This is a genomic window from Nocardioides sp. Soil_C_8, from assembly GCF_057656315.1.
Window position 1 is genome coordinate 560798 of the sequence record NZ_JBDGKQ010000002.1, and the last position, 56380, is coordinate 617177.

Annotated in this window: 52 protein-coding genes and 1 tRNA gene (2 of these 53 cut by a window edge); 20 read left to right on the plus strand and 33 right to left on the minus strand. The window is 73.1% G+C overall.

The features are described from left to right. From AC3A3L_RS12525 to AC3A3L_RS12555, 7 genes are all read left to right on the plus strand, one after another. Nucleotides 1-346, plus strand: partial view of a hypothetical protein gene (locus AC3A3L_RS12525; RefSeq protein WP_487640361.1) — the 3' portion only. It extends 368 nt beyond the left edge of the window; the window shows 346 of its 714 coding nt (coding positions 369-714); the start codon falls outside the window, past its left edge; the stop codon is at nt 344-346. Continuing rightward, nucleotides 343-1326: a glycosyltransferase gene (locus AC3A3L_RS12530; RefSeq protein ID WP_487640362.1), complete on the plus strand. Its 984-nt coding sequence runs from the start codon at nt 343-345 to the stop codon at nt 1324-1326. Before AC3A3L_RS12525 ends, AC3A3L_RS12530 begins: the two co-directional genes overlap by 4 nt. Nucleotides 1327-1417: 91 nt before the next feature. Then, nucleotides 1418-2986 (plus strand): acyl-CoA ligase (AMP-forming), exosortase A system-associated, encoded by a 1569-nt coding sequence (locus AC3A3L_RS12535; RefSeq protein WP_487640363.1) that lies wholly within the window; start codon nt 1418-1420, stop codon nt 2984-2986. Beyond that, a complete protein-coding gene (locus tag AC3A3L_RS12540) occupies nt 2983-4209 on the plus strand; it encodes a pyridoxal-dependent decarboxylase, exosortase A system-associated (protein WP_487640364.1) in 1227 nt (408 codons plus the stop codon). Before AC3A3L_RS12535 ends, AC3A3L_RS12540 begins: the two co-directional genes overlap by 4 nt. Continuing rightward, nucleotides 4206-4484 (plus strand): acyl carrier protein, encoded by a 279-nt coding sequence (locus tag AC3A3L_RS12545; RefSeq protein WP_487640365.1) that lies wholly within the window; start codon nt 4206-4208, stop codon nt 4482-4484. Before AC3A3L_RS12540 ends, AC3A3L_RS12545 begins: the two co-directional genes overlap by 4 nt. A gap of 20 nt (nt 4485-4504) precedes the next feature. After that, nucleotides 4505-5308 carry a hypothetical protein gene (locus AC3A3L_RS12550; RefSeq protein ID WP_487640366.1) on the plus strand — a complete coding sequence of 268 codons (804 nt, stop codon included), beginning with the start codon at nt 4505-4507 and terminating at the stop codon, nt 5306-5308. Continuing rightward, the gene (locus AC3A3L_RS12555) at nt 5305-6690 is read left to right on the plus strand and encodes an O-antigen ligase family protein (protein WP_487640367.1); all 1386 of its coding nucleotides are present in this window, start codon (nt 5305-5307) and stop codon (nt 6688-6690) included. Before AC3A3L_RS12550 ends, AC3A3L_RS12555 begins: the two co-directional genes overlap by 4 nt. Here AC3A3L_RS12555 and AC3A3L_RS12560 read toward each other — a convergent pair. The 14 genes from AC3A3L_RS12560 to AC3A3L_RS12625 all read right to left on the minus strand — a co-directional run bounded on the left by AC3A3L_RS12560 (nt 6644) and on the right by AC3A3L_RS12625 (nt 24573). Further along, entirely contained in the window at nt 6644-8239 is a 1596-nt protein-coding gene (locus AC3A3L_RS12560; protein ID WP_487640368.1) for a glycosyltransferase family protein, read from the minus strand. The two genes, AC3A3L_RS12555 and AC3A3L_RS12560, sit on opposite strands and share 47 nt — an antisense overlap. Further along, a complete protein-coding gene (locus AC3A3L_RS12565; RefSeq protein WP_487640369.1) occupies nt 8236-9774 on the minus strand; it encodes an oligosaccharide flippase family protein in 1539 nt (512 codons plus the stop codon). Before AC3A3L_RS12565 ends, AC3A3L_RS12560 begins: the two co-directional genes overlap by 4 nt. A 59-nt stretch (nt 9775-9833) precedes the next feature. Further along, on the minus strand, nt 9834-14603 hold the full coding sequence (locus tag AC3A3L_RS12570; protein WP_487640370.1) for a DUF4082 domain-containing protein: 4770 nt from the start codon (nt 14601-14603) through the stop codon (nt 9834-9836). 123 nt (nt 14604-14726) lie between these two features. Next, nucleotides 14727-15731 carry a glycosyltransferase gene (locus tag AC3A3L_RS12575; RefSeq protein WP_487640371.1) on the minus strand — a complete coding sequence of 335 codons (1005 nt, stop codon included), beginning with the start codon at nt 15729-15731 and terminating at the stop codon, nt 14727-14729. After that, nucleotides 15728-16855 carry a DegT/DnrJ/EryC1/StrS family aminotransferase gene (locus AC3A3L_RS12580; protein WP_487640372.1) on the minus strand — a complete coding sequence of 376 codons (1128 nt, stop codon included), beginning with the start codon at nt 16853-16855 and terminating at the stop codon, nt 15728-15730. The genes AC3A3L_RS12575 and AC3A3L_RS12580 overlap by 4 nt, the downstream gene beginning before the upstream one ends. Next, entirely contained in the window at nt 16852-17505 is a 654-nt protein-coding gene (locus AC3A3L_RS12585) for a NeuD/PglB/VioB family sugar acetyltransferase (RefSeq protein WP_487640373.1), read from the minus strand. The genes AC3A3L_RS12580 and AC3A3L_RS12585 overlap by 4 nt, the downstream gene beginning before the upstream one ends. After that, complete coding sequence (locus tag AC3A3L_RS12590) at nt 17493-18653, minus strand: DegT/DnrJ/EryC1/StrS family aminotransferase (protein ID WP_487640374.1); 1161 nt, start codon at nt 18651-18653, stop codon at nt 17493-17495. Before AC3A3L_RS12590 ends, AC3A3L_RS12585 begins: the two co-directional genes overlap by 13 nt. Next, nucleotides 18653-19657, minus strand: a complete 1005-nt coding sequence (locus AC3A3L_RS12595) for an NAD-dependent epimerase/dehydratase family protein (protein ID WP_487640375.1) — start codon at nt 19655-19657, stop codon at nt 18653-18655. Before AC3A3L_RS12595 ends, AC3A3L_RS12590 begins: the two co-directional genes overlap by 1 nt. Next, on the minus strand, nt 19654-20787 hold the full coding sequence (locus tag AC3A3L_RS12600; RefSeq protein WP_487640376.1) for a Gfo/Idh/MocA family protein: 1134 nt from the start codon (nt 20785-20787) through the stop codon (nt 19654-19656). Before AC3A3L_RS12600 ends, AC3A3L_RS12595 begins: the two co-directional genes overlap by 4 nt. Further along, nucleotides 20784-21407: an acyltransferase gene (locus tag AC3A3L_RS12605; protein WP_487640377.1), complete on the minus strand. Its 624-nt coding sequence runs from the start codon at nt 21405-21407 to the stop codon at nt 20784-20786. The genes AC3A3L_RS12600 and AC3A3L_RS12605 overlap by 4 nt, the downstream gene beginning before the upstream one ends. Then, nucleotides 21404-22243, minus strand: a complete 840-nt coding sequence (locus AC3A3L_RS12610; protein WP_487640378.1) for a glycosyltransferase family 2 protein — start codon at nt 22241-22243, stop codon at nt 21404-21406. Before AC3A3L_RS12610 ends, AC3A3L_RS12605 begins: the two co-directional genes overlap by 4 nt. A 112-nt stretch (nt 22244-22355) precedes the next feature. Continuing rightward, a complete protein-coding gene (locus AC3A3L_RS12615) occupies nt 22356-23060 on the minus strand; it encodes a hypothetical protein (RefSeq protein WP_487640379.1) in 705 nt (234 codons plus the stop codon). A gap of 100 nt (nt 23061-23160) precedes the next feature. Next, a complete protein-coding gene (pth, locus tag AC3A3L_RS12620; RefSeq protein ID WP_487640380.1) occupies nt 23161-23754 on the minus strand; it encodes an aminoacyl-tRNA hydrolase in 594 nt (197 codons plus the stop codon). Nucleotides 23755-23883: 129 nt separating this feature from the next. Further along, nucleotides 23884-24573: a 50S ribosomal protein L25/general stress protein Ctc gene (locus AC3A3L_RS12625; protein WP_487640381.1), complete on the minus strand. Its 690-nt coding sequence runs from the start codon at nt 24571-24573 to the stop codon at nt 23884-23886. 260 nt (nt 24574-24833) lie between these two features. Between AC3A3L_RS12625 and pepN the strand changes: the two genes are divergently transcribed. Further along, nucleotides 24834-27257 (plus strand): aminopeptidase N, encoded by a 2424-nt coding sequence (pepN, locus tag AC3A3L_RS12630; RefSeq protein WP_487640579.1) that lies wholly within the window; start codon nt 24834-24836, stop codon nt 27255-27257. Between the two features lie 120 nt (nt 27258-27377). Here pepN and AC3A3L_RS12635 read toward each other — a convergent pair whose 3' ends face one another. From AC3A3L_RS12635 to AC3A3L_RS12650, 4 genes are all read right to left on the minus strand, one after another. Beyond that, on the minus strand, nt 27378-28349 hold the full coding sequence (locus AC3A3L_RS12635) for a ribose-phosphate diphosphokinase (RefSeq protein WP_487640580.1): 972 nt from the start codon (nt 28347-28349) through the stop codon (nt 27378-27380). A gap of 111 nt (nt 28350-28460) precedes the next feature. Next, a complete protein-coding gene (gene glmU, locus AC3A3L_RS12640) occupies nt 28461-29897 on the minus strand; it encodes a bifunctional UDP-N-acetylglucosamine diphosphorylase/glucosamine-1-phosphate N-acetyltransferase GlmU (protein ID WP_487640382.1) in 1437 nt (478 codons plus the stop codon). Between the two features lie 67 nt (nt 29898-29964). Continuing rightward, nucleotides 29965-31317 carry a glycosyltransferase gene (locus AC3A3L_RS12645; RefSeq protein ID WP_487640383.1) on the minus strand — a complete coding sequence of 451 codons (1353 nt, stop codon included), beginning with the start codon at nt 31315-31317 and terminating at the stop codon, nt 29965-29967. Further along, on the minus strand, nt 31314-31553 hold the full coding sequence (locus AC3A3L_RS12650) for a hypothetical protein (RefSeq protein WP_487640384.1): 240 nt from the start codon (nt 31551-31553) through the stop codon (nt 31314-31316). Before AC3A3L_RS12650 ends, AC3A3L_RS12645 begins: the two co-directional genes overlap by 4 nt. Nucleotides 31554-31802: 249 nt before the next feature. On the opposite strand from AC3A3L_RS12650, the gene AC3A3L_RS12655 reads away from it, so the two are divergent. Then, a complete protein-coding gene (locus AC3A3L_RS12655) occupies nt 31803-33248 on the plus strand; it encodes a DUF4389 domain-containing protein (protein ID WP_487640385.1) in 1446 nt (481 codons plus the stop codon). After that, the gene (locus AC3A3L_RS12660) at nt 33248-34255 is read left to right on the plus strand and encodes a zinc-dependent alcohol dehydrogenase (protein WP_487640386.1); all 1008 of its coding nucleotides are present in this window, start codon (nt 33248-33250) and stop codon (nt 34253-34255) included. Before AC3A3L_RS12655 ends, AC3A3L_RS12660 begins: the two co-directional genes overlap by 1 nt. Here AC3A3L_RS12660 and AC3A3L_RS12665 read toward each other — a convergent pair. Beyond that, nucleotides 34256-34334: transfer RNA gene (locus AC3A3L_RS12665), tRNA-Gln, on the minus strand. 201 nt (nt 34335-34535) lie between these two features. Here AC3A3L_RS12665 and AC3A3L_RS12670 point away from each other — a divergent pair. The 4 genes from AC3A3L_RS12670 to AC3A3L_RS12685 are packed head-to-tail and all read left to right on the plus strand — an operon-like array spanning nt 34536 to nt 37990. Further along, the gene (locus AC3A3L_RS12670) at nt 34536-35495 is read left to right on the plus strand and encodes an ABC transporter ATP-binding protein (protein ID WP_487640387.1); all 960 of its coding nucleotides are present in this window, start codon (nt 34536-34538) and stop codon (nt 35493-35495) included. After that, a complete protein-coding gene (locus AC3A3L_RS12675; protein ID WP_487640388.1) occupies nt 35488-36384 on the plus strand; it encodes an ABC transporter permease in 897 nt (298 codons plus the stop codon). Before AC3A3L_RS12670 ends, AC3A3L_RS12675 begins: the two co-directional genes overlap by 8 nt. Then, the gene (locus tag AC3A3L_RS12680) at nt 36381-37292 is read left to right on the plus strand and encodes an ABC transporter ATP-binding protein (RefSeq protein WP_487640389.1); all 912 of its coding nucleotides are present in this window, start codon (nt 36381-36383) and stop codon (nt 37290-37292) included. Before AC3A3L_RS12675 ends, AC3A3L_RS12680 begins: the two co-directional genes overlap by 4 nt. After that, on the plus strand, nt 37289-37990 hold the full coding sequence (locus tag AC3A3L_RS12685) for an ABC transporter permease subunit (protein ID WP_487640390.1): 702 nt from the start codon (nt 37289-37291) through the stop codon (nt 37988-37990). The genes AC3A3L_RS12680 and AC3A3L_RS12685 overlap by 4 nt, the downstream gene beginning before the upstream one ends. Here AC3A3L_RS12685 and AC3A3L_RS12690 read toward each other — a convergent pair. The 5 genes from AC3A3L_RS12690 to AC3A3L_RS12710 form a co-directional block, all read right to left on the minus strand. Further along, nucleotides 37974-38342 carry a hypothetical protein gene (locus tag AC3A3L_RS12690; protein WP_487640391.1) on the minus strand — a complete coding sequence of 123 codons (369 nt, stop codon included), beginning with the start codon at nt 38340-38342 and terminating at the stop codon, nt 37974-37976. The two genes, AC3A3L_RS12685 and AC3A3L_RS12690, sit on opposite strands and share 17 nt — an antisense overlap. 23 nt (nt 38343-38365) lie before the next feature. Next, entirely contained in the window at nt 38366-39646 is a 1281-nt protein-coding gene (locus tag AC3A3L_RS12695) for a hypothetical protein (RefSeq protein WP_487640392.1), read from the minus strand. After that, nucleotides 39643-39939 (minus strand): hypothetical protein, encoded by a 297-nt coding sequence (locus AC3A3L_RS12700; RefSeq protein WP_487640393.1) that lies wholly within the window; start codon nt 39937-39939, stop codon nt 39643-39645. Before AC3A3L_RS12700 ends, AC3A3L_RS12695 begins: the two co-directional genes overlap by 4 nt. Beyond that, nucleotides 39936-40310 carry an SAV_915 family protein gene (locus AC3A3L_RS12705; protein ID WP_487640394.1) on the minus strand — a complete coding sequence of 125 codons (375 nt, stop codon included), beginning with the start codon at nt 40308-40310 and terminating at the stop codon, nt 39936-39938. Before AC3A3L_RS12705 ends, AC3A3L_RS12700 begins: the two co-directional genes overlap by 4 nt. A gap of 83 nt (nt 40311-40393) precedes the next feature. Next, nucleotides 40394-41116: a hypothetical protein gene (locus tag AC3A3L_RS12710; RefSeq protein ID WP_487640395.1), complete on the minus strand. Its 723-nt coding sequence runs from the start codon at nt 41114-41116 to the stop codon at nt 40394-40396. Between the two features lie 41 nt (nt 41117-41157). On the opposite strand from AC3A3L_RS12710, the gene AC3A3L_RS12715 reads away from it, so the two are divergent. Next, nucleotides 41158-42279, plus strand: a complete 1122-nt coding sequence (locus tag AC3A3L_RS12715) for an ATP-dependent DNA ligase (protein ID WP_487640396.1) — start codon at nt 41158-41160, stop codon at nt 42277-42279. Then, the gene (locus AC3A3L_RS12720; protein WP_487640397.1) at nt 42276-42860 is read left to right on the plus strand and encodes a hypothetical protein; all 585 of its coding nucleotides are present in this window, start codon (nt 42276-42278) and stop codon (nt 42858-42860) included. Before AC3A3L_RS12715 ends, AC3A3L_RS12720 begins: the two co-directional genes overlap by 4 nt. Before the next feature lie 15 nt (nt 42861-42875). On the opposite strand, the gene AC3A3L_RS12725 is transcribed toward AC3A3L_RS12720, so the two are convergent. Continuing rightward, nucleotides 42876-43973: a sulfotransferase gene (locus AC3A3L_RS12725; protein ID WP_487640398.1), complete on the minus strand. Its 1098-nt coding sequence runs from the start codon at nt 43971-43973 to the stop codon at nt 42876-42878. 75 nt (nt 43974-44048) lie between these two features. On the opposite strand from AC3A3L_RS12725, the gene AC3A3L_RS12730 reads away from it, so the two are divergent. After that, entirely contained in the window at nt 44049-46805 is a 2757-nt protein-coding gene (locus tag AC3A3L_RS12730; RefSeq protein ID WP_487640399.1) for a stealth conserved region 3 domain-containing protein, read from the plus strand. Nucleotides 46806-46996: 191 nt separating this feature from the next. Here AC3A3L_RS12730 and AC3A3L_RS12735 read toward each other — a convergent pair whose 3' ends face one another. Both AC3A3L_RS12735 and AC3A3L_RS12740 read right to left on the minus strand, forming a co-directional pair. Then, the gene (locus AC3A3L_RS12735) at nt 46997-48079 is read right to left on the minus strand and encodes a DNA polymerase domain-containing protein (protein WP_487640400.1); all 1083 of its coding nucleotides are present in this window, start codon (nt 48077-48079) and stop codon (nt 46997-46999) included. Nucleotides 48080-48088: 9 nt separating this feature from the next. Next, complete coding sequence (locus AC3A3L_RS12740; protein ID WP_487640401.1) at nt 48089-49303, minus strand: multidrug effflux MFS transporter; 1215 nt, start codon at nt 49301-49303, stop codon at nt 48089-48091. 50 nt (nt 49304-49353) lie between these two features. Between AC3A3L_RS12740 and AC3A3L_RS12745 the strand changes: the two genes are divergently transcribed. Then, on the plus strand, nt 49354-49815 hold the full coding sequence (locus AC3A3L_RS12745; RefSeq protein ID WP_487640402.1) for a MarR family winged helix-turn-helix transcriptional regulator: 462 nt from the start codon (nt 49354-49356) through the stop codon (nt 49813-49815). Nucleotides 49816-49853: 38 nt separating this feature from the next. Beyond that, entirely contained in the window at nt 49854-50252 is a 399-nt protein-coding gene (gene msrB / locus AC3A3L_RS12750; RefSeq protein ID WP_487640403.1) for a peptide-methionine (R)-S-oxide reductase MsrB, read from the plus strand. Here the strand turns inward: msrB and AC3A3L_RS12755 are convergent. Further along, on the minus strand, nt 50236-51393 hold the full coding sequence (locus AC3A3L_RS12755; RefSeq protein WP_487640404.1) for a helix-turn-helix transcriptional regulator: 1158 nt from the start codon (nt 51391-51393) through the stop codon (nt 50236-50238). The two genes, msrB and AC3A3L_RS12755, sit on opposite strands and share 17 nt — an antisense overlap. Nucleotides 51394-51571: 178 nt before the next feature. Here AC3A3L_RS12755 and AC3A3L_RS12760 point away from each other — a divergent pair, with 178 nt between their 5' ends. After that, nucleotides 51572-52948, plus strand: a complete 1377-nt coding sequence (locus AC3A3L_RS12760) for an FAD-binding oxidoreductase (RefSeq protein ID WP_487640405.1) — start codon at nt 51572-51574, stop codon at nt 52946-52948. A 65-nt stretch (nt 52949-53013) separates the two neighbouring features. Here the strand turns inward: AC3A3L_RS12760 and AC3A3L_RS12765 are convergent, their stop codons facing one another. From AC3A3L_RS12765 to hemG, 5 genes are all read right to left on the minus strand, one after another. Further along, complete coding sequence (locus AC3A3L_RS12765; protein WP_487640406.1) at nt 53014-53865, minus strand: hypothetical protein; 852 nt, start codon at nt 53863-53865, stop codon at nt 53014-53016. A 58-nt stretch (nt 53866-53923) separates the two neighbouring features. Continuing rightward, entirely contained in the window at nt 53924-54337 is a 414-nt protein-coding gene (locus AC3A3L_RS12770) for a rhodanese-like domain-containing protein (RefSeq protein ID WP_487640407.1), read from the minus strand. Continuing rightward, the gene (locus tag AC3A3L_RS12775; RefSeq protein WP_487640408.1) at nt 54334-54846 is read right to left on the minus strand and encodes a cysteine dioxygenase; all 513 of its coding nucleotides are present in this window, start codon (nt 54844-54846) and stop codon (nt 54334-54336) included. Before AC3A3L_RS12775 ends, AC3A3L_RS12770 begins: the two co-directional genes overlap by 4 nt. Nucleotides 54847-54934: 88 nt before the next feature. After that, entirely contained in the window at nt 54935-55666 is a 732-nt protein-coding gene (hemQ, locus tag AC3A3L_RS12780) for a hydrogen peroxide-dependent heme synthase (protein ID WP_487640409.1), read from the minus strand. A gap of 4 nt (nt 55667-55670) precedes the next feature. Then, nucleotides 55671-56380: the 3' portion of a protoporphyrinogen oxidase gene (hemG, locus tag AC3A3L_RS12785; RefSeq protein ID WP_487640410.1), read on the minus strand. The gene runs 640 nt beyond the window's last position; the window shows 710 of its 1350 coding nt (coding positions 641-1350); its start codon lies beyond the right edge, outside the window; its stop codon occupies nt 55671-55673.

Genomic DNA, 56380 nt, shown 5'->3' on the forward strand with positions numbered 1-56380 from the left:
GCAGGTCGCGGGAGCGACCCCCGACGAGGTGCACGAGCTGGCCGAGGCGACCTCGGCCCGGGTGTCGGAGCTGCTCGAGCAGCGCCAGGACGAGCTGGGCGTGCCCGCCAACCTCCGCGCCTACGCCGTCCCGTCGTCGGCCGACCCGCCCGTCTACCCCATGGCCGGGAGCAGGACCCGCGCCCTCGGCGCCACCGGGATGACCGGGGTCGCCCTGACCGCGTTCCTGGTCTTCTGGCTCGAGCGCTGGCGCCCGCGCCACCGTCCCGCCGCTGCGGCGGAGCCCGCACCACCGCGGCGGACGCTGGTCCGCCGGCGCGCCCGCTCCGCGGAGGTGATGGCATGACCACCCTGGCAGCGCCGGTGACGGTCGCGGTGGTGACCTGGAACAGCGCCGACGTCCTTCCCGGCCTGGTCGAGTCGTTGCCCGCCGGAGCCGGCGACGTGCCCTACCGGCTCGTCGTGGTGGACAACGACTCCTCGGACGACACGGTCGAGGTGGCGCGGCGACTGTGCCCCGACGCCACCGTGGTGCAGACCGGGCGCAACGCCGGCTACGCGGCAGGGGTGAACGCCGCCGTCGCGGCCACCCCCGACGCGCCCGCGGTGCTCGTGCTCAACCCCGACGTACGCCTGCAGCCCGGCTGCCTCCCCCTGCTCGTCGCGGCGCTCGACCGGCCGGGCACCGGGATCGCGGTGCCGCGCCTCGTCGACGGCGACGGCGCGCTCATCCACTCGATGCGCCGCCGACCGACCCTGCTGCGGGCCTACGCCGATGCCTTCATCGGCGCCACCGTCGCCGGCCGGTGGCCCGCGACGGGCGAGCTCGTCACCGACCCCGCCCCCTACGCCCGCGACGCGACCCCGGACTGGGCCGAGGGCTCCACCCAGCTGGTCGGCCGCGCCTGCCTGGACGCCTGCGGGCCGTGGGACGAGTCCTACTTCCTCTACTCCGAGGAGACCGAGTTCCACCTGCGGGCCGGTGGCCGGGGCTTCGGCGTGCGCTACGTCGCCGACGCCGGCGCGGTCCACCTCGAGGGCGACTCCGCCACCTCGCCCCGGCTCTGGGCGCTCCTCACCGCCAACCGGCTGCGCCTGTTCTCGCGGCTGTCCTCGCGGCCCCGGACGGTCCTGTACTGGGTGGCGCTCCTGCTGCGCGAGTCCAGCCGGGCGGCGCGCGGCGACGACACCGCGCGTGCGGCCGCCCGGGTGCTCGTCCGGCCCGAGGTGCTGCGGGCTCCTCGCGGCCCCGCGTGGCTCGACCTCGCTACCCCAAATCCGGTACTCCGCCCCGGTGCGGGCCGCGCCGAGCCCGCGCGTCCGTAGCGTGGCCCGTGGGACGACGGGTGGGTTGTTCGTCGCCCCAGCCGGTCGCCGGGGGGCGGCTCCGGCAACGGAACGAGGGGGCATTGACCTGATGCGGACGCAGCTGCACCACCTGCTCGAGGAGGGCGCCGTCCGGTTCGGCGACCGCCCGGCCCTGAGCCACCAGGAGACGACGCTCGACTACGCCTCCGCCTGGGACCTGGCGGCGCGCACCGGCGCCGTCCTGACCGGCCTCGGCGTCTCGCGGGGCGACCGCGTGGCGGTCTACCTCGACAAGCGGCCCGAGACCGTCGGGGGGATCTTCGGCACCTCCGTCGCAGGTGGCGTGTTCGTCCCGGTCAACCCGGCGCTCAAGGGCCCCCAGGTGGCCTACATCCTCGGCGACTGCGACGTCAGGGTGCTCATCACGACCCACCAGCGGTGGGAGTCGGTGCGCGAGGAGGCCAAGGGCTGCCGCGAGCTCGCGCACGTCCTGCTCGTCGACGCCGAACCGGTCGAGGTGCCCGACGGGGGCGAGGTCCGGGTCCACGCCCTGGCGACGCTTCTCGACCAGGTGGAGGCGCCGCCGTCCGCGAGCAGGGCGATCGACATCGACACCGCCGCGATCCTCTACACGTCCGGCAGCACCGGCCGTCCCAAGGGAGTCGTGTTGTCGCACCGCAACCTGCTGGTCGGCGCCGAGAGCGTCTCGACCTACCTCGGCAACGACGAGGACGACGTGATCCTCGCCGCGCTCCCGCTGAGCTTCGACGCCGGCCTCAGCCAGGTGACGACGGCATTTGCCACCGGTGCCCACGTCGTGCTCGTCAACTACCTGCTGGCCCGCGACGTCGTACGGCTGTGCGCGCGCCACCGCGTCACCGGCCTCACCTGCGTCCCGCCGCTGTGGATCCAGCTCGCCGCCGCCGACTGGCCGGCCGAGGCCACCGCGTCGCTGCGCTACTTCGCGAACACCGGCGGCCGGATGCCCCGCTCCACGCTCACCCGGCTGCGCGAGATCTTCCCGCAGGCGAGCCCGTTCCTGATGTACGGCCTCACCGAGGCGTTCCGCTCGACCTACCTCGACCCGGCCGAGGTCGACCGCCGCCCCGACTCGATCGGCAAGGCCATCCCGGACGCCGAGATCCTCGTCCTCCAGCCGGACGGCACGCCGTGCGAGCCGGGCGAGGAGGGCGAGCTGGTCCACCGCGGAGCCCTCGTGGCCCAGGGCTACTGGGGCGACGCGGCCCGCACCGCCGAGCGGTTCCGCCCCATCCCCGGCGGTCCCGACTGGCGCGCGCCCGAGCTGGCCGTGTGGTCGGGCGACCGCGTCGTCGCCGACGAGGAGGGGTTCCTCTACTTCGTCGGGCGCACCGACGACATGATCAAGACCTCCGGCTACCGGGTGAGCCCGACGGAGATCGAGGAGGTCGCCTACGACAGCGGACTGGTCCGTGACGCGGCCGCGCTCGGCCTGCCGGACGAGGCGCTCGGCCATCGCGTCGTCGTAGTGGTCAGCCCGGCAGCCGAGGGGTTCGAGCCCGAGGCACTGCTCGCGGTCTTCCGACGCCAGCTGCCGCGCTACATGGTGCCGGCGGAGGTGCTGGTCCGCTCCGAGCTCCCCCGCTCGCCCAATGGCAAGTTCGACCGGGTCCTGCTGCGCGAGGAGCTGACCGCATGAGGACCACCGACCACGTCACGGCACACGGCACCGCCGACGGCACGCTCCTGGTGGGCGGTGTGCCGGTCGACCGCCTGGCCGAACGTGTCGGCTCGACGCCGTTCTTCGCCTACGACCGCGCGATGATCACCGAACGCGTGGCCGCCGTGAAGTCCGCGCTGCCGGAGCGCGTCTCGCTCGGCTACGCGGTCAAGGCGAATCCGATGCCGGCCGTGGTCCAGCACCTCGCTGGCCTCGTCGACCACCTCGACGTCGCCTCCGCCGGCGAGCTCGCCGTGGCGCTCGACACCGGCCAGGACCCCGCCTCGATCAGCTTCGCGGGGCCCGGCAAGACCGACGCCGAGCTGCGACGGGCGGTCGCCTCGGGGGTGACCGTCGAGATCGAGTCGCGCACCGAGCTGCAGCGCCTCGTGCGCACCGGCAAGGAGCTCGCCCTGCGCCCGCGCGCCGCCGTACGCGTCAACCCGCCGTTCGCCGTCAAGGGCTCGGGCATGCGGATGGGCGGTGGCCCCCAGCAGTTCGGGGTGGACGCCGAGGCCGTCCCGTCCCTGCTCGGCGAGGTGAGCGAGCACGACGTGGACGTCGTCGGCTTCCACGTCTTCGCGGGGTCGCAGAACCTCAGCGCCGAGATCCTCGGCGAGGCGCAGGAGCGCACCGTGGACCTCGTCCTCGAGCTCGCCGAGCACGTGCCCGGCACCGTGGAGTACGTCAACCTGGGCGGCGGCTTCGGCATCCCCTACTTCGAGAAGGACGAGCGCCTCGACCTCGACGCCGTCGGTCGACGCCTCTCCGAGCTCGTCGACGGACGCCTGGCGCCGGCGCTGCCCGACGCCACCGTCGTCATGGAGCTGGGACGGTTCCTCGTGGGCGAGGCAGGTGTCTACGTGACACGCGTCGTCGACGTGAAGGAGTCGCGTGGTCGCAGCTACGCCGTCGTCGACGGCGGGATGCACCACCAGCTGGCCGCCTCGGGCAACTTCGGCCAGGTCATCCGGCGCAACTACCCGCTGGCCCTCGCCACGCGGGCCCTCGACGAGCCGACCGGACCCGTCACGGTGGTCGGCTGCCTGTGCACGCCGCTCGACCTGCTCGGCGACCAAGTCGACCTGCCCGGCACGGAGGTCGGCGACCTCGTCGTCGTCTTCCAGGCCGGCGCCTACGGCCTCACGGCCAGTCCCACCGCCTTCCTCGGCCATCCCTCACCTTCGGAGGTCCTCGTATGACCCAGCCCGCACACACGCTCACCGACACGCTCCCCGGAGTCGTGGAGGTCCTCACCCGCACCCTCGGCATCGAGGACCGTGCGGACTCGATCACGCGCGACACCCGGCTCTTCGGCGAGCTCCCCGAGCTCGACTCGCTCGGCGTGGTGGAGCTGGCGGCCGCCCTCGAGGACCGGTTCGACATCGTCATCGAGGACGAGGACTTCACCGGCGAGGTCTTCGAGAGCGTGGGCACGCTGACCGACTTCATCGAGGCCCGCCGCACCGGCGGCTGAGGCAGGAGAGGAGAGCAGTCGTGGAGATGCGGGTCCTGTGGCGCTCGTTGCGCCGCCGGTGGTACCTCGTCCTCGCCCTGGCCGTGCTGACCGTCGGCGCGACGTTCCTCGTCGCGCAGCGCGTCGGCGAGACCTACGAGGCGACGGGCACCGTCCTCGTGTTCCCGCCCTCGCAGACGGAGGGCCCGACCGGCGACATGTCGGAGGAGAACCCCTACCTGTCCCTGGGCGGCGTGGGCCAGGCGCGCGACGTCGTGGTGCGGGCGCTGACGTCCAAGAAGGTCGGCGACGCGTTCGGCGAGGACTACCCCGCCGGGACGACGTTCGAGATCGTCCCCGACTACACCAACAGCGCGCCCATCATCCTGTTCACCGTCGAGGCAGCCACACCGGGCGTGGCGACCGAGGCGCTGTCCTCGCTGATCGACCGCGTCCCGGTGGAGCTGGAGAAGCTGCAGTCCGGGCTCGACCTCCCTGCTGCCCAGCGGGTGACCTCCGTGGTCCTCACCCGTGACGAGTCCCCGGCCGCCACCAAGAAGGCGATGATCAGGTCGTCGCTGATGACGATGGCGGCGCTGGGCGGGGTGGGCCTGCTGCTGATCGCCCTCGTCGACGGGTGGCTCAGCGGTCGCCGCGACCCCGACCCGGAGGACCTGGCCGTCGAGGACGCGACCGAGCACCCGCCGCCGGTCTCGCTGCACCCCGTGCACACCGACGACCCGCCGCCCGACCACCCCGAGCCCGACCGGGCCGCACCGGCCGAGGTGACCGCGCGGCTGGTGAAGCGGCGCCGTCGGCGGGACGAGCGCGGCGAGGCGTCGTGACCCTCGCGGTCCAGGAGCCGACCGGCACCGGCATCGCCCGCAGGGGCGGGATCGACGCCGCGGCGCTCCTGACCGCCTACGTGTGCCTGCTGTGGTTCATCCCCTCCCCCATGGTCGTCAGCGCCCTGGGCAGCGCCGGCAGTCCCGCGACCCTGTTCGGGATCGGCCTGTTCCTCTACTGGGCCTGGCACACGGTGCGCCGCTCCGAGCGCTCGGACGGGCGCTTCCGACCGGTCCGGGCGGCGATGCTCGCCCTGCTGGTCGTGATGCTGATGGTCTACGCCCACGCCATGGCCGGACCGCTGCCGGGCGACGAGATCAGCACCGCCGACTCCGGCATGCTGCGGCTGATCAGCCTCGCCGGTGTCGTGCTGCTCGCCTGCGACGGCGTCAGCGACGTGGACCGGCTCGTGACCGTGCTGCGGAGGCTGGCGTTCGCGGCCGGGCTGGTCGCCCTGCTGGGCCTGGCCCAGTACGCCACCGGTGAGCTCTTCGTCGACCGGATCCGGGTGCCCGGCCTCACGGCGGGCACGGAGGGGTGGACGCTGAGCAGCCGCTCCGGCTTCTCCCGGCCGAGCGGTACGTCGATGAGCCCGATCGAGTACGGCGTCGTGCTGGGGATGATGCTGCCGCTCGCCATCGTGGGCGCGTCGGTGCGCTCGCGCTACCGCTGGCTCTCCCGGGCCATGCTCGTCGCGATGATCGCCTCGATCTTCTTCTCGATGTCGCGGTCGGCCTACCTGTGCTCGCTGGCGGGGATGTTCGTGCTCGCCCTGTCGTGGGACCTCCGCACGCGACTGCGTGCCCTCGGTGTCTTCACGGTGGTCAGCGTCGTGATGTACGTGTCGGTGCCGGGCCTGCTCGGCTCGATCCGGGGGTTGTTCTCCAACGCCGGCGAGGACCCGAGCATCGCCTCGCGGACCGGCAGCTACGACATCGCCGGCCAGTTCATCAGCGGGTCCCCCGTCGTGGGCAAGGGCTTCGGGACCTTCCTCCCGAAGTACTGGATCCTCGACAACGCCTACCTCGGCATGACCATCGAGGCCGGCTTCCTCGGCCTGCTCGCACTCCTCACCCTCATCGTGGCGGGTCTCGTCAGCGCCCGCAGTGCCCGGCGCGCCCTCCAGGCGGCGCAGACCGCCCGATCCGAGGGTGACGCCGGTGCGCCCGACGCGGCCGGTGCCGAGAGGGCGCACCACGTCCAGGTCGCGCAGGCGCTGCTCGCGTCGGTCGCGGCCGGCGCGGGAGGCCTTGCCTTCTTCGACGCCTTCGCCTTCCCGCAGACCGCGGGCTGCTTCTTCCTGCTCATCGGCCTCGCCGGCGCGATGCGCCGGCTCACGCAGACGCCCGCACCCGCCCCGCAGCGGTCCGGACGCTCCTGATCCGGCTCGCCGCGCCACGCGGGAGCAGGAGCGCGGGGCGCACCCGGCCGGTGCGCAGCAGCCGCGCCGCCGCCTCGACGCGGCGCGGCCACGACAGGAGCGGCGACACGACGTCGAGCGTGCCGGCCAGCCCCTGGCCCACGCCGTTGCCCATCACGTGCAGCAGCCGCTGGTCGAGCGGCCCCGTGCCGCGCACGGCGGTCTCGGGCGCCGACGCAGGACCAGCCGCCGGCGGGGCGTCCAGGACCTTGCCGGCCAGCTCGGCCCACGCGCCGTCGGCGTGGAACCGGCGTACGGCCGCGCCGGTGCTCGCACCGACGCTGCGCCGCTCGGCGGCGTCGGTCAGCAGGCGGTCGACCTCGGCGGCCAGCTCGGGCCCCGAGCCCGCGACCACGAGGTCGTCGTCGAGCTCGGGCGTGTCCGCGCCGAGCACGCCGAGCCGCTCGTCGGGCGAGCGGAGGGTCAGCACGGGCGTGTCCAGCCACGCCGCCTCGAGCATCGAGGTGAGCGAGGAGAACGGGTGCGAGTCGACGTACACGTCGGCGGCCTCGAGCAGCGTGTGCACGTCGGGGAGGAGTCCCCAGGCGCGTCCGAGGCCCTCGTCGGCCAGGACGGACCAGTCACCGTCGGGGTCGGGCCCGGCGACGTGGAGGCGTGCCTCGGGGTGCGCGCGCATGACCGGCAGGAGCACGTCGAGGAGGGTCTCGCCGTGGGCGGCGCCGTACTTGTAGGTGTCGGCGGCGCTGGCGACCACCAGCGCGTCGGGCGGCAGCCCGAGCTCGGCGCGGGCCTCCGACCGTGACAGCCGGCGGTCGCGCATCACGAGCGGGCGGACGAGGAGGGCGTTGCGCGCCTCGGGGATCCCGCGGCGCTCGACGTTGAGACGGGCCCCGCTCGTGCGGAGGTTGACGACGCGGTCGGCGACGTGGACGCCGAGCCAGAAGACGTGGTCGGCGTGGTTGACCAGGAGCACCTCGGGACCCTCGCCCGGCGGCAGCGCGAGCGCGATCGCCGGGACGACGTCGTTGGGGTGGACGTGGAGCACCACTTGGTCGTGGTCGAGGGCCAGCTCGCGCAACCGGGCCGCCCGGTCGAGCAACCGGGGCCTGCCGTCGTCGAGGAGGGTGAGGGCGTCGGTGCCGTCGAGGACGCGGCTGATCTTGTCCGGCACCTGGCGGCCCTCCTGGCCGGTGACGCACACGTGGTGCTCCCGCGCCCGGTCGAGCCGCAACCAGCTGGACAGCATCTGGGTGTGGCCGCCGGTGGCGTAGAGCTGGGTCGCCACGTGGAGCACGCGCGGCCGCGCGCCCGCGGCCCGAGCCGGGCCACGCGGTGCGGGAAGGTCGGAGCCCAGCCGCGTCAGGACATCCTCGAGGGGACCGCTGGCGAACACACCGGAGGGGTTGCACCAGGCGAACGTCGCGGCGGTCATCGCCGCCACGGCCGCCTGCTCGTCCCGACCCCGACGGGCCAGCGACTCGGCACGCCGCACCAGCCGGTCGAGCACCGCCCAGTTGTCGTCGAGGCGCTCGACGTCACCGGCGGTCACGGGACCACCCCCGCGACGGGGTCCTGCGAGGTGGGCTCGTCCGCGGGATCGTCGGCGGCCGCACCACCCGACCTCAGCGCCCGGAGCTGGCGCAGCAGCTCGGGGCGCAGCACGAGGATGCATGCGATGGTGGCCAGGCAGATCACGCCGGCGGCGAGGGTCGAGAGCAGCGGAGACGCCAGCTCACGCGCCACCAGGGCAGCCGCCGCCGCTCCGGCCGTGGCGACGACGAGCGGGGGCAGCACGGCGACCCCGAGGGGCACGATCCGGAGGCCGCACCCGCGCAGCATGAACAGGTAGCACGGCACCACCACGACCGCCATGACCGCGAGCTCTGCGACGGCGACGCCGACGACGCCGCGCTCGCGGGCGGCGACCAGGACCGCCGGCGCCAGGGCGGCCAGCCACAGCAGCTGCACCGACAGCAACCGACCGGTGCGCCGCATCACCACGAGGAGGTCGTAGGAGAGCTCCACGAAGATGCGGGCGGCGGTGGCGAGCACGAGGACGGCGAAGACGCCGGCCGCGGGTCCCCACTCCTCGCCGTAGACGAACCGGATCACGTCGTCCGCCACCGCGGCGCCGACGAGGCAGACCGGCAGGGTGACGACGGCGACGATCCGGAGGAGCGTGGTGAACGACTCCCCGAGGCGCTGCGGGTCGCCCTGGAGCCGCGAGAACACGGCGGGCGCCACGCTGCGCAGGGGCTGGGAGAACATGTTGAGCGGCCACGAGGCGAGGTTGAACGCCAGCACGAAGTAGCCGAGCGCCGTGGCGCCGAGCGTCGCGCCCACCGCGACCTGCTCGACGTAGGCGACCGCGAAGACGACGATGCTGGTGCCTGCGAGCGGCAGCCCGAACCGCAGCAGCGGCACCACGAGGTCGCGGTCGACGCGCAGGCGGTAGGGGCGGGTCGCGTGGATGAAGAGGGCGACCCCGATCAGCGTCGCCGCCACCCGTCCCCACGCCAGGCTCCAGGCGCCGAACCCGCCGAGCGCGAGGGCCAGCGACAACGCCGTTCCGGACCAGGTGACGGTCTGGTCGATGACCAGGCGGCGGCGCTGCTGGAAGCGGCGCTGCAGCAGCGCCGCCGGACCGGCGACCATCCCGCTGAAGACCACCGAGACCGACATCAGCCGGATGATCCCCGCCGCGTCCGGGGCGCCGAGGAGGCTCGCGACCGGCTCGGCGGTGGCGAACACCGCCACGAACAGCAGGACGCTGCCGGCCGTCGAGATGGCGTTGACGGTGCCGAGGACGGTCTCCGGGTCGCGCTCCCAGCGCACGACGGCCAGGCTGACGCCGAGCTCGTTGAAGCTGAGCACCGCGAGGAGTGCCACCATCGCCACGGCGAAGGTGCCGAACTCCCCCGGCCCGAGGATCCGGGCCATGAGCACGCCCACCACGAGCGTGCCCAACCTGGACAGCGCCGCGTTGAGGAAGCTCCAGCCGAACGCGCCTGCTGCCGTACGTGCCAGGGCTGCGTCGTGCCCGGTGCCCTGTTCCTGCTGTGACTCGCCGTGCTGCGTCCCCACGCCCGCACCCCCTGCTGCGTCGATGTCGTCTTCCCCCTGTCAGCCGGTCCGGGGCCGGATCACGGCGACGTCGCGCGGAAGACCACGTCGACGAAGTAGTTGGTCGAGTTGTAGGAGCCGGCCGGGAAGCCTCCGCCGGCGCCGTAGCGGTAGACGCCGTTCTGGCCGGAGGGCGCCGTGAGCGGTCCGACCGTGCGCGGCGTCGCGAAGTACCCCGGAGAGGCTGCGTAGCGGCCGACGGGCGCGTAGTAGGAGACGACGTACGTCGTTCCTGCGGTCACCGCGATCGGTGTCGCGAACGTCGCGGTCTGCCAGCCGGTCGCCGACTCGTTGGAGAAGGTGACCTGGCCGAGCCGGTTGCCGCCCGCGCCCCACAGCGAGCCCACGTGCGTGCCGGTGTTGCCCGCGCCCTTGTAGAACCGCACGGCCGTGACGGTGCCGTCCTGCGACGGGGTGAACCGCGTGCCGAGCTCGATGGCCGAGCCGTCGTCCGCCGCTGCCGTGTTCGGTGTGACGTCGGTGAACAGCGACGTCGTGCCGGCGTCGTCGTAGCCCGTCGTGAACGACCAGGTCTGCGTCGGCAGGCTGGCGCCGTCGGTCGACGTCAGCCCGGAGACCGTGACCGTGTAGGCGGTGTCGGCGGCGAGCGACGAGGCGGGGGTGAAGGTGATGGTCCGACCGTCACCCGACAGCGCCGAGGTGCCGGCGACCGACGTGCCGCTCCGCGCGAGGCTCATCGACCAGCCCGTGGCGAGCGGAGCGGACAGGGTGACCGACGGCTTGGCCGACACCGAGACCTGCCCGGCACCGGACTGCGGCGTCCGCGACTCGACCGTCAGCGACGGCGCCGCCCGCTCGAACAGCACGTCGACGAAGTAGTTCGCCGCGCCGTAGGTGTAGCCCGGGAACCCACCGGTCGAGGAGTAGCCGTAGCGGCCGTTGTTGGTCGCGGGTGCCGTGAGGTCGCCCTTCGTCAGCGGGTTGTTGAAGAAGCCCGAGGTCACCGAGTAGTGGCCCTGCGGCGCGAAGTAGGACACGACGTAGGTCGTCCCGGCGGTCACCTCGAGGGGCTGCGACAGCGTCGCGGACTGCCAGCCGGTGGCCGTCTCGTTGGCGAAGGTCACCGTGGCGAGCCTGGACCCTGCGGCGGACCAGATCGAGCCGGTGTGGGTGCCGTTGTTGCCGACGCCCTTGAAGAAGCGGATCGCCTTGACCGTGCCGTTGCGGGACGGGGTGAAGGCCATGCCGAGCTCCACCGGCGCTCCGTCGTCGGCGGCGGCCGTGTCCGGCACGACGTCACCGAGGAGCGTCTGGTTCTGCAACGTCTCCGCCGAGCGGGTGCGGAACGTCCAGGTCCGCGTGCCGAGGACGGCACCGTCGGCCGTGGTGACCCCACTGAGGGTGACGGTCACGTCGGCCCCGGCCGGCAGGAGCGCCGACGGCGTCCAGGTGATCCGCTGCCGGTCGGTCGACAGGACCGCGGTCCCGGCGATGGCGCTGCCGCCGGCTGCGGCCGTCAGCGACCAGCCGGGCTCGACCTGGTCGGAGAGGTCGACCACGACCTTGCTGCTCCGCGGGACGTCGAGCGCACCCGGAGCGGGCGACTGCGACGTCATCGAGATGCTCGGCGGCGTCTTCTCGAAGACCACGTCGACGAGGTAGTTGGTGCTGGACTGGCCGCCCGGGAAGCCGGGCGCGTAGGTGTAGGCGCCCGCCGTCGGGCCCACCCGCAGCGGCGCCCATGACAGGTCACGCTCGGAGAAGGCGTTGAGGGTGGCTGAGTAGCGGCCCGTGGTGGAGCGGTAGGCCACCGTGTAAGGAGTGTTCTTCGCGATCGGGACCGGGGTGGCGAAGTTCAGCTGCTGCCACCCGCTGGCCGACTCGTTGGTGAACGTCCCGGTCGCCAGCTCGACGCCGTTCTGGTTCCACAGGGAGCCGACGTGGGCGCCGGTGTTGCCCGGCGACTTGTAGAACCGGACGCCGGTGACGACACCCTTCACGTCGGAGGTGAACCTCGTCCCGAGGGTCAGCGGAGTGCCGTCGTTGATCTCCAGGATCGTCGGGGTGGTCTCGTCGCTGAACAGCGAGCAGGGGCACACGCCCGGTGGGTTCGGCGGCTTGGCGGTCGTGAACGACCAGGTGCCGCCCGAGGCGATCGGGTTGCCGAGGGTGTCGGTGCCCGCCAGCGTCGCGGTGTACCTCACGAAGGACGCGAGCGGCGCGCTCGGCGTGAACGTGATCGTGCGCGTCGTGGCGTCGTACGACCGCGTGCCGGCGACGTTCGCACCGTTGGAGTCGACCAGCGTCAGCCCGGGCGTGCCCGGAGCCATCGGCTTGGAGAAGCGCGCCGAGACCGTGGTCGTCGCCGGGATGGCGCTCGACCCGGGCGCGGGCGAGTGGCTCATCCCGATGAGCGGGGAGTCGTCGGTGGCCGAGAAGGCCACGTCGACGAAGTAGTTGGCCCACTGGTAGCTCTGGGCAGGCATCGTGCCGACGCCACCGAACACGCCGGGCGGTTGCGCACCCCAGCCACCGGCGACCTGCATCGCGCCGGTGTCGAGGCCGCGGTAGACGAAGGCCCACGACTCCGAGGCGTAGTGGCCGCGCGGGGCGGTGTAGGAGACGGTGTAGTTGGTGCCGGCGGTCATCGGGACGGCCTCGGAGAAGCTGGCGCTCTGCCACCCGGTGGCGGTCTCGTTGGTGAAGGTGACCTGGGCCAGGCGCTGGCCGTTGGGGCCCCACAGCGAGCCGACGTGCGTGCCGGTGTTGCCCGCTCCCTTGTAGAAGCGCACACCCGTGGCGAACCCGTCGACGACCGGGGTGAACCGCAGGCCGAGCTCGACGCCGACGTTGTCGTCGGTGTCCGGGGTCGGCGGGGTGACGTTGCCGAGGATGCTGCACGGGCAGGTCACCGAGAAGCTGCGGGTCGCCGCCGTGCCGATGTTGGCGCTGTCGTCGATCGCCCGGACCATGACGGCGCTGTTGCCGCGTCCCTTCTGCACGAACGTGGCGGTCCACGACGTGGTCCCGGAGGCGGCCTTCCAGGTGGCGCCGCCGTCGGAGGAGACCTCCACACCGGCCACGCGTCCCGCGGCGTCGGCCGCCGTGCCGGTGACGGTGACGACGTCGCCGTTCTTCTGCGCCGCGCCGGCGGCGGGCGTCGAGATGGTGACGGTGGGACCGGCGGTGTCGGTCGACTTCGTCGCGGCGTTGACCCCGGCCATCAGCGTGGTGGGCTGCGCCCCCATGTCGGCGAGCAGGTTGACCTGCGCCTGCTGCATGCGCGGGTCGGCGACGTTGTCGGGGTACTCCGAGTCGTGCTCGGCATCGAGGCCGTAGGTCCACTGCACGGTGCCGGCGCTGAAGACGAGCGCGCCGCTGGGTGCCTTGTAGAGCGTCAGGTGGTGCTTGGTCGTGCCCGCGTTGACCGTGTTGCCGAAGTCGCGCAGGTACTCGGGCACCGAGCCCGTGGTGGTGGACAGCTTGATCAGGCCCGGTGGCCCGAAGCCGTTGTCGAGCGGCTCGTTGGACTCGTAGCCGACGGTGTGCGGCGCGAGCGTCGTGGACGCACCGGTCATGCTGGCGAGGCCGCTGTTGCGCCACAGGCGGAGCTTGCCCTCCTCCTGCCGCACCGTCATCGCGAGGTCGCTGAAGTTGACCATGTAGGCCGTGCCGACCAGCGCGTTCTCCGGTCGGCCGCCGCCGTTGGCGGGCGAGGCGAAGCGCGGGTCGCGCCACGTGCCGGTCCACTGGCTGTTGGGGTCGATCTTCGCGTTGCCCCAGGTCTCCTTGTAGGACACCAGGGTGCGGTAGGCCGTGCGCGACGCGTCGGCCGACGGCTCGTAGCGCGTGCGCCAGTAGACCTCGTTGCCGGCGAGGAACTGCAGGTTGACCCCGGCGTCGCGGGCGGCCTCCACGTTGGCGCGCTGCGGCCCGCTCCAGTACTCGTCGTGGCCGACGGACAGGAAGACCTTGTGGTTCCTGATGAGGTTGCCCCGACGGTCGGAGTCGACGCCGGCCATGTAGGACACGTCGTAGCCGTTGCGCTCGAGGAAGCGCACGCCGGCGTACTCGGCACCGAAGTAGAAGTCCCGCCCGGCCGCCGTGCCGCGGGTGAGGAACGGGCGGTTGTAGCTCAGCTTGTAGGCGCGGCCGTGGGCGCCGCCCTGGTAGAAGCTCGAGCCGCCGTAGGTGTTGTAGGCGTGCCACGTCGGGTCGGCGGTCTGGAAGACGATGTCGGAGGTGCTGGAGTCGTCGCGCACGATGAAGGTGATGTGGCTGGAGTCGCCGTTGGTCCGCTTGAGGAGCGCGACGTAGACGCCCGACACGGCCGTGCTCGGCACGTTCCACGAGGCCGAGACCCCCCAGTTGCCGCAGTCGTAGAGCTCGGTCGTGGCGTCGGTGATGCAGTTGGGCTGGTTCTGCGGCAGCGACGCGCTCGGCGTCACCTTGTCGATCCAGCGCGCGCCGAGACCCTGGTACCACCCGGTCCGGTAGATGTCGATCGTGTAGGCCGAGGCGTCGGTCTTGATCTTGAAGTCGATGCGCTGGCCGACGTTGACCGAGATGTCGGTGGCGAAGCCCTGGATGGACGAGTCACCCGCACCGTTGATGTCCCAGATCTCCGGGTCGGTGCCCGGTTTGGAGTTCTCGCACGCGATCTTGTTGCCCGTCGGGCCGCACGGATCCGCTGCGTTGGCCGGCGACGGGCCGCCCAGGAGCGCTGGTCCCACCAGCGCGTTGAGTGCCGCGACCAGCGCGAGCACCACGATCTTCAACATCCACGCACGCCCGAGACCCGGCTTGCTGTTCCCAGCACTGCTGGTCATCTCCACCCCACCCTTCACGGCGCGACACAGGGCGCCATGTGCTTGATCCTGTTTGCGCGGCACCCCGAGCGGGCAGCGAGGGACCCGATATCCCCAATTTCAATGCCGACGTCCGGTCCGACGTCAGAGGTCTGCGACGGCCCCCACACCCACGGCGGTCCGCGCCCGTTGGCGCTGGCGCGGGATCCGGACCCCGCTGATGTGCAGCGGCGGCGGGTCGCTCACCTTGGTGACCGTGCGGCTCGCGGCCGCAACGAGGTCACGCGCCTTGAGGCTGTCGGCGTCGCGGGAGATGCACAGGTCGCGCAGCGCGAGCTCGAGCGCGATCGTGAGCTGGTGGTCGTCGACGTGCTCACCGTGCATGGCGCGGCGAGGCACCAGGATCGGGCACTTGCCGTTCTCGAGGGCCATCAGCGCGATGCCGGTGCCGGCGTGCGCGACCACGACGTCGGCGGCGCGGACCGCGGCCGCCATCTCCTCGGACGGGACCCGCTCGCGGGCGTCGATCCCGAGCCCGGTGGCGTCGGTGCCGCCGGTCTGCCAGAGCACCTCGGCGTCTGCCGGCACGAGGGGCACGAGCCGGTCGAGGAGCCGGCGGAAGCCGTACCCCTCCTGCGTGCCGAGGCTCACCACCATCGACCGGACCGGTCGCTCGGCGGCGTGGGCCGTCTCGTACAGCTCCCACGGCGAGGCGAGGAACTGCCAGTGGCCCCGCGCCAAGGCGCTGGACTGGCTGAAGGTCGTGATGCCCGGCACCATCGAGAGGGCGCGACCGGAGAGCGAGGGCTTGTCGAGCCGGGTCGCGCTCTCGATGTAGACGGTCTCGATGCCGCGCAGCCGCGCCTGCGGCAGCACCGCGAGGGCGAGCGCCGCACCGGTGCTGACGACCAGCGAGACGTCGTGGTCGGCGAAGAGGGCGCGGCAGGCCAGCGTGTTGCGGGCGAGCGCACGGGTGTCCCGGGGCGGGCACGGAAGGGCCCAGTGGACCCGCTCCCCCGCGAGCAGCGACTCGGTCTGCGGCGTGCGGGGCGTCACCCACACCACGTCGTCGCCGACGCCGAGCCGCGGCCGCAGGGTGTGCAGCTGCATCAGGTGGCCGCCGTCGTTGGCGACGAGCAGGGTGGTCACGACCGGCCACCCGTCACCGCGCCGGCGAGCACCTCGACGACGCGGTCCTGCTGGTCCTCGGTCAGGTGCGGGTGCATCGGCAGCGACAGGATCTCCCCTGCGGCCGCCTCCGCGACGGGCGCCGTCCCGGGCCCGAGGCCCAGGTGCGCGTAGGCGCCGGTCCGGTGCACCGGGTAGGGATAGTGGATGCCAGCCCCCACCCCGGCCCGGCCGAGCTCGGCCAGGACCCGGTCGCGCTCGGCGACGCGGACGACGTAGAGGTGCCACACGTGCTGCCCCTCCGCGCCGAGCAGCGGACGACGTACGCCGGGCACGTCGGCCAGCAGCCGGTCGTAGCGGGCGGCGGCGCGCACCCGCAGCTCGTTCCACTTCTCGAGGCGGTCGAGCTTGGCACGCAGGTAGACGGCCTGCACCGTGTCGAGCCGGGAGTTCATCCCGATCACGTCGTGCACGTAGCGGGTCGACGACCCGTGGTTGCGCAGGCGGCGCACCTCCGCGGCGATGGTGGCGTCGTCGGTGGTGACCGCGCCGGCGTCACCGGCGGCTCCGAGGTTCTTGCCGGGGTAGAAGCTGGTCGCCGCGACCGTGCCGAGCGCGCCCGCGCCGCGGCCGCCGAGGCGGGCGCCCTGGGACTGGGCGGCGTCCTCGACGAGCGGCACGCCCGCGTCGCCGCAGACCTGCGCGAGCCGCTCCATCGGCGCGAGCTGGCCGAAGAGGTGGACGGCCACCACGGCCTGGGTGCGGTCGGTGATCGCCCCCTCGACCTGGTCGGGGTCGATGAGCAGGCGCTCGTCGTCGCAGTCCACGAGCACCGGGACGGCCCCGATCCGCGACACCGCCTCGGCGGTGGCGATGAAGGTGTTGGCCGGGATGACGACCTCGCCCTCGGGTCCGACACCCGCCGCCCGCAGCGCGAGCTCGAGCGCGTCGGTGCCGTTGCCGACGCCGACGCAGTGGTCGACGCCGACGAAGGAGGCGTACTGGTGCTCGAAGTCCGCGACGGGCGGGCCGTCGACGAACGCCGTGGTCGCGAAGACCGCGGCGATCCCCGCCTCCACCTCGGCCGCGACCTCCGCGTGCTGGGAGGCGAGGTCGACGAAGGGGACGGTGCTGCTCTTGTTCATGCGTGGACTCCTGTCCGGATCGGTCGGGCGGGCACTCCCACCCAGGTCTCTCCTGCGGGGACGTCGTCGAGGACCACCGAGCCCATCCCGACGGTGGCGTCGGCCCCGATGCGCACGCCTTCGCGCACGGAGGCGTTCATGCCGAGGTAGGCGGCCTCGCCGACCTCGACGTCGCCGCCGAGGGACACGCCGGCGCAGAGCGTGGCGTAGTCGGCGACGGTGCAGCCGTGCGTGAGGGTCACGTGGGGCATCAGGACGACGTGGTCGCCGACCTCGACGTCGGCGGTCAGCACCACGCCGTCCAGGGCGATCGAGCCCCGGCCGACGTGGCAGCTGCCCGGCAGCACCAGCCGGGGGTGCAGCAGGGCGGTGTAGCGCGAGGCGTCGAGCCCGAGCATGGCGAGGCGGGTCGCGACCCGACGACGGATCCGTCCCTTGCCGAGGGTGAGGACGACGTCGTGGTCGGGCAGGTCGACGACCAGGTCGATGCCTCCGAGCACCGGCGCGAGGCCGTGCAGGGTGCCCCACCTGGCGGGGTCGTCGTCGACGACCTGGACGGGCCCGTCGTGCTGTGAGAGGACGGCGACCGCGGTCGCCTCCCGCGCCAGCCCGCTCGCGCCGACCAGGGCCAGCCCGCTCACGGTCGCCACGCCGATCCGAGCGCGTCGCACACGCGCTGGTGCTCGGCGTCGGTCATCTGGTGGAACAGCGGCAGCACCAGCGTCGTGTCGGTCAGGTGCTCGGTGACCGGCAGGGCGACGTGGTCGAGGCCGGCGTGCGCCGGCTGGCGGTGCGCCGCCATGATCCCGCGCCGCGCCGAGATGCCGGCTGCGGCGAGGTGCTCCATCACCTGCTCGCGGTCCATCGGGTGCTCGGGCAGGACCTCGAGCCAGCAGGACTGGAAGTTGGTGGTGCCCCAGGCGGGGTCGCCCACGAGCCGCAGGCCGGGCAGCCCGGCCACCGCGTCGGCGTACCTCGCGGCGAGCTCGCGGCGCCGCGCGACCATCTCGGGGAGCCGGCCGAGCTGGACCAGGCCGACCGCCGCCTGCAGGTCGGTCATCCGGAAGTTGAAGCCGATCTCGTCGAAGCTCTCCGGCGGTGCGAGGACGCTCGCGTGGCGGTCGGCGGCGGAGACGCTCATCGCGTGCTCCCGCAGCCGGCGTGCGCGCTCGGCCCAGTCGGCGCGCGACGTGGTGAGCATGCCGCCCTCGCCGGTGGTGAGCAGCTTGCGCGGGTGGAAGGACCAGGTGGCGACCTCCGCCTCCGAGCCGGCCGGTCGGCCGTGCGCGGTGGACCCGGCGGCGCACGCCGCGTCCTCGACCACCGTGATGCCGAGGGGGTCGCACCACGCGCGGATGGCCCGTAGGTCGAGCGGGACGCCGCCCTGGTCCACGGCGATCACCGCGCGCGTCCGCGGGGTGACCACCGTGGCGATCGTGGCAGGTGTGAGGTTGCCGGTGACGGGGTCGACGTCGGCGAAGACCGGCGTGGCCCCCACGTAGGTCGGCGCGTTGGTCGTGGCGACGAAGGAGAACGACGGCACGACGACCTCGTCACCGGGGCCGACGCCCGCGACGACGAGGGCCAGGTGCAGCGCCGTCGTGCAGCTGCTCAGCGCGACCGCGTGCGCGACCTGCTGGGCCTCGGCGAAGGCAGCCTCGAACTCCGCCACCCGTGGGCCCTGTGCGACCCAGCCGGAGCGCAGCACCTCCGAGACGGCGGCCACCTCCTCCTCGCCGAGCCACGGCTGCATCACGTTGATGCGGGTGAGCTGCTCAGCCGCGTGGTCGAGGCTCATCACGACACCGCCACCGCGCGCCCGGCGGCGATCTGCTCGCGCTGGGGGCGCCACCACTCGACGAGCTGGCGCAGGCCGTCCTCGAGGCCGGTGCGCGCGACGAAGCCGAGGTCGCGCTCGGCGGCGCACGTGTCGGCGAGGCGTCGTACGACACCGTTGACGCCGCGCTCGGGCCCGTGCTCGACGGGCAGGTCCGAGCCCATCACCCGCAGCAGGGTCTCGGCGAGCCCCAGCAGGCTGGTCTCCTCGCCGCGGGCGACGTTGTAGACGCCCTCGACCACGCCGCTGGAGGCCGCCAGCACGTTGGCTCTCGCGATGTCGGTGGTGAAGACGAAGTCCATGGTCTGGCGCCCGTCACCGAAGATCAGGGGCGGCAGGCCGTCGTCGATGCGCTCCATCCACCGGACCAGCACCTCGGTGTAGAGGCCGTGCACGTCCATCCGCGGGCCGTAGACGTTGAAGTAGCGCAGGGCGACGTAGTCGAGGCCGTTCATCGCCCGGAAGCTGCGCAGCATGCCCTCGTTGAACGTCTTGGCCGCGCCGTAGAACGTGTCGTTGTCGTAGGGGTGCTGGTGCTCGGGCGTCGGGAACTCCTCGGCCAGCCCGTAGACCGACGCCGACGAGGCCGCCACCACCTTGTCCACGCCGGGCGTCGTCGCCGCGGCCTCGATGACGTTGAAGGACCCGTCGACGAGCACCTCCAGGGCCAGCCGCGGCTCCTCGGCGCACTGGGTGATCCGGATCGCGGCCTGGTGGAAGACGAGGTCGCAGCCGCTGGTCAGGTCGTGGACCAGGTCGCGGTCGCGGATGTCGCCGCGCACCAGGACGAGGTCGGCACCGTCGCGCCCGAGGGCGTCGGCCAGGTTGGCCTCGCGTCCGCGGACGAAGTTGTCGAGGACGCGCACCTGGGCGGCGCCGGCGTCGAAGAGCTGGTCGACGAGCGTCGACCCGATCGTGCCGGCACCGCCGGTCACCAGCGCGGTCGCACCGGACAGGGCGGTCATCGTGCGCCCTCCATGACGGGCTCGCCGAGGCCGTCCGCGGCTGCGGCGCCGGCCTGGCGCGGCACCGGCGGTCCGGACCGGACCGGCAGCGCGGCGTCGTACGACGACTCGGAGCGCTCGGCCAGCCGGTGCGAGGCCGCCTCGAGCACCTCGAGGACACGCAGCCCGGACCGGCCGTCGGTCAGCGCCGGGCGTCCCTCGCGGATGGCCCCGGCGAACTCGGTGACCATCGAGCCGAGGGCCTCGCGCTCGGGCAGCGCCGGCGACCAGGTGTCGCCGAGGCGGTAGGAGACGGTGGACGCGGCGCGGTCGGCGCCCGCGACCGACGTGCGCGCCAGGTCGACGCCGCGGTCGTAGATGCTGAGGCGCTGCTGCGGGTTGAGGTCGTCCCACACGAGCGTGCGGCGCGACCCGCCGATCACCATCTGGCGGATCTTCGTCGGGCTGAGCCAGTTGACGTGCACGTGGGCGAGACCGTCGTCCGGCAGCGGCAGGGTCAGGTGGCCGACACAGGCACGGCCGGCGCCGATGGGGTCGGCGCCGGTCGCGCCGATGCCCGTGGTCGGAAGACCCCCCGGCAGCACGAAGTCGAGGATCGCGAGGTCGTGCGGTGCGAGGTCCCAGAGCACGTCGATGTCGGGCTGCACGAGCCCGAGGTTGATGCGGACCGAGTCGACGAAGTGCACCTGGCCGAGCTCGCCGCTGCTCACCAGGTCGCGCATCTTCTGCACGGCCGGCGTGTAGCAGTAGGTGTGGTCGGTCATCAGGGTCAGGCCCTGCGCGTCCGCCAGGTCCACCATCGTGCGGCCGCGGGAGACGCTGTCGGCCAGCGGCTTCTCCACCAGCACGTGCTTGCCCGCGCTCAGCGCCTGCAGTGCCAGCCCGTGGTGCGTACGGGCCGGGGTGGCGATGGCGACCGCGTCGATCCGCGGGTCGTCGAGCACCCGCTCCACGCTGTCGGTGACCTCGATGTGCGGGCCGGCGATGCGGCGGGCACGCTCGAGGTCGAGGTCGCAGACCAGCTCGAGGCTCCAGTCGGGCGACGCCCCGAAGTTGCGGACCAGGTTGGGGCCCCAGTAGCCGGCGCCGATGACGGCGATGCCCAACGGTCGGGTGGTGCTGCTGCTCATCGTGCTTCCTCCAGTCGGCCGTCGGCCTCCACGTACACCTCTCCGGTGACCGGGCAGATCCACCGGTCACGGTTGTCCGACACCAGCGGGACGCCGCTGCGCCCCACCCAGCCGATCCGCCTCGCGGGCGAGCCGACGACGAGCGCGTGGTCCGGCACGTCGCGCGTCACGACCGAGCCGGCGCCGACGCTGGCCCACCGGCCGATCCGCACCGGCGCCACGCACACCGAGCGCGCCCCGACGGACGCTCCCTCCTCGATCGTCACCCCAACGGGCTCCCAGTCGTCTGCGCTCTTGCGCCTGCCGTCGGTCGTCACGGCCCGCGGGTAGGTGTCGTTGGTGAGCACGACGGCCGGGCCGACGAAGACGCCGTCGCCCAGGACGGCCGGCTCGTAGACCAGCGCCTGGTTCTGCACCTTGCACCTCTCGCCGATGCGCGCCCCGGGGCCGACGTAGACGCCGCGGCCGAGGATCGTGCCGTCGCCGACCTGCGCTCCCGAGCGCACGACGGTCTGGTCCCACACCTGCGCGCCGGGACCGACGCGGGCGCCGTCCTCGACGGTCGCCGTGGGAGCGACGAGGGCGCGGTCGCGGGACCGCGCGTTGGACAGTGAGGTCATGTGCGTGAGCTTTCGTCTCGTTGCCAGGTGGTGAAGTCCCCGGACCTCAGCGCCCCCCGGGCGCCGATCCGGGCGGCGACGTGGACTGCCACGAACACCGGGAGTCGGAGGGCCAGGCCGGGCCGGGTGACGGCGAGGCCGAGCAGGGTGCGGGCACTGGTGCGCGAGGCAGGACGTCGTACGCCGAGCTGGGCGGCCTGCTCGTTGCCCGTCGCGATGCGGATCCGACGCCGCACGAGGTCGCGGACGGTGCGCGGCGGGTGCACGACGGCGACGGCGGTGGGCACGACCCGGCGCTCGTCGCTGCTGAACGAGTCGGACATGCCGAGGTCGTCGCTCATCATCCGCGGCAGCGCGGTCACGCGCGCCTGCCCCTGCTCGGAGAGCACGACGACGCCGCGGCCGAACAGGCCGTTCTCCACCTGGGGCAGCGCTTCCCAGACGTCGTAGTACCACCGCACCCAGCGCGAGCACCCGGTGCGGGGCACGTCGCGGCGTGGTGCGGTGGCGAGGACCTCGTCGCGGGCGATGGGCTCGATCAGCCGGAGCGCCGCCTCGCCGTCGAGCTCGATGTCGGCGTCGAGGTGGATACGCGGGAAGACGTCGGTCGCGGCGTTGCCGACCCGCACGGCCTCGACCTTCGAGGGCTGCGGGATCTCGATGACGCGGGCGAACGGGTCGGCGGCACGGGCTGCCTCGGCGGTGCGGTCGGTGCAGCCGTTGCAGACGACGACCACGTCGAGGTCGGCACCGGTGCCTTGCCGCAGCGCGCGCAGGTTGCGGCCGATCGTGGCTGCCTCGTTGTGGGCAGGTATCACGACACTGGCGACGGCCATCTCACTCCCCCGGGCTCGCGCGCCGGGCCCCACGCCCGACATGCTCCGATCTTCTGGACCGCGACGGCCCGGACGGACCGCGCACGGGGGCTTTCGCCCATTTTGGGGAGCCCTACCGGGCGGCTGCGGAGAAGGTGATGTCGGCCGACCGGAGGTCGCGCAGGTGGAGCACCAGGAGGTCGAGCTCGGCGACCGACCAGGTGTCGTCGACCGCGACGCCGGCGGCCGTCGTGCGCAGGGCGCGGTAGAGCGACAGGGGCTGCTTGCGCAGCTCGGCGTGCAGGGTGCCCTCGAGGACGAGGCGCAGGTAGTCGTGCTGGGCGGCGGGCGCGGACCCGTAGTGGTAGGCGGCGTCCACGTCGTTGTCGGCGGCGAGGTCGGCGAAGGTCTGCCAGTCGATCGCCATGAGGTGGTCGACCCGACGGCCCGTCGTCGACTCGACGGCAGCCACCGCCGCGCTCGGCGGCCGGGCACCGAGCCCGGCGCGGTCGTCGTACGGGATCGGCACGGAGTCCACCCGCGCGCTGCGCCCGTCGGGAGGGACCTCGACGAGCATGACCGCCTCGACGGACTGCTCGCCGGGCAGCCAGGACACGTCCGCGCTGCCGCCGGGCCGGGTGCCGACCATGAGGATCGTCTCGCCCGGCTGCTCGGCCGGACGATCGCCCAGGCCGTCGAAGGCACCGTCGATCCGGCCCATCCGGCTGGTCAGGCTGAGGTTGAGGACCACGGCCGCGGCGAGGCCGAGCACGCCCAGCAGCGTGGCGACCGCCAGCAGGCGGCGCAGCCGCGGGCGCCGGCTCGTGGCGCCTGCCATCGAAGTCCCCCGTCCGTCCGTGCCGACGCTAGGCGGTGGCGGGCGGGACCTCATGCCCCAAACGGGGGACGGTCCAGACCGGGCGGGGCCGGGAGTCGGGCTAGGAGTTGAAGCGCTGCTGGGTCTTCTCGAGGCCGTCGGTGATGAGCGACTCGACGGCGTCGGCGGCGTCGGAGACCTGGAACGGCAGCTCCTTGCGCTCGACGGTCGAGTAGTTGGACAGCACGAAGTCGGCGACGTCCTGGCGGCCGGGCGGGCGGCCGATGCCGGCGCGGACGCGGTGGAAGTCGCCGGTGCCGAGCGAGGACCGCATCGACTTCAGCCCGTTGTGGCCGTTGTCGCCGCCGCCGAGCTTGACCCGCAGCGTGCCGAAGGCGATGTCGAGCTCGTCGTGGATGGCGATGATGTGCGCCGGGTCGACCTTGTAGAACGTGGCGAGCGCCTTGACCGGGCCGCCGGACTCGTTCATGTAGCCGCGCCCGCGGGCCAGCACGACGCGGGGGCCGCCGAGGGACAACCGGCCCTCGACGACGTCGGCGCGGCCCGACTTGTGGGAACGGAACGGTGAGCCCATCCGTGAGGCGAGCTCGTCGGTGACGAGGTAGCCGATGTTGTGGCGGTGGCCGGCGTACGACGGGCCGGGGTTGCCGAGCCCGACGACCAGCCACACGTCGGAGGTCGGTGCGTCGCTCACGGTCATCATCCAATCAGTCGAGTGGGCGCGTCTGCGCACCGAAATGGCGTCGAGTCGGCGCATCTGCACATGGTGCGTGTGCAGATGCGCCGACTCGACGGTGTCACGGCGCGAGGATGCGCCGACTGGTCACTCGGAGTCGGTGCCCTCGGCAGCGGCGTCCTCGGCCGGGGCCTCGTCGCCCGCAGGCGCCTCGGTCTCGGCCTCGGGGGCGTCGTGCTCGATGCCGGCCTCGGCCTCGGCCTCCTCCAGCTCGGCCTCGAGGGCCTCGGCGGAGATCTGCTGGGTCACGTTGACGATGAGGAGCTCCCCGTCGGCGAGCAGCGTCACGCCGGAGGGGAGGTCGAGGTCCTTGGCGAGGACCTGGGTGCCGACCTCGGCGCCCTCGATCGAGACCTCGAAGGCCTCGGGGATGTGGGTGGCCTCGGCCTCGACGGAGACGACGGCGTTCTCGGTGACGACCAGGGTCTCGGGACCGGCCTCGCCCACGACGTGCACGGGGACGTCGACGGTGACCTTCTCGCCGCGCTTGACCGCGACGAAGTCGATGTGCTCGATGAGGCGGCGGATCGGGTCGATCTGCACGTCCTTGGTGAGGGCGAGCTGCTCGGAGCCCTCGACGTCGAGCGCGAGGAGCGCGTTGGCGCCGCCGTGCTTGAGGGCCATCATCGTCTGGTGGCCGGGCAGGATGACGTGGACCGGCTCGTTGCCGTGGCCGTAGATGACGGCGGGGATCTTGTCCTCGCGGCGGATCCGGCGGGCAGCGCCCTTGCCGAACTCGGTGCGGCTCTCGGCGGCGATCTTCTCGGGGGCAGACATCATGTTCTCCGTACGTCGGTGTGGGTTCGTGGGCCTCGGCCGGAGACGACGAACGCCGCGCTCCGGATCGGGGGCGCGGCGCAGTGATGCGGTCCGGCCCAGTCGATCACGGAGTCCTGGTCGTGCGGGCTCCCTCGCCGAGGCAACCCGAGAACTCTAGACCCGGGCCGGTGGCGAGGTCGAATCGCGGCGACGGGCGCCGACACCGAATGGGGAGGCGGCGGTCACGGGCCGCTCACTAGGGTGTCCCGGTGCCCCTGATGCTTCCCGAGGCGCGCGAGCGCGCCGTCCTGCTGACCGACGTCCACACCGAGCTCCACCTCGACCTGACCTCGACCGAGGACTTCGGCGTCGAGGCGACGATCTCCTTCGGCTGCACCCAGCCCGGTGCCTCGACGTTCCTGGAGCTCAACGGCGGCACCGACGTGACCCTCGACGGGGCACCGGCGCCGTACGCCGACGGGCGCATCGCGCTGACCGACCTGGCAGCGACCAACACGGTCCGGGTCACGGCCCGGATGCCGTACGTCACCGACGGCGACGGCATGACCGTGACGATCGACCCGGCCGACGGCGAGCGCTACGTCTGCGCGCACACGTCGATGGACATCGCGCAGAAGGTCGTCCCCTGCTTCGACCAGCCCGACGTCAAGTCGACGTTCACGCTGACGGTCACCGCGCCGTCGCACTGGACGGTGCTCGGCAACGGACCGCTCGAGGGGCGCACCTCGGGCGAGGCGGGCGACACCTCGGCGGACATCTGGACCTTCGGCACCACCCCGCCGTTCTCGTCGTACCTCTTCACCCTCGTCGGCGGCCCGTGGGTGTCGGTCACCTGGGACGAGCCGTACGCCCCCGCACCCGGCGGCACGCTGCCGTTCGGCTGGCACGCGCGGGCGTCGCAGGGTCGTGAGCTGCAGCGCGACGCGGACGAGCTCAAGCGCATCACCAGCGCCTGCTTCCAGCACTACACGACGGTCTTCGAGCCGGACTACCCCTACGCCGACTACCAGCAGGTGTTCGCCCCCGGCCTCAACTGGGGTGCGATGGAGTTCCCCGGGTGCGTGGTCTTCCGCGACCAGGCGCTCACGCAGGGCACGCCCACCGAGCTCGAGCGCGAGTGGATGGCCTCGACGATCGCCCACGAGATGGCGCACATGTGGTTCGGCGACCTCGTGACCATGAAGTGGTGGGAGGACTCGTGGCTCAACGAGTCGTTCGCGGACTTCATGGGCTACGACGTCGCGGGCGTGGCGGCGGGCTACACCGACGCCTGGACGTCGGCCGCGATCACCCGCAAGCCGGCCGGCTACCGCGCCGACCGGCGCCGCTCGACCCACCCGATCGCCGAGGACACCGACAAGATCGTCGACGTCGACACGGCCTTCGCGAACTTCGACATGATCACCTACGCCAAGGGCAACTCCGCCCTCGCCCAGCTCGGCCACTGGCTCGGCGAGCAGGACTTCCTCGCCGGCGTCAACAAGCACCTCACCGCGCACGCCTTCGGCAACGCCGACCTGGCGGCCTTCCTCGACTCCCTCGACTCGGCCACCGACAAGGACGTGCGCGGCTGGGCCGAGGCGTGGCTGCGCTCGACCGGCTTCGACACCCTGCGCGTCACGCGGGGAGACGACGGCGTGCCGGTCCTCACCCGCGAGGGCTCGCGGTCGCACCGCATCACCGTGTCGGCGTACGACGACGCGATGCGGCTCGTGGACTCCCGCGACGTGCTGCTCGGCGACGAGCCGGTGCGGCTCGACGACTTCGCCGGCCGGGTCGTCGTGCCCAACTCCGGCGACGAGACCTTCGCGGTGGTCCGACCCGACGAGCAGTCGTGGGCGGCGGTCACGCGCGGCCTCTCGTCGGTCGAGTCGCAGCTGACGCGCGCGATGCTGTGGTGGACCGCGGTCGACCTCTGCGAGTCGCAGGTCGTCCGGGTCGCGGACTTCGTCGCCCTCGCCGACACCCACCTGCGGCCCGAGACCCACCCACTGGTCTTCGAGGGCGTGATGCGCGCGCTGCAGTCGATCACCCGCCGCTACGCCGAGCCCACCGAGGCGGCCGGCCACCTCGCGGTCGTCGCCGACATCGCCCGCGGCGCCGTCGACGGTGGCGACCCGGCGCTCGCCCCCGGGGCGTCGCGCGTGCTCGCCCGGATCAGTGCCGACCGTGACTTCCTCGTCGACTGGCTCGGCCGCGACGACGTCGACCAGACGGTCCGCTGGGCGGCTGTCCACCGGCTCGCCGAGCTGGGCGACGACTCGTGGATCGGCCCCGAGGAGCAGCGCGACAAGTCCGTCTCCGGCCACCACGCCGCGCTCGCCGCACGCGCCGCCGTACCCACGCCGGAGGCCAAGGCCGCCGCCTGGGCGCGGCTGATGGGCGGCGAGCTGGGCAACCACGAGTTCGACGCCGTCGGCGCCGGGTTCTGGGGCTGGGACCAGGCCGAGCTCGTCCGCCCCTACCTCGGGCGCTACGTCACCGACGGCCTCGCCCTGGCCCAGCGGTCCGGCCAGGCGATGGGCGACGTGATCGGCGACGCCTTCCCGGTGCTGCCGCTCCCGCTCGACGCACGCCACGAGCTGCGCACCGCGGTCGCCGCCGCCCTCGAGGGCGACGTGCCCACCGTCCTCGCCCGCTCGTGGAACGACTCGCTCGACGACCTCGACCGGACGCTCTAGACCTCATCTCGAGGGAGTCACCGGATATCCGGTGACTCTCCCGCTTGGTGCCCAAGGCTTCGGGTGCCAAGCGGGAAACTCGGGTGCGAAGTCCCGAACGGCCCTTTCCTCGCCGTCGGCCTAGGCGTGGCCGTCGAACATCGAGGTAACGGAGCCGTCCTCGAAGACCTCGCGGATCGCGCGCGCGATGAGCGGGGCGATGGAGAGGGTGGTGAGCTTGTCGAACTGCTTCTCCGGCGGCACGGGGAGCGTGTTGGTGACCACGACCTCGACGGCGGAGGAGTTCTTCAGCCGGTCGACGGCGGGGTCGGACAGGATCGGGTGGGTCGCGGCGATGATCACGCCGGCGGCGCCGTCGGCGACGCACGCCTCGGCGGCCTTCACGATCGTGCCGCCGGTGTCGATCATGTCGTCGGTCAGGATGCAGATCTTGCCCTCGACCTCACCGACGACCCGGTTGGCGACGACCTCGTTGGCGACGTCGATCCGGCGGGTCTTGTGGATGAAGGCGAGGGGTACGCCGCCGAGGCGGGCCGACCAGCGCTCGGCGACCTTGATCCGGCCGGCGTCCGGCGAGACGACGGCGAGCTGCTGGTCGCCGTACTTGTGCTTGACGTAGTCGGTGAGGATCGGCAGCGCCATCAGGTGGTCGACGGGACCGTCGAAGAAGCCCTGGATCTGGTCGGCGTGCAGGTCGACGGTGATCAGCCGGTCGGCCCCGGCGGTCTTGAAGAGGTCGGCCACCAGCCGGGCCGAGATCGGCTCCCGGCCACGGTGCTTCTTGTCCTGGCGGGCGTAGCCGTAGAACGGCATCACGACCGTGATCCGCTTGGCCGACGCCCGCTTGAGCGCGTCGACCATGATCAGGTGCTCCATGATCCACTCGTTGATCGGAGCGGTGTGGCTCTGGATCACGAACGCGTCGCACCCGCGCACGGACTCCTCGTAGCGCACGTAGAGCTCGCCGTTGGCGAACGCCCGCGCGTCCTGGGGCACCAGCCCGCACTCGAGGAGGTCGGCGACCTCGGTGGCGAGGTCGGGGTGCGCCCGGCCGCTGAAGACCATCAGGTTCTTCTCGGTGGTCCGCTTCATTCCGGTCACGCGACGCGACTCCTCGCTGTCCTGGTCAGCCTCGGGGGAAGGCTCGATCGGAGGTGCTGGACAGAAGTCTGACCCACATCCCGGCCACCTCCAACCCCGGGGTCACTGCTCGGGCGTCTCCTGCTGTTCACGCGCCGTTCGCGCCGCCTCGGCCTGCGCCGTGCCGGCCCGCCGTGACTCCGTCCAGCCCTCGAGGTTGCGCTGGGGGGACGCGCTGACCGCGAGCGCACCCGGGGGCACGTTGCGGCGCACGGTCGTGCCGCCCGCGGTGCCCGCGCCGTCGCCGATCTCGACCGGAGCGACGAACGTGTTGTTCGAGCCCGTCCTGGCGTGGCGCCCGACGACCGTGCGGTGCTTGGCCACCCCGTCGTAGTTGGCGAAGATCGTGCCGGCGCCGATGTTGGTGCCCTCGCCGATCTCGGCGTCGCCGACGTAGGACAGGTGCGGCACCTTGGCGCCGTCGCCGATCGTCGAGTTCTTGGTCTCGACGAACGTGCCGATCTTGCCCTTCGCGCCGAGGTGGGTGCCGGGCCGGAGGTAGGCGAACGGCCCGACCGAGGCGTCGTCGCCGATGACCGCGAGCTCGCCATGCGTGCGTACGACGCGCGCGCCGGCGCCGATCTCGCAGTCCTTCAGCGTCGTGTCGGGTCCGACCACGGCGTCCTCGTGCACGACGGTCGCGCCGAGCAGCTGGGTGCCGGGGAGGATCGTGACGTCGGGCTCGAGGACCACGTCGGCCTCGATCCACGTCGTCGCCGGGTCCATCACCGTCACGCCGTCCTTCATCCAGCGGGTGACGATGCGGCGGTTGAGCTCGCGGCCGAGCTCGGCCAGCTGGGCGCGGTCGTTGGCCCCGGCCGTCTGGGCGACGTCGTCGATGAGGTGCGCCCCGACGGTCAGGCCGTCCTCGCGCGCCAGGCCGACGGCGTCGGTGAGGTAGTACTCGCCCTTGGCGTTGTCGTTGGTGATGCGGGCCAGGGCCGAGACCAGGAACTCGGCGTCGAAGGCCAGGATCCCGGAGCTGATCTCGTCGATCTCGCGCTGCTCGGGCGTCGCGTCCTTCTCCTCGACGATCGCCTCGACGTCGCCCTCGTGGTTGCGCACGATCCGCCCGTAGCCGAACGGGTCGGCCAGCCGTCCGCTCAGGATGCTCACCGCCCGCTGCGCGGCGTGGTGCTCCTCGGCGAACGCCCGGAGCGACTCGCCCTCCAGCAGCGGGGTGTCGCCGGCTGCGACGATCACGGTGCCGGTCGTGGTGCCGGAGGCCTCCATCGCGACGCGTACGGCGTGTCCCGTGCCGTCCTGCGTCTCCTGGACCGCGAGCACCGCGGACGGCAGCAGCTCGGTGATGTGCGGCCCCACCTGCTCGCGCTGGTGCCCGACGACCGCGACGACGCTGGTCGGCTCCACGGCCTGCACGGCGTGCAGCACGTGCCCGATCATGGAGCGCCCGCCGACCGGGTGCAGAACCTTCATGGTCTTCGACTTCATGCGGGTGCCGCCGCCGGCGGCGAGCACGATGACGGTGAGGTTGTCCATGGCCGCAGTCTGTCATCGCCGCGCCCGACCCTCGACGCGCGGGACGTCGGGCCAGGGTCAGGGCCGCTCAGGCCTCGCCGAGGAGCTGCGCGAAGAGCTCGGCGTACTGGATGAGGTGCCGGTCGGCCAGGTAGTGGTCGCGGACCCGCTGGTGCGCGGCCCGGCCCATCTCGCGACGCCGGTCCGCGTCCGACAGCAGGGAGGAGAGGGCAGCCACCAGGGCGGCGCCGTCGCGCGGGTCGGCGAGCAGGACGCCGCTCACGCCGTCCTCGACCTGGTCGCGGATCCCGCCCACGGCCGAGGCCACCACGGGCCGGCCCTTCCACATCGGCTCGGTCACGGTGAGGCCGAACCCCTCCGCGAGGCTCTTCTGGACCACGACGGTCGACCAGCGCTGCAGCGCGTTCACGACCCGCGCGTTGTCGTCGAGGTCGTCCATCGGCACCGACACCAGGTGGCTCCGGTCGCGGGCCCGCGGCGGCAGGGCGTGCCACAGGTCGCGGCAGTCCGCCAGCACCTCGGCGGCAGCGGGGTCGTCGGCGACGCCGTCGGTCGCAGGGCCCGCCAGCACGAGGTGGACGTCGTCCGGGAGCAGCCGGATGTGCTCGGCGAACGCGGCCAGCACCCCGCCCATGTCCTTGAGGCGGTCCCACCGGCTCACCTGGAGCACGACCCGGCCGTCGGCGGGCAGCGGCGCTCCCTCGACCACCAGCCCCTCCCGGTGCACGATCGAGTCCACCTCCTCCGCGCCGAGGTCGGCGTTCTTGGGGCTGAACGGGTCCAGCGAGGGCGGGATCACCCGCAGCCACCTCCGGTCGACCCAGTCGGGTGCGAACGCCTCGCGCGAGAACACGCAGGCCTGCGCCGGCTCGACCAGCTCACGGAGGAAGCCCCACGCCTCGCGGGTCCACTGGTTGTGCTCGTCCAGGCCGACGTGGCAGCGCCACACGACGACGGCCCCGCGCTCGCGCAGGTGGCAGGCGAGCCCGGCCACCTGCGGGTCGTGCAGGAGGACCACGTCGCCCGGCTGCACGAGGTCGACCACGTCGTCGCGCTGCCGCGCCAGCGTGGCGTCGTACGTCTCTCGCGCCGCGGCGTCGAGCCTGCCGGCGTCACCCCGCACCCCGTGCAGCCGGTTGTGGATCCTCTTGGTGACGGCGAAGAACCCCGGGTCGCCGTCCACCACCAGCCAGCGGGTGTCGACCCCGGCGCCGGCCGCGTAGGCGACGAGGGTGTGCAGCATCTCGGCGACGCCCCCTCCGCGCGCGGTCGAGTTGACGTTCCACACGGTGCGTCCCTCGAGCAGCCGTCGCGCCGCGGCCACGTGCGTCTCGAGCCGCTCGGCACGCTCGGGCGTCAGCAGCGGCGCCAGCCGCTGCAGGGGCACCGGCTCGACGCCGACCTCGGCGACGCCGGTCACGGCGAGTGACGCGGGCGGGGCAGCTCGATGGGTGCACCCACGCGGACCGGGACGCCGGGTGCGGTGCGACGAGCGACGTCCAGCGCCTCGTCCATGCACCTGATCACCCGGGCGCGGGCGGCGTGGTCGCTCTCGGAGACCGGCGGCTCGACGAGCTCGAGCGCGCAGTGGGACGCCAGCGCGCGGCGGGCCGCCTCCTCGACCAGGTCGTCGAGCTCGGGGACGTCGTCGACCACCACACGAACGGCGTGGGCTGGGCGTGGGGCTGTTGCACGGGTCGGCACGCGGGGCCTCCTGGGGATCCGGGGACTCGAGTGTCACTCCCCGTCGTCGCGCGCCACAGGGTCGTAGGTCCCGGGCAGACCCGGGCGAACACGTGCCGTTCGGCCCTCCCCGCCTGCTCTCCGCAGCGCGACGATCGAAGGGAGGAAGCGCCCCGGCCTCGTCACGCACCGCCCGGAGAGGCGCCGGAGGAAGGACTCGACATGACGACCTCGACCGCGCCGCCGACCTACCCCGTGCACGTCGACGCCGACCTCGACCCCGACCTCAGTCGCGGGTTGTGGCTGGTGAAGTGGCTGCTCGCCCTCCCCCACTACGTGGTGCTCGCCTTCCTGTGGGTGGGCTTCGCGGTGCTGAGCGTGGTGGCGTTCTTCGCGATCCTCTTCACCGGCCGCTACCCCCGCGCGATCTTCGACTTCAACGTCGGCGTCATGCGCTGGAGCTGGCGCGTCTCCTACTACGCCTTCGGCGCGCTCGGCACCGACCGCTACCCGCCGTTCACGCTCGCCGAGGTGCCCGGCTACCCCGCCCACCTCTCGGTCGACCACCCCGGTCAGCTCTCGCGCGGGCTGGTGCTCGTGAAGTGGTGGCTGCTGGCCATCCCCCACTACCTCATCGTCGGGCTGTTCGTGGGCGGAGCGGCGTACGGCGTGGGCAGCGCGGACGACCAGTCCTGGATGAGCATCGGCCTGATCGGCGTGCTGGTCCTGGTCGCTGCGATCGTGCTGCTCTTCACCGGCCGCTACCCGCAGCAGGTCTTCGACCTCGTCCTGGGACTGAACAGGTGGGTGCTGCGGGTCGCCGGCTACGTGTCGCTGATGACCGACCAGTACCCGCCGTTCCGCCTCGACACGGGCGGCCACGAGCCGCACGCCGCCGTCCTCCCGCCACCTGCCCAGCCCACCCAGCCGACCCAGCCGACCGGGACCAGCCCTGCCCCCCTCCCTCCGCCCGGCACGCCGCCGCCCGGCGGCCGCGGCGGCTGGACCGCAGGTCGCGTCGTCACTGCCGTGATCGGGTCCCTGCTCGTGCTCACCGGCCTCGGCTTCGCCGGCGCCGGCGCCACCCTGGCCGTCGTCGGCGCCACCGGGCGTGACGACGGGTTCCTGATGACCCCCTCCACGGCGCTCGACAGCGCCACGTTCGCCATCACGTCGGAGGACGCGAAGATCGACACGGAGGGAGCCCCCTCCTGGGTGCCGTCGATGTGGCTCGGCGAGGTCCGGATCCGCGCCACGGCCGACGGCGGCGGCCCGCTCTTCGTCGGTGTCGCCCGGACCGCGGACGTCGACGGCTACCTCGGCGACGTGTCCCGCGACACCCTGAGCGAGCTCCGCGCCGGCCACGCCGTCCTGCGGACCACCGACGGAGGTGCGCCCGCGACCGCGCCTGCCGACCAGGCGTTCTGGGTCGCCCGAGCCACGGGGACCGAGGCCACCCTCACCTGGGACCTCGAGGGCGGTGACTGGACGGTCGTGCTGATGCGCGCGGACGGTACCCGCGGCGTCGCGGCCGACGTCTCCACCGGCGCCGAGCTCCCGGTGATCAACGCCGTGATCGCGGTGCTCCTCGTCCTCGCCGGCCTGACCCTGCTCGCCGGCGCCCTGCTCATCGCCGTACCTGTCCGCAACGCATCGAGGAGAGAATGATGAAGGCAGCAGTAGTCCCCGCGCTCGGCGCTCCGCTGGAGGTCCGCGACGTCCCGGTCCCCGAGCCCGGGCCCGGCCAGGTGCTGGTGAGGATCGAGACCTGCGGGTTGTGCCACACCGACATCCACGCCGCACGCGGCGAGTGGCCGGTGAAGCCCAAGGACCTGCTCATCCCCGGCCACGAGGGCGTGGGGACGATCGAGGCCGTCGGTGAGGGAGACCTTCCCGTCACGACCGGGCAGCGCGTCGCCCTCCCCTGGCTCGGGCACGCCTGCGGTCACTGCCGCTACTGCGTCGCGGGGTGGGAGACCTACTGCACCAGCCCGGCCTACATGGGCTACACGATGGACGGCGGCTACGCCGAGTACGCCGTCGCCTGGGCGAGCCACGTCGTGCCCGTGCCCGACGCGGTGACCTCCCGCGACGCCTCGCCGCTGACCTGCGCCGGCGTGACGACGTACAAGGGGCTCAAGGTCGCCGCACCGCAACCGGGCGAGACCGCGATGGTCGTCGGCATCGGCGGACTCGGGCACCTGGGCCTGCAGTACGCCCGCGTCTTCGGCTCGCGCACGGTCGCGGTCGACGTGCACGACGAGAAGCTGCAGCTGGCCAAGGAGCTGGGGGCCGACCACGTGGTCGACGCCCGCGGCGACCAGGAGGCCGAGCTCGAGGCCCTCGGCGGCGTCGACGTGGCGCTCGTGACGGTGCCGTCGCCCGCCGCGATGCGTGCCGCGCACGCCGCCCTGAACCCCAACGGACGCCTCGTGCTCGTCGGCCTCCCGGCCGACAACCGGCTCGAGCTCCCGGTCTTCGAGACGGTGCTCAAGGGCATCTCGGTGATCGGCTCGCTCGTCGGCACCCGCAACGACCTCGCCGAGTGCTTCGACCTCCACGCCCGCGGCCTGACCCGCGTCGTGACCGAGAGCCGTCGACTCGAGGACGTCAACGCCTGCTTCGACGAGGTGCTCGCCGGCGAGGTGCCCGCCCGTCTGGTGTTCGAGATGTAGCTCCCCGGGTAGGAGTCGAACCTACGTCGCTAGTCCTGATTCAAAGTCAGGCGGGCCCTGCCGGCAGACCAACCGGGGATAGGCGGCCAAGCCTAGGGCCCACCTCGGGCGGGGCTGCCAAGACCCGGCAGACCAACCGGGGACAGGCGGCCAGGCCTAGGGCCCACCTCGGGCGGGGCTGCCAGGACCCGACAGACCGTGCCGATCTTCACGACACCTCCACACGGATCCGGGCCATCCCTGATGCCGGGGGGTGGCCGGCCCCGCTAGCGTGGCGGTCGTGACGGGGGAACTCATGGGGCAGCCGCCGGTCATCTCGACCGCCGGCCTCACCAAGCACTACGGGACGGTCCACGCGCTGACCGACCTCACGGTCGACGTCGGCGAGGGCGTGACGGGGCTGGTCGGCGCCAACGGCGCCGGCAAGTCGACGCTCATCAAGATCCTGCTCGGCCTGCTCGAGCCCACGGGCGGCCACGCACGCGTGCTCGGCCACGACATCGAGCACGAGAGCCAGGAGATCCGTCGGCTCGTCGGCTACATGCCCGAGCACGACTGCCTGCCGCCCGACGTCAGCGCCAGCGACTTCGTGGTCCACATGGCACGGATGTCGGGCCTGGGGGCGTCCGCGGCCCGCGAGCGCGCGGCCGACGTGCTGCGCCACGTCGGCCTCGACGAGGAGCGCTACCGGCCGATGGGCGGCTACTCCACCGGCATGAAGCAGCGCGCCAAGCTCGCCCAGGCCCTCGCCCACGACCCGCGGCTCGTCTTCCTCGACGAGCCGACCAACGGCCTCGACCCGGCGGCCCGCACCGACATGCTGCGGCTGGTGCAGCGCATCGGCAGCGACTTCGGCATCGCCGTCCTGGTCACCTCCCACCTGCTCGGCGAGCTCGAGCAGGTCAGTGACCACGTCATCGTCCTCGACGGCGGGCACCTGCTGCGCAGCAGCGCGACCGGCGACTTCCTCCAGCAGACCGGCAGCCTGCTGGTCGAGGTGGTCGGCACCGAGGCCGAGCGCGACCGGCTCGGCGAGGCGCTCGCCCAGCGCGGGCTCACCTGCCGCCCCCGCGGGGCGATGGTCGCGATCGACCCGCCACCGCCGGAGCTCGCCGAGGCCGGCGCGGTCCAGGACCTGATCCGCGACGTCGCCGCCGACCTCGGGCTGGGACTGATGCGCCTCCAGCCCGACCGGCACCACCTCGAGGACGTCTTCCTCCAAGGAGGCACCCGTGTCTGAGCTGTCCCCCGGCGCCGGTCGACCCGGCATCATCCACGACCTCGGCTACCGCCACTTCGACGGCATCCGCGAGGGCACCCCGGCGATCGCCCGCACCCTCTTCACCACCGGGCTGCGCCACGCCTACGGCCTGGGGCGGTCGGGCAAGTCCAAGGTGATGCCGTTCCTGCTGCTGGCGATGTCGCTGCTGCCCGCCACGATCGTCGTCGGGGTCGTGGTGCTCACCGGCCTCGACGAGCTCCCGGTCTCCTACGCCGACTACACCAACCAGACCCAGCTGCTCGTCAGCCTCTTCGCGGCCTCGCAGGCGCCGGTGCTGTTCTCGCGCGACCTGCGCCACCGCTCGATCGTGCTCTACCTCGCCCGCCCGCTGGCAGCGCCGGTCTTCGCGCTCGTCCGGTGGCTGTCGCTGACCGTCGCGATCTTCCTGTTCACCGCGATCCCGACCGTGGTGCTCTTCGCGGGCGCGATGCTCTCCGGCCTCGACAAGAGCGACCAGACCACCGGGGCCCTCAAGGCGATCGCGCTGCAGGCGCTGCTCGCGATGATGGTCGCCGGCGTCAGCGGACTGATCTCGTCGGTGTCGTTGCGCCGGGGCTTCGCGGTCGTCGGCTCGGTGATGGCGCTCATCGTCCTCACCGGCATCGTCACCGTGATGCAGAACATCGCCTACTACGAGGGCGACAGCGAGTCGGTCTCGGTCGGCGTCGGGCTGCTGTCGCCGTGGTCGCTGGTCAACGGGCTGGCCAACGCCTGGGACGCCGGGGTCGACACCCCGGTGCCCGTCGACGGCGCCTGGGTGCCGGCGTACGCCATCGTGGCGCTGCTGCTCGTGGGCGCCTGCCTGCTGGGCCTGGTCGCCCGCTTCCGGAAGGTGGGGTCGCGATGAGCACCCTCGTCCTCGACTCCACGTCGCGCTGGTTCGGCAACGTGGTCGCGGTCAACGACGTCTCGCTGTCCATCGGCCCCGGCGTGACCGGCCTGCTCGGCCCCAACGGCGCAGGCAAGACCACGCTGATGGCGATGATGTCGGGCTTCCTCGCCCCGTCCGCCGGCCACGTGACGCTCGACGGCAAGCCCGTCTGGCGCAACACCGAGACCTACCGCCAGATCGGCCTGGTCCCCGAGCGCGAGCTGAGCTTCGGCTACCTCACCGGTCGCCAGTTCGTCCGCGCCAACGCCGACCTGCACCGGCTGCCCGACGCGGCCGCCGCCACCGAGCGGATCCTCGGGGTGGTCGACATGGTCGAGCCCGCGGGCCGGCGCCTCGACACCTACTCCAAGGGCATGCGGCAGCGCATCAAGATCGCGGCGGCGCTGGTGCACGACCCGGCGGTCCTGCTGCTCGACGAGCCCTTCAACGGCGTCGACCCGCGCCAGCGGATGCACCTCATGGACCTCCTGCGGCGCCTCGGCGACGAGGGCCGCACGGTGCTCTTCAGCTCCCACATCCTCGAGGAGGTCGAGCGCCTCGCCCGGCACATCGAGGTCGTCGTCTCCGGCCGGCACGCCGCGTCCGGCGACTTCGGCGCGATCCGCCGGCTGATGACCGACCGGCCGGTGCAGTACGCCGTCCAGTCGAGCGACAACCGCACCCTCGCCTCCGTCCTGATGGCGCAGGAGTCGGTGCGGGCCGTCAGCCTCCGCGCCGACCACCTCGACGTCCAGGTCGGCGACCTCGGCAGCTTCGCGGTGGACCTCCCCGGCCTGGCCCGGCAGCACGACGTGACCCTGTTCGAGCTCTCCCCCAGCGACGAGTCGCTGGAGAGCGTCTTCGCCTACCTGGTGGCCCGATGATCAACACGACCATTGCCAAGCTCGCCCTCCAGGCGCTGCTGGGCCGACGCCGCTTCTTCCTGCTGCTCGCCTTCCCGGTGCTGCTCATCGGGCTGGTCGCGCTCGTCACCGCGCTGGTCGACGGTGAGGCGGCCTACGAGGTCCTGCCCAACCTCGGCTACCCGCTCGTGCTCCCGCTCGTCGCGATCCTCGCGGCTTCCTCGGTGCTCGGCCCGGAGGTCGACGACGGCTCGATCGTCTACCTGCTCTCGAAGCCGGTGAACCGCTACGGGGTGGCCATCAGCAAGTGGCTGGTGGCGCTCGGCGCCACCCTGGCCGCGGGGGCGCTGCCGATCTACGTCGCCGCCCTCATCACCGGCGACGGCAGCCGGGCGGCCGCGCTGCTCGTGGGCGCCGCCGTCGCAGGGACGGCCTACTCTGCGCTCTTCCTCGCGATCTCCGCCGTCACCCGGCACGCCGTCATCGCGTCCTTGATGTTCGTGCTGATCTGGGAGAGCCTGCTCGGCAACCTCTTCAGCGGCATCGCGTGGCTGAGCATCGGCCAGTGGGGCCTGCGCATCGGCCACGAGATCTCCAGCGCCCTGCCGGACCCGGCCAACCTGGGCTACGCGGTCATCGCGAGCCTCGTCGTGACGGTCGTGGGGGCGTGGTTCGCCGGCGACCGGCTGCGCTCGTTCTCCCTCACCGGCGACGAGTAGCGGCGTCCGCGGGGTCGCTGCGCCACACGCGGGCGGCGACCCAGAGGAGGTACGCCGCCGGCACGCCCAGCAGCACACCCCACAGCCAGCTCTCCTCGAGGACGCCCACCACGGCGGTGACCGCAGCCCAGCCGGCGAGCAGCAGCAGCATGGCCAGCGCCAACGGCCGCGCCCAGGGAGCGCCACGCTCCGGCGGGCGCCTGCCCACCACGACACCCAGCAGCGACACCAGGCCGAAGACGACGAACACCGAGGCCCAGGCGCGCCCGAACCCGGAGTCGGCGTCCATCACCAGCCCGACGCCGAGCGCCACGGCCAGGAGGCCGGCGCCGACCCCGAGGGCCGCGGACACCCTGCCGATCCTCGGTCGCGCGCTCAGCTGAACCACCCGCCGATCGTCTCGCCGACGCTCGAGACCCCGTCGGCGATCGCCTCGCCCGTGTCGGCGAGCGCGTCGACGCCCTCGTCCCACGCCGCGCCGACGTCGGGGCCGTTCTCGAAGAGCGAGTCGATGGCGCCGTCGGCGAAGATCGCGATGCCGGCGCCGACCACCGTGCCGACCACGGCCCCGACGGCGGTGCCCACGCCGGGCACCACGGAGCCCGCGGTCGCGCCGATGAGGGCGGCCGTGCCGACGCTCGCGGCGAGGCCCGCGCCGTACCCGGCGGCCGCTCCGAGACCGGCGGAGACGCCCTGCGACACCGCGATCTGCGTGGTCGTCTCGCCCTCCTGCCAGTCGTTGTAGACCCCCAGGCCGATGCCGAGCGGGCCGAGGATCTTGCCGGCACGGCCCAGGTAGCGCAGCGCGCGGGAGTCGGCGAGCTCCTGCGACTGTCGCAGCAGGTCCTGCGCCTCGTCGAGCTTGCCCTGGATGGCGAGCCGATCGGCCTCGAGGCGAGCCTCGTCGAGGGTCTGGAAGAAGAACCACTTGCGCTTCATGTAGCGCTCCGGGTGGGCCTGCAGGTCGTCGATGGCGCGCGACGCCTCGTCGACGAGGTCCCCGGCCGACTGCAGCAGGCGGGACTGTCGCAGGGCGATCGTGGCGCCGATGACGGCGGCCGCGCTGTCGCCGACGATGTCGCTGAGCGTGACGATCCACGACGCGTGGGTGCCCGGCAGGTACTCCTCCTGCAGCTCGCGGCAGGCAGCGGCGTAGTAGCGGTCGATGCGGGCGGCCTCGGTCTCCGCGTCGTAGTAGGCCTGGAGCAGCTCCTGGTGGGCGTTGTAGGCCGTCACCCGCTGGTTGTGCGCCTCGACCTCCTCAGGTGTCCCCTCCAACATGTCCGGCGGTCGCGCCGGCCCGTCACCGGGGTGCTGCACGGTGAAGCCGCTGACGGTGAGCCCGGCACCGCGGGCGGTGGACCGCACGTCGCCCATCTGGTCCTGCGAACGGCGCAGCTTGCCGGCGAAGTCGTCGAGGTCGCCCGCCATCTTCTTCGCCGCGCCGGCGAGGTCGTCGGAGCTGTCGCGGATGCGGCGGGCGGTGTCGGCGAACTCCTCGCCGGCGACCGAGCTCCACCCGGTCTCGGCGTCCCGGCGTGCGCCGTTGGCGGCGTCTCCCGCGGCGGTGAGCTTGGGCTCGAGGCTGCCGCGGAGCCACGTCGCGGCGCCCTCGATCCCGCCCGGGGAGCCGGTGATCTCGGTATCGACGCTCACTGCTCCATCACCTGGCGGATCCGGTTCATGTCGGCGGACGCGTCGGCGTCCGCGCGCTGGTAGTAGCCGCGCGCGAGCCTGACGCCCGCGGCCGTGCCGGTCAGGGCGTTGGCGACGTTGCCGGAGCTCGTGACCACCTGGCTGAGCAGGCTGGCCACGACGGCGGTCATCGGCCCGGCGTCCACGCCCCGCGGGACGCTGCCGGCCAGCCCCTCCAGGCCGTCAGCGGCACCGTCGAGGTCGCTCGCGATGGAGTCGAGGGTGGCGAGGTCGACGTCGATGTGGCCGCTCATCCCCGCACCGCGCGGGCCTCGTCGGCGTCGACGTCAGGGCCGCTGCCAGAGCCCTCGTCCGCGCCGGCCGGGTCGTCGCGCAGGCCCGGGTCGACGTCGAGGAACAGGAGGTCGTAGGGGCTCTGGTCGTGGATGCGCTGCAGGGCAGCGACGTCACACAGCAGCCAGGGCACGTCCGGCAGGTACCAGCGGTGCAGCCGGTCGATGGCCGAGTAGGTGTAGAGCGCCGTGCGCCCGTCGGCGACCCGGTGGAGCAGCACGCGTCGCGAGGCGACGTCGGGCTCGTCGGTGGTGGGGACGTAGACCACCGGGGGCAGCTCCGGTCGGTGCTCCTCGCGCCGGCCCTCAGGGGTCGTCGTGTCGCTGGTCACGGGGGCAGTCACTCCTTGCGGTGGCGGTCGGTCGGTCGTGGCACGGATGCAGCATTCCCCGCACGAGCCGCCCCAATCCTCCCCTACGCGCCGACCTCGGCCCGCAACCAGTCGGCGAGGTCCGTGGCCCGGTGCCCGACGTCCGTGGCGTCCAGCACGAGGGTGGTCGACGAGAGCGCGGCGCGGCGCCACGGGCGCGGGCACGCGTCGTGGGTCGCCACCCCGTCCAGCTCGACGACGACCCGGCCGCCGCGGCTGCGGACCTCACGCACCGACGTACGGGCCGCGCGGGCACGTCCGGACGGCGAGTCCACGACGACCTCGTCGGCGGTGAGCCACAGCGCCGGCGGGCGGCACCGGCCGAGCACCACGAGCGCCACGCGGACCGCGAACCAGAGACCGACCAGTCCCGGGAGGAGGCCCACGACGGCCCAGTCCCCGCCCGCGGCGAGGCCTGCCGCGGCGAGCGCCACGCCGGTCACGGCGAGCCCCAGGTCGAGCGCGTTGGCGTGCCACCAGGGGGCCGCCCACGAGCGCACCCCGACGGCCGGGCGGCCCTCGAGCGTGGTCTCGTGGAGCGTCGGCAGCCGGGAGGTGCCGACGACCACCGCGGCGAGCACGAGCGTCGCCGCGACGGCGTACGCCGTGTAGAGCACGAGCAGCCAGAGCCCGACGGGCTCGCCCCCGGAGACCTCGGGGGCGGCGACGAGCAGCAGGGCCGCGCCGAGCGCGGCGAGCACGAGGTTGCCGAGCACCTCGCCCCACTTCGTGCGGCCGGCGAACGAGGCAGCGGCGGCACGTGTCATACGGGCAGTCTAGGAAGACACTCCCCCACTAGGCTCGTCGTGTGGACCTCCCCGTGATGCCTCCCGTGCAGCCGATGCTGGCCAAGAGCGTCAGCGGCGTGCCCGACCCGGCGAAGCACGGCGGCCTGAGCTTCGAGCCCAAGTGGGACGGCTTCCGCTGCCTGGTCTTCAAGGACGGCGACGAGGTCGAGCTGGCCAGCCGCAACACCAAGCCGCTCACCCGCTACTTCCCCGAGGTGGTCGCGGCCGTGCGCCGCCAGCTGCCCGAGCGCATCGTGCTCGACGGCGAGATCTTCGTCGGCCTGCAGGGTCCGGACGGGTGGCGTCTGGAGTTCGAGACCCTCCAGGAGCGCATCCACCCCGCGGCGAGCCGGGTCGACAAGCTCGCCGTCGAGACGCCGGCCGGCTTCGTCGCCTTCGACCTGCTCGCGCTCGGCGACGAGTCGTTCATGGACCGCCCGCTGTCCGAGCGCCGCGCGGCCCTCGTCGAGGCGCTCGGCCACCTCGACGGCAGCGGCCCGTGCTTCCTCACCCGCACCACCGAGGACCCCGCCGAGGCCGAGCGGTGGTTCGAGGAGTTCGAGGGCGCGGGGCTCGACGGCGTCGTCGCCAAGCCCCTCGGGTCGTCCTACGAGCCCAACAAGCGCACCATGCTCAAGATCAAGCACGAGCGCACCGCCGACGTCGTCCTCGCCGGCTACCGCGAGCACAAGACGTCCTCTCCCGAGGAGCCGTTGATCGGCTCCCTGCTGCTCGGGCTGTACGACGACGACGGGGAGCTGCAGCACATCGGCGTCTCGGCCAGCTTCACCGCCAAGCGCCGTGCCGAGCTCTGGCAGGAGCTGCAGCCGCTGGTCTGCGACATCGCCGACCACCCGTGGGGCCGGTGGAACGAGTTCCTGACCGCCAACCCCGACCGCGTCCCCGGAACCCAGAGCCGGTGGTCCGCGGGCAAGGACCTCGGGTTCACCGCCCTGCGCCCCGAGCGCGTGCTGGAGGTGAAGTACGACCACATGGAGGGCCGGCGGTTCCGGCACACCGCCCACTTCAAGAGGTGGCGCACCGACCGTGACCCGGAGAGCTGCGGCTACGCCCAGCTCGACGAGCCCGCGGGCTACGACCTCACTAGAATTCTCAGTACCGAACCCGGAGGCGAGTCATGACCGACCACACCGACATCCCCGACGACTCGATCCACGACGGGAAGGGCACCTACGACGTGGTGCTCCTCGTCGAGCAGGCCCTCACGCCCGCCGACGCGAAGCAGGTGCGCTCGCTCCACGTCGAGATCGAGGACCCCGTCGTCTACCACGTCCTCCTGCCCCTCGAGGACGCAGCGGCCCGCATCGAGGCGTCGCTCGGCACGCTCGGCGCCGGCGACCTGATGGCCGCGCCCGCCCTGGCGATGAACGACGTCGACATCGAGGCGCTGCGCCGCGAGTGCGAGGAGAACTCCTCCTCCGACCTGAAGAAGACGCTCATCGCGATCCACGACGCGGGCGGGAAGGCGACCGGCAAGGTCACCTCCGAACCGCCGGTCGACGCGCTCGCGGCGCTCGTCGGCTCGGTCGACGCGCGCGAGGCGATCATCCTGACCCGCCCCCACGTGGTCGCCGAGTTCTTCCACGTCGACTGGACCTCCCGCGCCCGCCGCAAGCTCGGCGTGCCGGTCCTCCACCTCATCGAGCACGAGAACTTCGACGAGCAGGCCTCCGGCTCCGGCGAGGGCGTCACCGGCGTCTGACGCGGCGTACTCGCGTCAGCGGCGGGTGACGCGGCGTACGACGGCGCGGCGGAGGATGGCGGCCGCCTCGCGCCCGCCGACGGTGGGCTGAGGCGCACGACGCGCCTGCTCGAGGTCGCGGCGCAGCTGCTGCACGGTCGCGCGCTGCGCCTCGCGGGCCTGGCGACCGGCGAGCGTCGACTCGGCCTTGGTGTGGTCGAACGTCAGCGCGACGGCGTCCGCGTAGCGCGAGCGGTAGTCCTCGTGGACCGCGTCGAGGCGCGCCAGGGTGTCGGGGTCGTGCGGGGTCGTGGTGAGCACGCCGAGCAGCTGCCAGACCTCCTCGGCCATGTCACGCAGCCAGGCGGGCGTCCGGACGTCGTCCCAGGTCAGCTGCGACTTTCGCATCGAGGGCTCGATGAAGTCGTCGACCGGGTGGTGCTCCCGCTGCTCCGCAGGGGCGGTGAGGTCGGCGTCGAAGTCGAGCTCGAGCTGCTCCTGCACGGGCGCCAGCGCTGCGCGCCAGTCGGCCAGCAGGTCGACGTACCTGACGAACGAGCGCTTCGAGCCGCGGCCGGCCTGCTCGGTGAGGAGGGCGGCGTGGACCCAGCCGGCGACGTTGGACGTCTCCTTGGTGAGCCGCAGCTCCTCGGACTGGCTGGAGAGGTAGGCGATGTCGCGGGAGCCGACGACCTCGGCGGGGTGGCGCAGCGCCGTCAGCCAGCGGAGGTCGGCGCCCAGCTCGGCGCTGACGACCTCCCACACCTGCGCGAACCAGAACGCGTGCGGGTCCTTGACCACGATCTGGTCGCCCGGCTGGTCGTGCCGGGCGAGCTGGTCCGACAGCCACTCGTGGAGCTCGCCGGTCGGCACGCCCGTGTCGACGTGGCGGGCGACGATCTCGACGGCGGCCGGCCGGCTGTCGATGTTGAAGAGCGCGAGCTCCTTGAGGTGGCGCTTGTGGAAGTCGATGACCCACTGCGGCTCGTAGAACCCGCGCGGGTTGGTCTCCGATGCCTCCACCTCGGGCTGCGGCACGTGCAGCCCGAGCCGCTTCAGAGTGCCGGCGAGGGAGCTCGTTCCGCTGCGGCCGGAGCCGGAGACCAGGACGAGCGGGGTGGAGGACGTCGGCATGCGGGTCACCCTATCGGCCGGTGTCGCGCCCCCTAGGATCGTGGCGACCCGCTCCCGGACAGGACTGAGGACCACGTGGCACTGACCGACAGGCTCGGTGGGAAGGTGCGCTCCGCGATGCGCCGGGTGCGCGGCGACGGCCCGCTGGACGTCGTCTACGTCCTCTTCAACGCCGACGGCATGGGCGGCACCGCGCGTTCCGGGATCGAGCAGGCCAACGCGCTCCTCGGCCTCGGCGAGGGCCACCGCGTCCGCATCCTCAGCGTCACGCGCAGCGGCGACGCGACCCACTACCCGCTGGCCGACGGGCTCGAGGTAACCTACCTCGTCGACGTACGCCCCGAGCGTCCCGTCGCGGTGTCCGGCCAGCACCCGGCCGAGCTCGCCGAGCGCGAGTCGACGATCGTGCCGCGCAGCTGGGACGCCCTCTACAACGCCCTCACGGACGCCACGATGCGCGAGGCGCTCGGCCGCATCGAGGCCGACGTCCTCGTCACCACCACCCCCGAGCTGCTGGCGGCGGTCGCGCAGCTCGCGCCCGCCGACGTCGCGCTGGTCCACCAGGAGCACCGCGCGTCCTCGAGCCGGGTCAACGACCTCGGCGCCCTGCTGCAGTTCGCCCCGCGGGCCGACGTGGTCGTCTCGCTGACCGAGTCCATGTCGCGGTGGCTGGCCGGACGACTCGGTGGCGCCGCGCCCGAGCTGCAGGTCGTCCCCAACCCGCTCCCCTCCCACCCCCAGCCGCGCTCGCCGCTCGACCAGCGGACGTTCGTGACGGCCGGCCGGCTCGCGCCGGAGAAGCAGTTCGAGCACGTCGTCGACGCCTTCTGGCGCATCCACGAGCAGCTGCCCGGCTGGACGCTCACGATCTGGGGCGACGGGCCCCGCGCCGACAACCTCGCCGCCCAGGTGCGCAAGCTCGGCCTCGAGGACCGCGTCCACCTGCCCGGCTCGACCGACGACCTCGCCGCCGAGTGGGCGCGCACGAGCGTGGCCGTCCTCGCGTCCCGCGGCGAGGGCTACCCGCTCGTGCTGCAGGAGGCGATGTCGGCGGGCGTGCCCCCGGTGACGTACGACTGCCCCTCGGGCCCGCGCGAGATGATCACCCACGACGTCGACGGCCTCCTGGTGCCGCCGGCGTCCAAGGCGGCGCTCGCCGCCGCGATGCTCCGGGTCGCCGGCGACGACGAGCTGCGCAACCGCCTCGGCGAGGCTGCGCTGGAGCGCTCCCACCGCTGGGACGGCGAGGTGCTGGCTCGCCAGTGGGTCGGGACCTTCCGCACCGCCGTCGCCCGCCGCGCCGACCCGCTCGCCCCGCGCCGGGTCCTCCACGGTCTCCGCCCCGGCCCGCTCGGCGACCTGCCCGAGACCACGGGAGCCGCGGGCGTCACCCCGGCGGAGTGTCGTACGACGTCCCTGCGGGCGCTGACCTCCGCGGCCGCCACGACCGGGGACGGCTGGTTCGTGGTGCCCGCCCGCGGGCTCGACCCGCACCCCGTGGTCGTCGTCCCGTCGTCACGCCGGGGCGCGTTCCTCTCGGCGCTGGCGTCGGGGTCGGTGCCGGACTGGCTGTCGGTGCGCGACCCCGCCGAGCGTGGCTGGCCCGAGCGGCGCGGCACCGTCGCCGTGATGACCGAGGAGCTCGCCCGCACCCGCACGGCGACCCTCCTCCTCGAGCCGTGGCCGATGCGCGGCGGGCACCACGGCGTGCTCGGCGAGGGCGTCGAGATCGCCGTGCAGTTCTGGGAGGAGTCGCCCGACGGCGACCTGCACGCGCCCGGGCCGAACCGCTACGGCGACCGGGTGCCCGCCGGCACGCCCCGCTCGACCACCACGGTCGAGGGTGTCGAGGTGCCGACCCTCGAGGTGATGGCGCTGCCGACGATCGACGACTGCCGTTTCGACGTCGACGTCGTCTACACCTGGGTCGACGGCGACGACGAGGCCTGGCTGTCCGCCCGTGACGAGCGGATCCGGGAGCTCGGCGGCACCCCGAGCGACCGCGCCGGCGGTGCCTCCCGCTACCGCAGCCGCGACGAGCTGCGCTACTCGATGCGAAGCATCCACCTCTTCGCGCCGTGGGTGCGGCGGATCCACCTGGTCACCGCGGGCCAGGTCCCGTCGTGGCTCGACACCACCCACGACCGCGTCCGGGTCGTCGACCACCGCGAGATCCTCCCGGACTCGGCACTCCCGACCTTCAGCTCGCACGCGATCGAGACCCGCCTGCACGCGGTGCCCGACCTCGCCGAGCACTTCGTCTACGTCAACGACGACGTCTTCCTCGGCCGGCCGCGACGTCCCGAGCACTTCTTCCGGCCCGGCGGGCAGTACGCCGCCTTCGTCGCCGACCACCGCGCCGTGGGCCTCCCCGGCACCGACGACCGGCCCTACCTGACCGCCGCGCAGAACAACCGCCGCGTGCTCACCGACGCCTTCGGGGTCGCGCTGACCCACACGATGATGCACAGCCCCCACCCGCAGCGTCGTACGACGCTGGAGGAGATCACCGCCCGCTTCCCGGCCGAGGTCGAGCGCACCACGCACGCGCCGTTCCGCTCCGAGACCGACCTGTCGATGTTGTCGTCGTTCGCGCAGACCTACGGCCTGATCACCGGGCAGGCCTTCCGCGCCGGCGCCCACCACGGCTACGTCGACCTCGGCCACCAGCAGCTGCCCGTCCAGCTGAAGCAGATGCTCCGCCGCGACCGGGACTTCTTCTGCATCGCCGACAACCTCCTCGCCGCCTTCGACGAGGAGCGCGCCGACGGCCTGCTCCACGACTTCCTCGAGCAGTACTTCCCGATCCCGGCCCCCTGGGAGCTCGGCTGAGCGGTGCCTGAGCCACATTCCGGGCAGCTCGAATGTGGCTGGGCCACCGCTCCCGGGGCGTCGACGTACGACACGCGGGCGAGCGGTGAGTGAGACACCTTCTGGCGGGGGAAAACCTGCGTCACTCACCGCTCGGGCAGTCGCGTGGTCTCGTGACGGTCGCTTCGCGACCTCCTCGACCAGCGAGGCGTTCAGTCGGCGATCCGGTTGCCGTCGGCGTCCCAGTGGGACTCGACCTTCTTCGAGGGCTGGACGCGGGGCGGCTCGCCGGGCATCTTCGGGTGGTCGGGCGGGAAGTTGAGCTCCACCGGGTGCTCGTCCCAGAGGTCGAGCAGCGGCTGGAGCGAGTGGTGCACGTCGTCGATGGCGGCCCACGGGTCGCCGTCGGAGGCCAGCCGCTCGGGGACGGTGAAGAGGTTGAGGTCGGCCGGCGAGGTGAGGCCGGCGAGCTCGTCCCACGTCACTGGGGTGGAGACCGGGGCGCCGGGGATCGGGCGCAGCGAGTAGGCCGAGGCGATCGTGCGGTCGCGGGTGTTCTGGTTGAAGTCCACGAAGATCCGCTCGCCGCGCTCCTCCTTCCACCACGCGGTGGTCACGCCGTCGTCGCGCTTCTCCAGCTCGCGACCGAAGGCGATGGCGGCGTGCCGCACGGCCGCGAAGTCCCACGACGGCTCGATCCGCACGTAGACGTGGATCCCACGGTTGCCGGAGGTCTTGGCGAACCCGGTCATGCCGAGGTCCCCGAGCAGCTCACGGGCCGCGCCCGCGACCCGCACCGCGTCGGCGAACGTCGTGCCGGGCTGCGGGTCGAGGTCGATGCGCAGCTCGTCGGGGTGGTCCACGTCCGTCCGACGCACGGGCCAGGGGTGGAAGGTCAGCGTGCCCATGTGGGCGCACCACACCGGCACCGCGATCTCGGTCGGGCAGATCTCGTCGGCCGTGCGCCCCGACGGGAAGGTGATGGTGGCGGTCTCGAGGTAGTCGGGAGCGCCCTTGGGCACCCGCTTCTGGTAGAACGCATCGGCGTTGCGGTCCTGCGGCCCGGTCGCGAGCTTCATGCCCGGGCGCACGCCCGACGTCCAGCGCTCGAGCGCCGTCGGCCGGTCGCGCAGCGCGCGCATCAGGCCGTCCTCGACGCTCGCGAAGTACTCCGCGACCATCAGCTTGGTGACCTCGGCCGTCGTGTCGGTCGCCTCGTAGATCACGCGGTCCGGTGACGAGACGCGGACCTCCCGGTCGCCGGCCTGCACCATCACCGGCTTCGCAGCTGCCATGGATGGACCCTAGCCGGGTACGACGACACCCGACCGGCGCGACGGCAGCGGGAGAGCACCCGCGCAGAAGACGCCGAGGGCTGCCACGGCGCTCGCGGCCACGGCCACACCCATCGCCACCGCCGCCGAGCGCACGTCGTGGCTCGCCAGCGACATGACGGTCGCGACGCCCCCGCTGACGACGTACTGCAGCACGCCCTGCAGCGACGCCGCGGTGCCGGCCGAGCGCGGGTACGGCGAGAGCGCGAGCGAGGTGGCGTTGGCCAGGACCGGCCCCAGTGCAGCGACGAGGACGAAGAGGCACACCAGCAGCACCGCCGCGGGCGCCCGGAGCACGACCGCGGCCAGGACCCCGAGGCCGGCCATCGCGCCCAGCACCAGGCCTGCCCCCAGCAGGGCGCGCTCGTCGGCGACCCGGCCGACCAGCACCGAGCTGATCTGGCCCAGGACCACGATGCCGACCGCGTTGACCGCGAACACCAGGCCGTACTGCTGTGCGGACAGGCCGTAGGCGTCCTGCAGCACGAAGGACGAGCCCGCGATGTAGGCGAACATGGCCGAGAACATCAGCGCGGCCGCGAGCGTGTGCCGGACGTACGCCGCGTCGCGCAGGAGGCTGCGGAAGGCGTCCACCGTCGCGCCGAGGTCGGCCGGCCGGCGTCGTTCGAGCGGCAGCGACTCCGGCAGCGCCCGGGCGACCGCCCCGAGCAGCGCGGCCCCCACTGCGGCGAGCACCACGAAGACCGCTTGCCACGGCGCGACCCCGAGCAACTGTGCCCCCACGATCGGTCCGAGCACGGTGGCGACGCCGTTGACCAGCATGAGGGCCGACACGAAGCGGGTGAGCTCCACGCCCTCGACGTGGTCGCGCGCGACCACCCGGGCCAGAACGGTGGCCGCTGCTGCGCCCAGGGACTGCACGACCCGGGCCGCGACGAGCCAGCCGACCGACGGGGCGACGAGGCACGCGAGCGACCCGGCGACGTAGAGCGCGAGGCCGCCCAGCAGCAGCGGTCGACGGCCGTACGCGTCGGAGAGCGGGCCGACCACCACCTGGCCGACCGCGAGTCCGACGACGAACACGGTCACGCTGAGCTGCACCAGACCGGGGTCGGCGTGCAGGTCGCGCGCCATCTCGGGCATGCCCGGCAGGTAGAGGTCGATGGTCAGGGCCGGGAAGGCGCTGAGCGCACCGAGCAGCAGCACCAGCCGGAGACGCTCCATCTTGGTTATGTTCACATCATTATGTGAACATACATCACTAGGGTGTGTCCATGGCTTCTCACCCTCCGGACCACGACGCGTTCGGCGAGCTGGCGGACCTCCTGCTCAACGTGGGCCGGCTCGTCCGCGCCCGGACCCCCGCGGAGGCGGACGGCGTGCCGCTCAACGAGACGGAGCGCACGGTGATGCGCATGGTCGACCTCTTCCCCGGGGCGTCGCCCAGCGACATCGCCGAGCGCGGCCGGCTCCAGCGCAGCAACGTCAGCGCCGCCCTCCGGACGCTCGAGGAGAAGGGGATGGTCGACCGGTCGTCGACGTCGGGCCGCGGCATCGCGGTCCACACCACGCCCCTCGCCAGGGACAACCTCGCGGCCCTGCGCGACGCCTGGGCGCGCGAGCTGGCCGTGCCGCTCGCGGACGACGTCGACGACGTACGCCAGTGCGTGGCACTGCTGGCAAGACTCGAGGTGAGGCTGATCGACGCCGAGCACTCGCGCGAGCAGCCGACCTGAGCGCGGCCCGCGCTGGAGCGCCTCCGTAAACTGGTGGCATGGCCTACGACGTGCAGAAGACCGACGAGCAGTGGCGCGAGCAGCTCAGCCCCGAGGAGTACGCCGTCCTCCGCCAGGCCGGCACGGAGCGTGCGTTCACCGGTGAGTACACCGACACCGAGACCGAGGGCACCTACTCGTGCAAGGCGTGCGGGTCGGAGCTGTTCACCAGCGACACCAAGTTCCACTCCGGCTGCGGCTGGCCGAGCTTCTACCAGCCGATGACCGACACCGTGGAGTACATCGAGGACAACTCCCACGGCATGAAGCGCGTCGAGGTCCGGTGCGCGACCTGCGGCTCGCACCTCGGGCACGTCTTCCCCGACGGCTTCGGCACGCCGACCGGCGACCGCTACTGCATCAACTCGATCAGCATCACGCTCAACGAGAAGAAGTAGCCGGCACGCCGGGGGTGAACCAGCCCGACGGGCTCAGGGTCTCCCCCATCCGCGGGACGTACTGCTCGAAGTAGACCCGCGAGATCAGCTCACGCCGGCTGCGCACGTCGGCCTTCAGGAACACCGTCTTCAGGTGGTCCTGCACGGTCCACGGCGACACGTGCAGGCTCGCCGCGATCTCCTTGGTGTCGAGCCCCTGCAGCACCCTCTGCGTCACGTCGCGCTCGCGCGGGGTGAGGTCGAAGGCGGCCACGACCAGCGGGACGATCTCCGGCGGGCGTGCCTCCTCGATGGTGACGACGACGTCGCCCACACCGCTGTCGCCGGCGCCGGAGAGCGGCGCCGCGTGCAGCACCAGCCAGGTGCCGCTGGCCGTCCGGATGCGTGAGCGCGGCACCACGGACGTCTCGCCGCGGGCCAGCCGCCGCGCGGCCCCGACGAGGGCCGCGACCATGCCGGCCGGGTCGCCGTCGGCCTCGCCCGAGCTCAGCTCGCCGAGCCGCGCCTCGGCCCCGACGCTCATCTGCCGGACGGTGTCGTCGGCACCGATGATGAGCACGGCCGGCCCGCCGCCGGACGGGACCACCTCGGAGTCGGACAGCCGGCACAGCATGCCGGTGCGGATGCCGCGTGCGAAGACCTCGGTCAGCGACGCCATGAACTCGATCTCCGGAGTGCCGAACGGCGCGTCGTCCGCGCCGCGGAAGAGCGCGACCGCGCCCCAGGCGGCACCGGCCTCACGGAACACCAGCCGCAGCTCGTCGGCGAAGCCGAAGTGCGGCTTCATGAAGCGGCTCATCCGGCCCGACTTCTCGACGTCGCCGCCGGTGAGGGCGTGCACCCCGGCCGCCGGCACCGCTGCGCGCGCCAGCTCGCCGAACGCGGTGGGCTCCACGGTGCCGTACTCGATGAGCCCGAACTCGTGGTCGTGGGTGTTGGTGCTGGCCAGCGCGCCGAACTTGCGCGCGCTCGTGAGCAGGAACGTGGCGGGGTCGTGCGTCCCGAGGCAGGCGCCGACCGACGGGACCGCGCGACCCACCGACTCGACCGCCTCCGGCAGGAACGTCTCGAGGTCCAGGCCCGCCCGCGACAGGACGTCCACGTCGCGGCGCACGCGCTCGGCGAGCAGGGCGGTGGTCATGGACCGAGTGTGGGGCAGCGCGGACCGCGGCGCACTCCCACAAGTCTGGGAAGTCCCACTGGTCCAGATCACTGGGTGCGGAAGTCCCCTCGCGGTTGGGATCGCCCCGGGTGCGGGCGCCGCCGCACGCTCGTCGGGTCAGCACCACCCGAGAAGGACCCGAGAGAAGGAACACCCGATGACCACCATCGACACCGGCGCACTCGCCGACCACCTGCGCGGCCTGTGCGGCGGAGCCGTCCACCTCCCCGGCGACCCGGGGTACGACGCCGCGCGCACGCCGTGGAACGTCGCCGTCGACCTCCGCCCGGCCGCCGTCGCCGTGCCGCGTGACGCCACCGACGTCGCCGACGTGATGCACGCGGCCCTCGACGCCGGGCTCCGCGTCGCCCCGATGAGCACCGGCCACGCCGCCGCGCTGCTCGCCGACGATCCGCTCGACGACGTCGTCCTCGTGCGGATGTCCGGCCTCACCGGTGTCGACGTCGACCCCGTGGCGGGCACCGCCCGGGTCGAGGGTGGCACCCTGTGGCAGGACGTGGTCGAGGCCGCGGCCGCGCACGGCCTGACCGCGCTGCACGGCAGCTCACCCGACGTCGCCGTCGCCGGCTTCTGCCTCGGGGGCGGCATCGGCTGGTACTCCCGCAAGCACGGCTTCGGCGCCGACACCGTCGTCGCGGTCGAGGTCGTGACGCCCAACGGCGAGCTGCTGCGCGCCGACGCCGACCACCACGCCGACCTGTTCTGGGCGCTGCGCGGGGGCGGGGGCAACTACGGCATCGTGACGGCGCTCGAGATCCGGCTGCTCCCCCACGCCGACGCGTACGCCGGGATGCTGCTGTGGGACCGGACGGCAGCGCCGCAGGTGCTGCGGGCATGGGCCGCGTGGGCGGCCGACGCCCCGGAGGAGGTCACGACCTCGTTCCGCGTGCTGAGCTTCCCGCCGCTGCCCGAGCTGCCGCCGTTCCTCAGCGGACGGCAGCTGGTGGTCGTCGACGGCGCGGTCCTCGCGGACGACGCGACGGCGGAGCGGGTGCTCGCGCCGCTGCGGGCGCTCGGCCCGGAGATGGACACCTTCGCCCGCGTCCCCACCACCGCGGTCACCCGCATCCACATGGACCCCGAGGGCGCCGCCCCGTCAGCCGCCGACCACACCCTGCTCGCCGACCTGCCGGAGGAGGCGATCGAGGCCTACCTCGCCGAGGTGGGCCCCGGCACGACGACCTCGCTCCTCGCCGCCGAGCTGCGGCAGCTGGGGGGCGCGCTCGCCCGGCCGGCAGCGGGGCGCGGCGCGATCGGCACCCTCGAGGCGCGCTACGCCGCCTTCCTCGTGGGCATCGCCCCCACTCCGGAGGCCGCCACGGCGGTGAAGGCCGACGCCGCCCGCGTGGTCGAGGCGCTCGCCCCGTGGTCGGCGCGCCGGGAGCTGCCCACCTTCGCCGAGCGCGCGGACAGCGCCCGCCGGTGCTACGCCGACGACGACTGGGAGCGGCTGCGGCGCCTGCGCGCCCAGGTCGACCCGGGCGGCCGGATGCGCGCGGGCCACGTCATCTGAGCGGTATCTGAGGACGTGGTGGACGTGAATCGGCCCGATTCACGTCCAGCACGTCCTCAGATAGGTCAGGAGGCGGGGACCAGGGCCGAGGTGACCCGTACCAGCCCGTCGCCGTACGTCGCGTCGGCCCACTCCTGGACCGAGCCGTCGTCGTACACGACCTGCGCGTCGAGCGAGTCGGGCGACGTCGAGCCGCTGGTGAGCAGCTGGTCGCCGAGCGCGGCCTGGAGCTCCTGGTTGATCGCGTTCAGGTCGGCGTCGGTCTTCTCGACGGTGGTCACGCACAGCAGCCCGCCCCACGTCTTGCGGAGCTCGGCCTCGGCACCCTCGGGGTCCTCGGTCACCGCCACGCTGATCGTGCCGTTGCTGAGCCACGCACTGGCGTAGGTCGGCAGCGCGGAGGCAGCCGTCAGGGTGGCGTCCATGTCCTCGGGGGTCGCCTTGTCCGGGTCGGTCGCCTCGGCGTCGTCGCAGGCCGGGTCCAGCCCACCGGCCTCCGGCTGGGCCATGGTGTCGTAGAGGGCGGCGGGGATCGAGTCGGTGACGGTGAAGGTCGAGCCGTCGAACGTGCCGGTCAATGCGTAGGAGCCCCAGCGCACGCCGGAGGCTTCCTCCGACCCCACGTCACCCCAGTCGAAGTCGGCGAGCGCGGGCCCGCCGCACTGGGGCGGGTAGGACTCGGCGACGGCGCCCAGGCACATCTCCGGGCCGTCGCCGGCGTCGAGCACCGTCACCAGGCCACTCGTGCGTACCTCCCCGTCGGGCACGGGCGTCGGCGCCTCACCCGCCTGGCCCGACGGGGTGTCGGCGGTCGCACCCGCGTCGGCACGGTCGACGGCCCGCATGTCGGCCTCGGTGGAGCAGGCGGTGGCGGAGCCCAGGACGGTCAGCACGGCAGCAGCAGCGAGGATCCTCATGATGCTCCGACGCTACTGCGCGCCGGGCCGTTCCCGGGCAGCTCACTGGTCGAGCCGGTCAGTCGGGCCGGCACGCCACCGGCAGGTGCGCCTCGCGCCACGCCTTGAAGCCGCCCACGACGTCGGTCGCGTCGAGCCCGAGGCTGCGCAGCGCGTCGGCGGCCAGGCTGGAGGTGTACCCCTCCTGGCACAGCACCAGGATGCGGGTGTCGTACGACGCCTCGGGGAGGCAGGCGTCCGAGCGCGGGTCGAACCGCCACTCGAGCACGTTGCGCTCGACGACCAGCGGTCCCACAGCCGGGTGCACCTCCCCCTCGGCCGCCCGCTGCGCCGCCGGACGGATGTCGACGAGCACCGCACCGCCGAGCGCCTCCCGGTAGGCCGCCTCGACGTCGACCCGCTCCAGCCGGCTCCGGGCGTCGGCGAGCAGCGCGTCGACGCCGTCGTACCGCGTGTCGCTCACGGTGCTCACCAGGACTCCCCGCGCTGCTCGACGCTGGTGACCTGGAGCCGCCCGCGGACGAGCTCGTAGCGCGTCATCGCGGCGAGGCCCGGGGCGTAGGCGTGCAGCGAGACGGCGGTCTCGGTGCCGTGGTTGACGACGTCGTGGATGTGGCTGCCGTCGAACTCGCGCACCGCGGACGCACCGAGGGTCGCGGCGGTGGCGACGCCGGTCCAGACGTACTCCGTCAGCGACCCGGTGAGGACGACGAAGGCGCCGCTGGCCGCGCCGTGGTCGTGCCAGCCGGTGCTCGAGCCGGCGGGCCAGGTGATCAGCCAGATGTCGGCGCCGACGCCGGTCCCGACGCGGGCCCAGGTGCGCTCCGGCACCGTCAGGTCGACGTGCGCGAGAGGGTCGTGGGTGCCGAGGTGCTCGGCCAGCGCGGTGCGCGCGGCTTCGAGGCGGTCGGTCGAACGGCTCGTCCGCCCGGGCGCGCGGACGGCGGTGGGAGCCTGGGAGGTGGGGAAGGTGGCGGTCATGGGTCCTCCTGAGAACAATGTTGAGTAACTTACTCTACATTGCGAAGGCGCCACCAGCAGCCATGTCCACCGCCCGGCGTGCCGAGGGTCAGGGCAGGCGGTCGAGCAGCTCCTGCGGGGTGACCCGGGCACCGGTGTAGAACGGCACCTCCTCGCGCACGTGCCGACGCGCGTCGGACGCGCGCAGGTCGCGCATCAGGTCGACGATGCGGTGCAGCTCGTCTGCCTCGAACGCCAGCAGCCACTCGTAGTCGCCGAGGGCGAAGGACGCGACGGTGTTGGCACGCACGTCGGCGTAGCCGCGGGCCTGCTGGCCGTGCTGGGCGAGCATCCGGCGGCGCTCGCCGTCGTCGAGGAGGTACCACTCGTAGGACCGGACGAACGGGTAGACGCAGACGTGCGCGCGCGGCTCCTCGTCGGCGAGGAACGCCGGGATGTGCGACTTGTTGAACTCCGCCGGCCGGTGCAGCGCCATCTGCGACCAGACCGGGTCGAGGCGGCGACCGAAGGCCGTGCGGCGGAAGGCGTTGTAGGCGCCCTGGAGCTGCTGGGAGTCCGGGGCGTGCCACCAGACCATGACGTCCGCGTCGGCGCGGAGCCCGCTCACGTCGTAGATGCCGCGCACCACGACGTCCTCCTCGGCGAGCACCTCGAGGAGCGCCTCGACGTCGGTCGCCTCGGCGGCGCGGTCGGCGTCGTCGCCCAGGACGTCGCGGAGCCGGAAGACCGACCACATCGTGTAGCGGATGGTGTCGTTGAGCTCCCGCGTGCGAGCGGCGTTGGTCTGCGTGTCGGCAGAGGTCGGAGTCGACTCGGTCATGCCGTCATTCTGCCTGCGTGAGCGAGGCCACAGCGCGGCGGGCCGAGCCGATCACCGCGGGGATGCCGACGCCGTCGTACGACGCCCCGCAGACCGCGAGCCCCGGCTGGGTGCCGATGGCGGCCCGGACCCGGGCCACCCGCTCGAGGTGGCCGACGGCGTACTGCGGCAGGGCGCCGCCCCACCGCTGGACGTGGGTGTCGACGGGCCGGGCGGTGATGCCCGCCAGCGCGGCGAGGTCGGCGAGCGACACCTGCACCAGGCCTGCGTCGCCGGCCTGGAGGGTGGCCTCCTCGCGGTGCCGCCCGAGCGAGGTGCGGAGCACCACGACGTCGGGCTCGAGGTCGCGCACCCACGCCCACTTGGCGAAGGAGAAGGTCGAGGCCTTGATGGTGCGGCGCTCGACGGGCGGCACGAGGAAGCCCGACCGGTCGAACAGCGCGTCCGGGACGTCCTGCGCGCGGAAGGCGAGCGAGACCACGGCGACGCTCGCGGCCTCGACCGCGCCGAGCTCGGCGGCAGCGTCCGGGAGCACCTCGCCGAGCAGCCGGGCGGTGGCAGCTGCGGGGGTGGCCAGCACGACGGCGTCGGCCTCGATCGTCTCGGCTGCGGTGGTGGGGCCGACGGTCAGTGCCCAGCCGGTCGGCGTACGACGCAGCGCGCGGACGGTGGCCGACGTGCGCACCTCGAAGCCGCCGTCGTCGGCGACCAGGG

Excerpts from the sequence above, each read along its gene's own strand:
- AC3A3L_RS12535 (WP_487640363.1), top strand. The coding sequence starts at position 1,418 with ATGCGGACGCAGCTGCACCACCTGCTCGAGGAGGGCGCCGTCCGGTTC.
- AC3A3L_RS12615 (WP_487640379.1), bottom strand. The coding sequence starts at position 23,060 with ATGGCAGGCGCCACGAGCCGGCGCCCGCGGCTGCGCCGCCTGCTGGCG.
- AC3A3L_RS12775 (WP_487640408.1), bottom strand. The coding sequence starts at position 54,846 with ATGACCGCCACCTTCCCCACCTCCCAGGCTCCCACCGCCGTCCGCGCG.
- AC3A3L_RS12740 (WP_487640401.1), bottom strand. The coding sequence starts at position 49,303 with ATGGAGCGTCTCCGGCTGGTGCTGCTGCTCGGTGCGCTCAGCGCCTTC.
- AC3A3L_RS12545 (WP_487640365.1), top strand. The coding sequence starts at position 4,206 with ATGACCCAGCCCGCACACACGCTCACCGACACGCTCCCCGGAGTCGTG.
- msrB (WP_487640403.1), top strand. The coding sequence starts at position 49,854 with ATGGCCTACGACGTGCAGAAGACCGACGAGCAGTGGCGCGAGCAGCTC.
- AC3A3L_RS12680 (WP_487640389.1), top strand. The coding sequence starts at position 36,381 with ATGAGCACCCTCGTCCTCGACTCCACGTCGCGCTGGTTCGGCAACGTG.
- AC3A3L_RS12655 (WP_487640385.1), top strand. The coding sequence starts at position 31,803 with ATGACGACCTCGACCGCGCCGCCGACCTACCCCGTGCACGTCGACGCC.
- AC3A3L_RS12590 (WP_487640374.1), bottom strand. The coding sequence starts at position 18,653 with ATGAGCCTCGACCACGCGGCTGAGCAGCTCACCCGCATCAACGTGATG.
- AC3A3L_RS12735 (WP_487640400.1), bottom strand. The coding sequence starts at position 48,079 with ATGGCAGCTGCGAAGCCGGTGATGGTGCAGGCCGGCGACCGGGAGGTC.
- AC3A3L_RS12635 (WP_487640580.1), bottom strand. The coding sequence starts at position 28,349 with ATGAAGCGGACCACCGAGAAGAACCTGATGGTCTTCAGCGGCCGGGCG.
- AC3A3L_RS12725 (WP_487640398.1), bottom strand. The coding sequence starts at position 43,973 with ATGCCGACGTCCTCCACCCCGCTCGTCCTGGTCTCCGGCTCCGGCCGC.
- glmU (WP_487640382.1), bottom strand. The coding sequence starts at position 29,897 with ATGGACAACCTCACCGTCATCGTGCTCGCCGCCGGCGGCGGCACCCGC.
- AC3A3L_RS12685 (WP_487640390.1), top strand. The coding sequence starts at position 37,289 with ATGATCAACACGACCATTGCCAAGCTCGCCCTCCAGGCGCTGCTGGGC.
- AC3A3L_RS12600 (WP_487640376.1), bottom strand. The coding sequence starts at position 20,787 with ATGAGCAGCAGCACCACCCGACCGTTGGGCATCGCCGTCATCGGCGCC.
- AC3A3L_RS12625 (WP_487640381.1), bottom strand. The coding sequence starts at position 24,573 with ATGTCTGCCCCCGAGAAGATCGCCGCCGAGAGCCGCACCGAGTTCGGC.
- AC3A3L_RS12530 (WP_487640362.1), top strand. The coding sequence starts at position 343 with ATGACCACCCTGGCAGCGCCGGTGACGGTCGCGGTGGTGACCTGGAAC.
- hemQ (WP_487640409.1), bottom strand. The coding sequence starts at position 55,666 with ATGACCGAGTCGACTCCGACCTCTGCCGACACGCAGACCAACGCCGCT.
- AC3A3L_RS12610 (WP_487640378.1), bottom strand. The coding sequence starts at position 22,243 with ATGGCCGTCGCCAGTGTCGTGATACCTGCCCACAACGAGGCAGCCACG.
- AC3A3L_RS12755 (WP_487640404.1), bottom strand. The coding sequence starts at position 51,393 with ATGACCACCGCCCTGCTCGCCGAGCGCGTGCGCCGCGACGTGGACGTC.
- pepN (WP_487640579.1), top strand. The coding sequence starts at position 24,834 with ATGCTTCCCGAGGCGCGCGAGCGCGCCGTCCTGCTGACCGACGTCCAC.
- AC3A3L_RS12570 (WP_487640370.1), bottom strand. The coding sequence starts at position 14,603 with ATGACCAGCAGTGCTGGGAACAGCAAGCCGGGTCTCGGGCGTGCGTGG.
- AC3A3L_RS12700 (WP_487640393.1), bottom strand. The coding sequence starts at position 39,939 with ATGAGCGGCCACATCGACGTCGACCTCGCCACCCTCGACTCCATCGCG.
- AC3A3L_RS12745 (WP_487640402.1), top strand. The coding sequence starts at position 49,354 with ATGGCTTCTCACCCTCCGGACCACGACGCGTTCGGCGAGCTGGCGGAC.
- AC3A3L_RS12710 (WP_487640395.1), bottom strand. The coding sequence starts at position 41,116 with ATGACACGTGCCGCCGCTGCCTCGTTCGCCGGCCGCACGAAGTGGGGC.
- AC3A3L_RS12765 (WP_487640406.1), bottom strand. The coding sequence starts at position 53,865 with ATGAGGATCCTCGCTGCTGCTGCCGTGCTGACCGTCCTGGGCTCCGCC.
- AC3A3L_RS12595 (WP_487640375.1), bottom strand. The coding sequence starts at position 19,657 with ATGACCGCCCTGTCCGGTGCGACCGCGCTGGTGACCGGCGGTGCCGGC.
- AC3A3L_RS12760 (WP_487640405.1), top strand. The coding sequence starts at position 51,572 with ATGACCACCATCGACACCGGCGCACTCGCCGACCACCTGCGCGGCCTG.
- AC3A3L_RS12580 (WP_487640372.1), bottom strand. The coding sequence starts at position 16,855 with ATGAACAAGAGCAGCACCGTCCCCTTCGTCGACCTCGCCTCCCAGCAC.
- AC3A3L_RS12605 (WP_487640377.1), bottom strand. The coding sequence starts at position 21,407 with ATGACCTCACTGTCCAACGCGCGGTCCCGCGACCGCGCCCTCGTCGCT.
- AC3A3L_RS12720 (WP_487640397.1), top strand. The coding sequence starts at position 42,276 with ATGACCGACCACACCGACATCCCCGACGACTCGATCCACGACGGGAAG.
- AC3A3L_RS12660 (WP_487640386.1), top strand. The coding sequence starts at position 33,248 with ATGAAGGCAGCAGTAGTCCCCGCGCTCGGCGCTCCGCTGGAGGTCCGC.
- AC3A3L_RS12540 (WP_487640364.1), top strand. The coding sequence starts at position 2,983 with ATGAGGACCACCGACCACGTCACGGCACACGGCACCGCCGACGGCACG.